This is a genomic window from Sorangium aterium, from assembly GCF_028368935.1.
GTDB lineage: Bacteria > Myxococcota_A > Polyangia > Polyangiales > Polyangiaceae > Sorangium > Sorangium atrum.
Map to the genome: position 1 here is coordinate 1,956,146 of NZ_JAQNDK010000001.1, position 57,671 is coordinate 2,013,816.

The 57,671-nt window shown below is 71.3% G+C and carries 40 protein-coding genes (2 of these 40 running past the window's edge); 21 read left to right on the plus strand and 19 right to left on the minus strand.

The features are described 5' to 3' along the window. Positions 1-264, plus strand: the 3' end of a protein-coding gene (locus POL72_RS07075; RefSeq protein WP_272094258.1) for a sensor histidine kinase. The gene continues 5,763 nt to the left of window position 1, outside the view; 264 of the gene's 6,027 nt are visible here — the last part of the coding sequence; its start codon lies beyond the left edge, outside the window; its stop codon occupies positions 262-264. 217 nt (positions 265-481) lie between these two features. On the opposite strand, the gene POL72_RS07080 is transcribed toward POL72_RS07075, so the two are convergent. From POL72_RS07080 to POL72_RS07090, 3 genes are all read right to left on the minus strand, one after another. After that, the gene (locus POL72_RS07080; RefSeq protein ID WP_272094259.1) at positions 482-1,552 is read right to left on the minus strand and encodes a type IV pilus twitching motility protein PilT; all 1,071 of its coding nucleotides are present in this window, start codon (positions 1,550-1,552) and stop codon (positions 482-484) included. Position 1,553: 1 nt separating this feature from the next. Then, positions 1,554-3,401 carry a type IV pilus twitching motility protein PilT gene (locus POL72_RS07085; protein ID WP_272094260.1) on the minus strand — a complete coding sequence of 616 codons (1,848 nt, stop codon included), beginning with the start codon at positions 3,399-3,401 and terminating at the stop codon, positions 1,554-1,556. Between the two features lie 206 nt (positions 3,402-3,607). Continuing rightward, a complete protein-coding gene (locus tag POL72_RS07090; RefSeq protein ID WP_272094261.1) occupies positions 3,608-4,123 on the minus strand; it encodes a hypothetical protein in 516 nt (171 codons plus the stop codon). 977 nt (positions 4,124-5,100) lie between these two features. Between POL72_RS07090 and POL72_RS07095 the strand changes: the two genes are divergently transcribed. The 6 genes from POL72_RS07095 to POL72_RS07120 all read left to right on the plus strand — a co-directional run bounded on the left by POL72_RS07095 (position 5,101) and on the right by POL72_RS07120 (position 12,880). Then, positions 5,101-5,844 (plus strand): class I SAM-dependent methyltransferase, encoded by a 744-nt coding sequence (locus POL72_RS07095; protein WP_272094262.1) that lies wholly within the window; start codon positions 5,101-5,103, stop codon positions 5,842-5,844. Positions 5,845-5,944: 100 nt separating this feature from the next. Next, entirely contained in the window at positions 5,945-6,181 is a 237-nt protein-coding gene (locus POL72_RS07100) for a hypothetical protein (protein ID WP_272094263.1), read from the plus strand. A 225-nt stretch (positions 6,182-6,406) separates the two neighbouring features. Next, on the plus strand, positions 6,407-8,323 hold the full coding sequence (ilvD, locus tag POL72_RS07105; protein ID WP_272094264.1) for a dihydroxy-acid dehydratase: 1,917 nt from the start codon (positions 6,407-6,409) through the stop codon (positions 8,321-8,323). Positions 8,324-8,531: 208 nt separating this feature from the next. Next, positions 8,532-9,863, plus strand: a complete 1,332-nt coding sequence (locus tag POL72_RS07110) for a formylglycine-generating enzyme family protein (RefSeq protein WP_272094265.1) — start codon at positions 8,532-8,534, stop codon at positions 9,861-9,863. Between the two features lie 321 nt (positions 9,864-10,184). After that, complete coding sequence (locus POL72_RS07115) at positions 10,185-11,195, plus strand: FAD-dependent oxidoreductase (protein WP_272094266.1); 1,011 nt, start codon at positions 10,185-10,187, stop codon at positions 11,193-11,195. A gap of 788 nt (positions 11,196-11,983) precedes the next feature. Further along, the gene (locus POL72_RS07120) at positions 11,984-12,880 is read left to right on the plus strand and encodes a fatty acid desaturase (protein WP_272094267.1); all 897 of its coding nucleotides are present in this window, start codon (positions 11,984-11,986) and stop codon (positions 12,878-12,880) included. A gap of 180 nt (positions 12,881-13,060) precedes the next feature. Here the strand turns inward: POL72_RS07120 and POL72_RS07125 are convergent, their stop codons facing one another. From POL72_RS07125 to POL72_RS07145, 5 genes are all read right to left on the minus strand, one after another. Then, positions 13,061-14,719 (minus strand): hypothetical protein, encoded by a 1,659-nt coding sequence (locus POL72_RS07125; protein ID WP_272094268.1) that lies wholly within the window; start codon positions 14,717-14,719, stop codon positions 13,061-13,063. Positions 14,720-14,899: 180 nt separating this feature from the next. Beyond that, positions 14,900-15,892: a flotillin-like protein FloA gene (gene floA / locus POL72_RS07130; RefSeq protein WP_272094269.1), complete on the minus strand. Its 993-nt coding sequence runs from the start codon at positions 15,890-15,892 to the stop codon at positions 14,900-14,902. A gap of 50 nt (positions 15,893-15,942) precedes the next feature. Next, entirely contained in the window at positions 15,943-16,416 is a 474-nt protein-coding gene (locus POL72_RS50925; protein WP_272094270.1) for an NfeD family protein, read from the minus strand. Beyond that, on the minus strand, positions 16,413-17,927 hold the full coding sequence (locus POL72_RS07140) for an NfeD family protein (RefSeq protein WP_272094271.1): 1,515 nt from the start codon (positions 17,925-17,927) through the stop codon (positions 16,413-16,415). The genes POL72_RS50925 and POL72_RS07140 overlap by 4 nt, the downstream gene beginning before the upstream one ends. A gap of 116 nt (positions 17,928-18,043) precedes the next feature. Beyond that, positions 18,044-18,946, minus strand: a complete 903-nt coding sequence (locus POL72_RS07145; protein WP_272094272.1) for an alpha/beta fold hydrolase — start codon at positions 18,944-18,946, stop codon at positions 18,044-18,046. Positions 18,947-19,187: 241 nt separating this feature from the next. Between POL72_RS07145 and POL72_RS07150 the strand changes: the two genes are divergently transcribed. Beyond that, positions 19,188-21,287: a hypothetical protein gene (locus POL72_RS07150; RefSeq protein ID WP_272094273.1), complete on the plus strand. Its 2,100-nt coding sequence runs from the start codon at positions 19,188-19,190 to the stop codon at positions 21,285-21,287. 88 nt (positions 21,288-21,375) lie between these two features. Here POL72_RS07150 and POL72_RS07155 read toward each other — a convergent pair whose 3' ends face one another. Next, positions 21,376-25,206: a serine/threonine-protein kinase gene (locus tag POL72_RS07155; protein WP_272094274.1), complete on the minus strand. Its 3,831-nt coding sequence runs from the start codon at positions 25,204-25,206 to the stop codon at positions 21,376-21,378. Between the two features lie 185 nt (positions 25,207-25,391). After that, the gene (locus POL72_RS07160) at positions 25,392-26,276 is read right to left on the minus strand and encodes a hypothetical protein (protein ID WP_272094275.1); all 885 of its coding nucleotides are present in this window, start codon (positions 26,274-26,276) and stop codon (positions 25,392-25,394) included. Positions 26,277-26,493: 217 nt separating this feature from the next. Between POL72_RS07160 and POL72_RS07165 the strand changes: the two genes are divergently transcribed. Next, the gene (locus POL72_RS07165) at positions 26,494-27,900 is read left to right on the plus strand and encodes a serine/threonine protein kinase (protein WP_272094276.1); all 1,407 of its coding nucleotides are present in this window, start codon (positions 26,494-26,496) and stop codon (positions 27,898-27,900) included. Between the two features lie 41 nt (positions 27,901-27,941). On the opposite strand, the gene POL72_RS07170 is transcribed toward POL72_RS07165, so the two are convergent. Continuing rightward, the gene (locus POL72_RS07170; protein ID WP_272094277.1) at positions 27,942-28,730 is read right to left on the minus strand and encodes a matrixin family metalloprotease; all 789 of its coding nucleotides are present in this window, start codon (positions 28,728-28,730) and stop codon (positions 27,942-27,944) included. 545 nt (positions 28,731-29,275) lie between these two features. Between POL72_RS07170 and POL72_RS07175 the strand changes: the two genes are divergently transcribed. The 5 genes from POL72_RS07175 (at position 29,276) to POL72_RS07195 (ending at position 34,892) form a co-directional block, all read left to right on the plus strand. Then, positions 29,276-30,103 carry a TIGR02452 family protein gene (locus POL72_RS07175; RefSeq protein WP_272094278.1) on the plus strand — a complete coding sequence of 276 codons (828 nt, stop codon included), beginning with the start codon at positions 29,276-29,278 and terminating at the stop codon, positions 30,101-30,103. Positions 30,104-30,306: 203 nt separating this feature from the next. After that, positions 30,307-31,968, plus strand: coding sequence for a serine hydrolase domain-containing protein (locus tag POL72_RS07180; RefSeq protein ID WP_272094279.1), 1,662 nt, complete (start codon positions 30,307-30,309; stop codon positions 31,966-31,968). A 96-nt stretch (positions 31,969-32,064) separates the two neighbouring features. Further along, positions 32,065-33,327: a glucose-1-phosphate adenylyltransferase gene (locus POL72_RS07185; RefSeq protein WP_272094280.1), complete on the plus strand. Its 1,263-nt coding sequence runs from the start codon at positions 32,065-32,067 to the stop codon at positions 33,325-33,327. Positions 33,328-33,473: 146 nt separating this feature from the next. Further along, positions 33,474-34,508, plus strand: a complete 1,035-nt coding sequence (locus tag POL72_RS07190; RefSeq protein ID WP_272094281.1) for an aspartate-semialdehyde dehydrogenase — start codon at positions 33,474-33,476, stop codon at positions 34,506-34,508. A 9-nt stretch (positions 34,509-34,517) separates the two neighbouring features. Beyond that, complete coding sequence (locus POL72_RS07195; RefSeq protein WP_272094282.1) at positions 34,518-34,892, plus strand: DUF4406 domain-containing protein; 375 nt, start codon at positions 34,518-34,520, stop codon at positions 34,890-34,892. 61 nt (positions 34,893-34,953) lie between these two features. On the opposite strand, the gene POL72_RS07200 is transcribed toward POL72_RS07195, so the two are convergent. From POL72_RS07200 to POL72_RS07215, 4 genes are all read right to left on the minus strand, one after another. Continuing rightward, positions 34,954-35,961 carry a hypothetical protein gene (locus POL72_RS07200; protein ID WP_272094283.1) on the minus strand — a complete coding sequence of 336 codons (1,008 nt, stop codon included), beginning with the start codon at positions 35,959-35,961 and terminating at the stop codon, positions 34,954-34,956. A gap of 168 nt (positions 35,962-36,129) precedes the next feature. Next, positions 36,130-37,773 carry a cache domain-containing protein gene (locus tag POL72_RS07205; RefSeq protein ID WP_272094284.1) on the minus strand — a complete coding sequence of 548 codons (1,644 nt, stop codon included), beginning with the start codon at positions 37,771-37,773 and terminating at the stop codon, positions 36,130-36,132. Positions 37,774-38,210: 437 nt separating this feature from the next. Then, a complete protein-coding gene (locus tag POL72_RS07210) occupies positions 38,211-39,950 on the minus strand; it encodes a glycoside hydrolase family 5 protein (protein ID WP_272094285.1) in 1,740 nt (579 codons plus the stop codon). A gap of 653 nt (positions 39,951-40,603) precedes the next feature. Further along, positions 40,604-41,350 (minus strand): TVP38/TMEM64 family protein, encoded by a 747-nt coding sequence (locus POL72_RS07215; protein ID WP_272094286.1) that lies wholly within the window; start codon positions 41,348-41,350, stop codon positions 40,604-40,606. 276 nt (positions 41,351-41,626) lie between these two features. Here POL72_RS07215 and POL72_RS07220 point away from each other — a divergent pair, with 276 nt between their 5' ends. After that, on the plus strand, positions 41,627-43,537 hold the full coding sequence (locus POL72_RS07220) for a DUF4215 domain-containing protein (RefSeq protein ID WP_272094287.1): 1,911 nt from the start codon (positions 41,627-41,629) through the stop codon (positions 43,535-43,537). 9 nt (positions 43,538-43,546) lie between these two features. Here the strand turns inward: POL72_RS07220 and POL72_RS07225 are convergent, their stop codons facing one another. Then, positions 43,547-44,773, minus strand: coding sequence for a sigma-54-dependent transcriptional regulator family protein (locus tag POL72_RS07225; RefSeq protein ID WP_272094288.1), 1,227 nt, complete (start codon positions 44,771-44,773; stop codon positions 43,547-43,549). Between the two features lie 163 nt (positions 44,774-44,936). On the opposite strand from POL72_RS07225, the gene POL72_RS07230 reads away from it, so the two are divergent. From POL72_RS07230 to POL72_RS07250, 5 genes are all read left to right on the plus strand, one after another. Then, positions 44,937-46,994, plus strand: a complete 2,058-nt coding sequence (locus POL72_RS07230) for a hybrid sensor histidine kinase/response regulator (RefSeq protein ID WP_272094289.1) — start codon at positions 44,937-44,939, stop codon at positions 46,992-46,994. A 155-nt stretch (positions 46,995-47,149) separates the two neighbouring features. Then, positions 47,150-47,290, plus strand: a complete 141-nt coding sequence (locus tag POL72_RS07235) for a hypothetical protein (RefSeq protein ID WP_272094290.1) — start codon at positions 47,150-47,152, stop codon at positions 47,288-47,290. A 978-nt stretch (positions 47,291-48,268) separates the two neighbouring features. Further along, the gene (locus tag POL72_RS07240) at positions 48,269-48,775 is read left to right on the plus strand and encodes a hypothetical protein (protein ID WP_272094291.1); all 507 of its coding nucleotides are present in this window, start codon (positions 48,269-48,271) and stop codon (positions 48,773-48,775) included. Positions 48,776-49,006: 231 nt separating this feature from the next. Next, positions 49,007-50,608, plus strand: a complete 1,602-nt coding sequence (locus tag POL72_RS07245) for a carboxypeptidase-like regulatory domain-containing protein (RefSeq protein ID WP_272094292.1) — start codon at positions 49,007-49,009, stop codon at positions 50,606-50,608. A gap of 110 nt (positions 50,609-50,718) precedes the next feature. Continuing rightward, positions 50,719-54,222, plus strand: a complete 3,504-nt coding sequence (locus tag POL72_RS07250) for an AgmX/PglI C-terminal domain-containing protein (protein WP_272094293.1) — start codon at positions 50,719-50,721, stop codon at positions 54,220-54,222. A 111-nt stretch (positions 54,223-54,333) separates the two neighbouring features. Here the strand turns inward: POL72_RS07250 and POL72_RS07255 are convergent, their stop codons facing one another. Together POL72_RS07255 and POL72_RS07260 are read right to left on the minus strand one after the other, a co-directional pair. Next, on the minus strand, positions 54,334-54,459 hold the full coding sequence (locus tag POL72_RS07255; RefSeq protein ID WP_272094294.1) for a hypothetical protein: 126 nt from the start codon (positions 54,457-54,459) through the stop codon (positions 54,334-54,336). Positions 54,460-54,473: 14 nt separating this feature from the next. After that, positions 54,474-55,514 (minus strand): Gfo/Idh/MocA family protein, encoded by a 1,041-nt coding sequence (locus POL72_RS07260; protein WP_272094295.1) that lies wholly within the window; start codon positions 55,512-55,514, stop codon positions 54,474-54,476. A gap of 522 nt (positions 55,515-56,036) precedes the next feature. Between POL72_RS07260 and POL72_RS07265 the strand changes: the two genes are divergently transcribed. Then, complete coding sequence (locus POL72_RS07265; RefSeq protein WP_272094296.1) at positions 56,037-56,882, plus strand: hypothetical protein; 846 nt, start codon at positions 56,037-56,039, stop codon at positions 56,880-56,882. 16 nt (positions 56,883-56,898) lie between these two features. Here POL72_RS07265 and POL72_RS07270 read toward each other — a convergent pair whose 3' ends face one another. Continuing rightward, positions 56,899-57,671 carry the 3' portion of a PEP/pyruvate-binding domain-containing protein gene (locus tag POL72_RS07270; protein WP_272094297.1) on the minus strand. Its footprint extends 2,290 nt past the window's final position, so 773 of the gene's 3,063 nt are visible here — the last part of the coding sequence; the start codon falls outside the window, past its right edge — the gene reads right to left on this strand; the stop codon is at positions 56,899-56,901.

Sequence of the window (57,671 nt, forward strand, 5' to 3'; positions counted from 1 at the left end):
GATCACGGACCCGGCATCGCGCCGGAGGCCATGGAGCGCATCTTCGAGCGGTTCGAGCGGGCGGTCTCGTCGAGGTCCTACGGCGGGCTCGGACTCGGGCTGTACATCGCGAACGAGATCGTCCGGGCGCACGGGGGCACGATCCAGGTGTCGAGCGAGAAGGGCAAGGGCGCCTGCTTCACCGTGGATCTGCCGCGGAACGGCGCCACGCCATCTGCCTCGGGAGGCCCACGCCCACGGACGAGCGGAGGTGTCGCGTCCTAGCGAGACAGCGCGCCAGGACGCCTATAGCGGGGTGCAGATTCGTGCGCTACGGGCTCATCCGCGTCGTTCGGCTCGCTGCGGCGTACTTTCGTACGCCTCACTCGCCTGCCTAGCGGCTGAGCCCGTAGCGCACGAATCTGCACCCCGCTATAGAGGACGGCAACGAGCGAGTCCCTCTCCCCTCCTCCTCCTGGCGTCTCCGCGGCTCGATTCTGCGTCACGGCCCCTGCGGGTCGGGGAAGAGCTTCTGGAAGCTGTCCTTGTCGATCGCCTTCTCCAGCGCCGCCTGGACCGAGATGGTGTCCTTCTTGACGAGCCGCTCCAGCGCCATGTCCATCGTCTGCATGCCGGCGGAGCGGCCTGCCTGCATCAGGTTCGTGATCTGGAACGTCTTGCCCTCGCGGATCATCGAGGACAGCGCGCTCGATCCGACGAGGATCTCGTGCGCGGCGACGCGGCCCGTGCCGTCCTTCGTGCGGAGCAGCTGCTGGGCGATGATCGCGGCGAGGCTCTCGGCGAGCATGCCGCGGACCTGGAGCTGCTCGTCGGCGGGAAACGCGTTGATGATGCGGTCGATCGTCGCGGCGGCGCTGTTCGTGTGGACGGTGCCGAAGACGAGGACACCGAAGCTCGCGAGCTGCAAGGCGAGCTTCATGGTCTCGTTGGTCCGGAGCTCGCCGATCAGGATCACGTCGGCGTCCTCGCGCCCGGCGCTGCGGATCGCGCTCGCGAAGCTGCCCGCGTCGGGGCCGACCTCGCGATGCGTGATGTGGGCCTTGATGGGGCTGTGCACGAACTCGACCGGATCCTCGATCGTGAGGACATGGCAGGCGCGCGAGCGGTTGATGTGATCGATCATCGCCGCGAGCGTCGTGGACTTGCCGGAGCCGGTCGGCCCCGTGATCAAGATGAGCCCGCTCGTCCGCTCGGACAGCCGGCGGATGATCTCGGGGCAGCCGAGATCGTCGAGCGAGAGGATCTTGCTCGGGATGGTGCGGAAGACGGCCGCGAGCCCGGTGGTCTTGTAGAAGTAGTTCGCGCGAAAGCGGGCCTTGTCCGCGTAGGAATAGGCGAAGTCGAGATCGAGCTCGTCGACGATCCGCCGCGTCTCCTCGGGGGTCGTGATCTCGAAGAGGAGCGCCTCCATCTCGGCGGCGTCGAGGGGCGTGTCGCGCAGGGCGAGGAGCTCGCCGCGGGCGCGCACGAGCGGCGGATAGCCGATGCCGAGGTGCAGGTCGCTGCCCTTCCTGGAGAGCAGCTCGTCGAAGAGGCGGTCGATCCGGGCCACGTTACGCTCCCTTCTTCCCGAAGAGCGCGCCCGCGCGCTCGAAGAGGCCCTTGCCCGCCTCGATGGGCGCGGACCTCGACGCGTCGGGCGGCGGGGCGGGCGGCCTCCTGTCCGGCGTGAGCATGGGCTGCCGCCTCCCGGCGAGGACGGCCTCGAGCTCCTCGGGGGCCTCCGCCACCTTGAGCGCGGCCTCGAGCGTGGTCTTGCCGGCGCGGACGAGCTCGGCCAGCGAGTCGTCCAGGCGGATGATCCCGAGGCCCTTCCCCCGCTGCTGGAGGCTCGGTATCTGGAACGTCTTGGAGTCGCGGATGAGGTTCCAGAGCGGGACGGAGCCGGGCAGGACCTCGGCGGCGGCGACCATGCGCTTGCCGCCCTCGCTCGGCAGGAGCCGCTGGCTGACGATGAGCCGGAGGCCGCCCGCGAGGGTGACGCGCACCTGCTGCTGATCGCCGGGCGGGAAGAGGTCTATCAGCCGATCGATGGTCTTCGCCGCGCTCGGGGTGTTCATGGTGCCGAGGACGAGGTGGCCAGTCTCGCTCGCGGCCAGCGCCATGCGGACCGTCGCCGTGTCCCTGAGCTCGCCGACGACGATGACGTCGGGATCCTCGCGCAGCGAGGCCTTGAGGGCGTTCTCGAAGGAGCGGGTGTGCGTGCCGACCTCGCGCTGGCTGATCATCGCCTTGCCGCGCGCGTGGACGAACTCGACGGGATCCTCGACCGTGATGATGTGATGGCTGGTCTCGCGGTTCAGGATATCGATGATCGCGGTGAGCGTCGTGGTCTTGCCGTGGCCCGTCGGCCCGGTGATCACGATGAGGCCCTGGTGGTGGCGGGTGGCGAGCCCGATGGCGTCGGGCAGGCCGAGCGACGCGAGGGTCGGGATGCTGCGCGCTATCAGCCGGAACGAGCCCTTGTACCCCTGCCGGTGGCGCGAGATGTTCACCCGGAAGCGGCCGAGCGCGCCGAGCTCGAGGGCGAAGTCGCACGAGCCCTCTGCGTCGAGCACCGGCGAGAGGCGCGCCGGGACGCGCGGCAAGAGGAGGGACTCGACGGCCGCCGGGTCGAGCGGCTCGCCGTGGGGCATGAGCTCGCCCGCCACCCGCAGGAGCGGCGGGCGGCCGGCGACGAGGTGGAGATCGCTCGCGCCCTGATCGCGCGCCATGGCGAGCAGCCCATCGAGGGCGGTCGACGGCACCTCGGCGGAGGAGGGCCGAGCGCGCCCGCCCGCCGCGACCGCGCGCGCGGCTGCGCGGGGCTCCGGGGACGGTGATGACGGGCGGGCGGCCGGCGCGGCGCGCTCGGCGGCCGGCGCATCGTCGGCGCGCGCCTCGAAGCGGGCCACCGAGGGCCGGCTGACGCGAGGCTCTGCAGGCGGCGGCGGGGAGCGGAGGTCGAGCGCGACCTCCGAGGAGCTCGTGCGCTTCGCGTCCGCCTCGCGCGGCGGAGGGCGCTGCCCCTCCTCGGGCGCGAGGTGCTCCCGCATGGAGAACTGCTGCGAGGGGCGGGCGGGAGGCGCGGCGGCGGCCGCGGTCCCCGACGCGGCGGACGACTGCATCCGCGTCATGCGGGCGTGCACGAGGTCCCCCTGGCGCGCGGCCACGACGGAGATGGCGCCGATGCCCTCGATGCGGATGTGCCACTGCGACGGCTTCGCGCCGAGGGCCTCGACGTGGCGGCCGCCGCCGAGCGCGCTGAGGAGCATGAGGATGTCCTCCGTGGAGAGGGCGCCGGGATCGACGGCCTGGAAGGCGCCCGAGACCTTGACGCTGGGCATGCGCCCGGTCGCCACGGCGAACTCCGTCACCTCGGGGCGGTTCAGTTGCGAGAGCCAGGATCGAAGGGCGTTCATCGTCGTCGCTCGTCTCCGCAAGCCGACTCTATCAACGATGAGGCGCCGCGTTTCAAAATGTCGTGCGACGGCGGCGACATTCGGCGGCGGCGACCCGCGCCGCGCGGGCCCGCGCCGACTCCCTCCCACCGCCACCGCTCGCGGCGACCGCGCCGGTCCTCCTCGGAGCGGTGCGACCCGGCTCACGCCCGCGGCGCGACGCCGAGCTACTGGATCGCGAGCTTGAGCCTGGCGCCCTTCACGAAGTGGCTCGGCGTCTTGCCCTTCTCGCCGGGAGGCGCCTGCTGCTCCGAGTCGATGGTGAGCTGCATGTTGCCGGTCGACTCGATCTTCTTCATGGTCACCCTGGCGATCTCGACCCATTTCGAGGATCTCGGTCCGCCGGGGTCCTCGACCTTGCGGAAGAGCACCGCCTTGGTCCCCGCGACGACCGGCTTCTCGGTCGTGGAGACGAGCGGCAGCAGGGTCGCGACCTTCCCCGTGCGCGAGACCAGCCTGCCGTAGACCTCGACGGAGTAGCTCTCCCACTCGCCCGCGCTGGAGGCCGAGGCGGGCTCTGCCGTAGGCGCGCTCTCCGCGCCGGCAGCCGCCGGCGCAGCCTGCCGCGGCGTGGCGGGGTGCTCTGCCGAGGCCGCGGTCGGCGTGGCGGAGAGGAGCGCGGCCGCGCCCGCGGCGACGAGCGATCGCGAGCACCTGGAGAGCCAATCACCAACCGTCTTCATGCACCACGCTCCTTCGCTACTTCGAAGCGATCCCACGACCCGCGCGAACTACGCAGGTTCGCAAACACCGCAGTTACAAAACTTCTCATCGTGACGCAGACTGGCACCCTCCGCAACTCATTTCTCGATCTCGACGGGGTTTGCGATCATGAACCATCGGCCACACGCTCATCTACATTCACATTCACATTCACATCCACATCCGTCATCATCGCGGGTGTCCCCGGCGCGGCCCGCATCAACGGCGCCCAGCCGCGGCTGCTCCCGCGCGCCGCGCAGCTTCACCTTCATCGTCCATCGTCGGCGGCTCATCGGCTTCGTCCGTGTCGTCAGCTTCTCGCCGCCCTGGGCGTCTGGCGCGCCTCGCTCAGATTCCGGTGCTGGCCGCCTCGGCGAGAGGCCGACCGGGCTCCGGCTGCGCGGCGCACACAGGCGTGCGGCGCGGCTCGCCTGAGCTCACCTGGTCATCTGGCTTGCCTGTCGTTTTGGCTCGCCCGTCGTTCCGGCTGCCTGGTTGCCCGGCCTGACCGCCTGCCTGGGCTCTCCGGCTCGCCTCGCTGGTTCTCCGACAGGTCCATCAGCGCGCTTCGCGAGGCGCGCTCTCGAAGAGCGAAACACCCACGCGAGCGACAGGCTGGCTCGGTCCAAGCCCGCCGTGCCTCATTCTCACCTGTCCGACCAAACCAGCTGCGCACAGCAGCGCGACCTCTCCCTCTCCAACCTCGCTCCGGGAACCTTCCCGGTGCCTTCCAACACCGCCGACCCGAAAATCGATGTCGGAGTAAGAGTCGCGTTTCAACCAAGATATCATGTCTTCGTCAAAGCAGAGCAGAAATTTTCGGACGCAATCGATTCTGGTGCGCCCCCGTGCGCGTATGTGTGACGCGCGCCGGCGCAGGGCGCACGCCCGAGCGTCCATGTGTGCCGGCGCCGGCGGGCCCTGCGGCTGGTAGGATGGCCGTGGAGGAACAGAGCCCATGCCCACGGTCGCCGCTCACTACGACACGCTCCTCGCCGAGCACTATTCGAGGATGTTCGGAGATTACGACGCCAAGGTCGCCGAGCAGCGGGCGCTGTTCGAGCGGCTCGGCCTGCGCTCCGAAGGCCCGTCCGGGGGCTCACCCGAGGCCATCGACCTCGGGTGCGGCTCCGGCTTTCAGTCCATCGCGCTGGCGCAGCTCGGGTTCAGGGTGACGGCCGTGGACACCTCGGACAGGCTCCTCGCCGAGCTCGACGCGCGCCGCGGGCCGCTCGCCGTCGAGATCGTGAGAGGGGATCTCCTGGACGCGCTGGAGCGCTCGGGGCCCCCCTGCGCGCTCGCCGTGTGCATGGGCGACACGCTCCCCCACCTCGGCAGCAAGTCGGACGTGGAGCGGATGTTCGCCGGCTGCGCCCGGCGACTCGCGCCCGGCGGCCATCTCGTGCTCACGTTCCGCGACCTCACCCGCGAGCTCGAAGGGGTCGACCGGTTCATCCCAGTACACGACTCGGCAGATGTGATCATGACATGTTTCCTCGAGTACGAACCCGAGACCGTCAAGGTGCACGATCTCGTTCACACCCGCAGCCGAGACGACGGCCGGTGGACGCTGTCAGCGAGCTTTTATCGCAAGCTGCGCCTCTCCCCCGATTGGGTCTGCGACAGGCTCGACGCGGCAGGACTCCGCGTCATCCATCGCGAGATCACGCGCGGCCTCGTCACCCTCGCCGCGCGCTCCTGAGCTGAGGTGGGCCGGGATACGAACACCCATTCAAATACCTCCTGTGGAGGTTGATGATGCGGCCGACGCGGCGCTAACTTGATATGGGAGGATCAGACCCATGTCCGAGAGAGCGAGTCAGACAGGCACGAACGACGCGGGGCAAGCTGCGGTCGTCAACCGGCCGTCGCGGGATGAGGTCCAGGACCTGCGGCGAGAACGAGACGAGGCGCGCGAGCTCCTGGCCACGCTGGTCGTGGCGCTCAAGCGCGCGACGTTCCGGCACGGCACCTACATCGACGGGCTCGGCGCCGCGATGGTCGCCGTGGATCGGTGGTCCAAGCCACGAGGCCGATGACCGGAGGGCCGGCACCGGGCTGCGGTGACGCCCGGAGTCGCGAGCCAAAGCCCCGAGAGACCTGGTGAGCGCGCCGCCTTGGCCGCTCGAACGACCTCGCCGCTCGTGGACGCAGCGCACGCAGCGCGCGGCGGGCGCGGCGGGCGCGGCGGGCGCGGTGGTCCCACGAGCGCCGGCCCCGCCTGCCGGCTAGGCGCGAGGGCCGGAACGGAGTAGGTTCCCGGCATGGCCGGATACCGCAGTCGTACATCCACCCAGGGGCGCAACATGGCAGGGGCGCGCGCGTTGTGGCGCGCCACCGGCATGAAGGACGCGGACTTCGAGAAGCCGATCGTCGCCATCGCCAACAGCTTCACGCAGTTCGTTCCGGGGCACGTCCACCTCCACGACGTCGGGCAGCGGGCGAAGAAGGTCATCGACGCCGCGGGCGGGTGGGGCGTCGAGTTCAACACCATCGCCATCGACGACGGCATCGCGATGGGCCACGCCGGCATGCTGTACTCGCTGCCGAGCCGGGAGCTCATCGCCGACAGCGTCGAGTACATGGTGAACGCGCACTGCGCCGACGCGCTGCTGTGCATCTCGAACTGCGACAAGATCACGCCCGGCATGCTCCTCGCCGCCATGCGGCTCAACATCCCGACCGTCTTCGTGTCGGGCGGCCCCATGGAGGCGGGCAAGCTCGTCGGGACGCACGACCGCGACGGCAAGCCCCTCATCCGGAAGCTCGACCTCATCGATCCGATGATCGCCGCGAGCGACGACAAGGTGACCGACGCGGATCTCGCCGCGATGGAGCGGTCCGCGTGCCCGACCTGCGGCTCGTGCTCCGGCATGTTCACGGCCAACAGCATGAACTGCCTCAACGAGGCGCTCGGCCTCGCGCTGCCCGGCAACGGCACGCTGCTCGCGACGCACGCGGCGCGCTGGGAGCTCTTCGAGGCGGCGGCGAAGCGCGTCGTCGCGCTCGCGCAGCGGCACTACGTCGACGGCGACGCCTCGGTGCTGCCGCGGAGCATCGCGACGTTCGAGGCGTTCGAGAACGCGATGGCGCTCGACATCGCGATGGGCGGCTCGACGAACACGGTGCTCCACATCCTGGCGGTCGCCCGCGAGGCGCAGGTGGACTTCAAGATGGCGGACATCGACCGGATGTCGCGCAAGGTGCCCAACATCTGCAAGGTCGCGCCGTCGTCGCATCACCACGTCGAGGACGTGCACCGCGCGGGCGGCGTGCTGACGATCCTCGGCGAGCTCGATCGCGCTGGGCTCATCCACCGGCAGGTGGGCACGGTCCACACGGGCACGCTGGGCGAGGCCATCGACGAGAACGACATCCGCCGCCCCACGGCGACGGCCGCCGCGAAGAAGCGCTCGCTCGCCGCGCCGGGCGGCGTGCCGACCACGGTCGCGTTCTCGCAAGACAAGTACTTCGCCGACACCGACGATGACGCCCAGAAGGGCTGCATCCGCGACGTCGATCACGCGTACAGCCGCGAGGGCGGGCTCGCCGTGCTCTACGGCAACATCGCGGTGGACGGCTGCATCGTGAAGACCGCCGGCGTCGATCCCGAGATCTGGAAGTTCGAGGGGCCCGCGCGGGTGTTCCACTCGCAGGAGGCGGCGTGCGACGCGATCTGGGACAACCAGATCCGCTCGGGCGACGTGGTCGTGATCGTCTACGAGGGGCCGAAGGGCGGCCCCGGCATGCAGGAGATGCTCTATCCGACGTCGTTCCTGAAGGGGAAGGGGCTCGGGAAGGCGTGCGCCCTCATCACCGACGGCCGGTTCAGCGGCGGGACGTCGGGCCTGAGCATCGGGCACGTCTCGCCGGAAGCGGCCGAGGGCGGGACCATCGGGCTCATCGAGGAGGGCGACCGCATCCGGATCGACATCCCCGCCCGGACGATCGATGTCCTCGTCAGCGAGGCGGAGCTCGATCGCCGCCGCGGCGCCGCCGAGGCGCGCGGCGCCGATGCGTTCAGGCCGAACCGCGATCGGAAGGTCTCCCCTGCCCTGCGGGCTTACGCGCTGATGGCCACGAGCGCCGCCAACGGCGCTGTCCGCGACGTCGGCCAGATCGAGCCGGGCCGGCGCGCCGGGGACGGCGCGGCCGCGAGCGGCTCCGGGCAGCGCAAGTAACGGAGCTCCAGGCGCCGTCCAGCCGCCGTGCCGCGCTGGCGAGGCGCGAACGGGGCCACAGCGCACGCAGCGCGGCGTTCGCCGTCGGTGGAACGGTGGCCGCCGCGCCGGCCACCCGGAGGCCGGCGCGGGTCGGGCGCTGCAACGCTCCGGGCCGGTCCGGCATCAACAGCGACGGGGGTGCGCCGTGTCGCGTATGATGCCGTACATGAGAACATTGGCGCTCATCGTGGCCACCTCTCTCGTCTCGGGTTGCAGCCCGAAGGTGCGTGATTTCCCTGGTGACCACGACGTCGGGAGCGGTGGAAGCGGGGCCGGTGGCAGCAGCGGTGCCACCACCAGCAGCAGTGACACCGCCAGCAGCAGTGACGCCACCAGCAGCGGCGCGAGCAGCAGCAGCGGCGGCGGGACAGACAGCTGCGTCGACCCGGCGGAGGACTGCCCGCCAGCGCAGGGCGCCTGCATGGAAGCGGTGTGCAGCGAGGGTGAGTGTGCGGAGCGGCCGAGGCCGGCGCGGACCCCCTGCGGGGCAGACGGCAGCGCGCAGTGCGACGGAACCGGGGACTGCGTGACGTGCGCGGGCGGCATGGCGTGCGAGTGCGGGGAGCCCGGTTGCCCGAACACGTGCGGATCGATGGACGTGATGGTCATGCCTCCGAGCTGCGCGGGGGGCGGGCCGGGCGCCGGGGACAGCTGCGGGCCGGGCGACGCGAGCTGCTGCGGCAACAGGATGGTCCCCTGTGGCACTTTCCTGAGGGGCTACGACGGGACGCCGAGCACGGACGACTCGTTCCCCGCGGCCATCAGCGACTTCCGCCTGGACAAGTACGAGATCACGGTGGGGCGATTCCGAGCGTTCGTGGATGCCGGGCAGGGCGTCCAGGAGAGCCCGCCGGCCATCGGCGCTGGCCGGCACCCCCACGTCAACGGCAGCGGGTGGGTCGCGGGGTGGAACACGCGGCTCGCGCCGAACACCGCGGCGTTGAAGGCGGCGCTGCAGTGCAATGGCGATCGCCTCTGGACGTGGACCGACGCCCCCGGGGCGAACGAGGAGCTGCCGATCAATTGCATCACCTGGTTCGAGGCGTTCGCGTTCTGCGCGTGGGACGGCGGCCGCCTGCCCTCGGAGGCGGAGTGGAACTATGCGGCTGCGGGAGGCGACGAGCATCGACCTTACCCCTGGGGCTCCGAGATCGACGGCGATCGCGCGTCCTACAGCTGCACCGGGGATGGGAGCGCCGCGGGGGCTTGCGCGCTGAGCGACATCCTGCCGGTCGGGTCGAAGCCGCGGGGCGACGGGCGATGGGGGCACTCGGATCTGGCCGGCAATCTGTGGGAGTGGACGATGGACTGGTGGCGGGATGCGCCCCCCACGCCGTGCATCGACTGCGTGCATCGCGTGGACGGCGATCGCGACGCGACGCGGGTCACCCGCGGCGGGAGCTACCGCGCGCCGGCGGCCGACGTGCGCGCAGGCAACCGCGACTTCAGCTATCCCATCGACCGCGTAAACAACATCGGCGCCCGCTGCGCCCGCTAGAGCGGCGGTCACCCGCTTCGGATACGGGCCCATCTCGACGTTTTCGGTGCTCAGCGCACTGGAGTGCGCTTGCGCGCCGAAAACGCCGATCTGGGCCCGTCTCCTGTGCGGGAGACCGTCGCTCTGCTCGGCACGTGGCAGAGGGGGGCGGAGCGAGACCGTCGCTCTGCTCGGCACGTGGCAGAGGGGGGCGGAAACGGCTGTGGATCGGACATCACGGGACGGCGCTGGACGCAGCGGGACGGCGCTGGACGCAGCGGGACGGCGCTGGACGCAGCGGGACGTCCACGTGACCGGATTCGACGCCGGGCGTGGTGTGCGATGTCGACGGTGAGACGCGGCGTGCTAAAGCGCGCGATCGTGGCGTCATCGAGGGGCCAGGCTCAGGCGCAGCGGATCACCGTCGTGGGCGCAGGGGTGATCGGGTTGGCCACGGCGGTCGTCCTCCAGCGCGACGGCCACCGGGTGCAGGTGATCGCAGCGGCGCGCGGCGAGCGCACGACGTCCGCGGTCGCGGCCGCGCTGTGGCACCCTTTCCTGGCGAACCCGCCCGAGCGCGTCAACGCGTGGTCCTCGAGGAGCCTCGATGAACTCACGCGCATCGCAAACGAACACCCGGAGGCGGGTGTGGATCTCCTGACCGCGCGCGAGGCGGCGGACGACACGCGCCTGCCATGGTGGGCTCCGAGCGTCCCGGACCTCGCGCTCGAGCCTGGACCCCACCCGCTGGGCGCGCCGTACAGCCTGCGATTCACGGCGCCGCGCATCGAGCCATCGTTGCACCTGCCCTGGCTGGAGGCGCAGCTCGACTGTCCAGTGCGCACCGAGCACGTGCGATCTCTGGCCGAGGTCGAGGGCGACTGCGTCGTGAATTGCACCGGGCTCGGGGCGCGCGCGCTCACCGGCGACAGCGAGCTCATCGGCGTCTATGGCCAGGTAGCGATCGTCGAACCAGGCGAGATCTACCCAGATGTCGCACTGGGTGATGAAAGGGACGAATCGGCGCTCGTCTATGTCATCCCAAGGCGTCGCGAGATCGTGATTGGCGGTTGTTTCATCCCGTCGCCCGATGATCGCCCGTTGACGCCTGATCCCGAGCTCGCTGACGCAATGCTCCAGCGGGTGCGCGCGGCCGGGCTCAGGCCGGGCCGCTTGCTCGGTTCACGTGCCGGGCTGCGCCCTTATCGGAGCACCGTGCGGCTCGAGCGTGAAGGCCGCGTGATCCACAACTACGGCCACGGCGGTTCGGGATACACGCTGGCATGGGGTTGTGCCCACGAGGTGAGCGCCATGCTGCGGGACGGCAACGCCTCGACATACGGCCATGTCTAGTGGAATGTGCCGAGCGCACTGTTCTGACGCGCGCCGTGATGTCAGCGTCAGAACGGCACCTCCGGGCCTGTTCCTCGGACAAAGGCAGCGGCGCCAACGCCAGCTCACGCACGCCGCCGCAAACCAACGCAGGCTGACGCAGGCGGACGACGTCATCGCAAACCGACGCAACGGTTGCGTCGGTCGCAACGGTCGCAACGCTCGTAACGGCCGCAACCGTCACAAACCGAAACAAACGACGCTGCTTCTGGAATCCAGCCAACCAGAAAGCCCAACGCGACGCTCCGAAAGTCCCGTTGTGCTCCTGTTGCTAGGCTGCTAGATTGGATTCGTGCTCGTCTGCGAGCGTCTCCCGCCTTCTCTCGCAGTGGAACCGCCCGTGGCGCTCCCCTGTTCGTCCGAGGGAATGGCCGTGGACGGCCTCGCTCTGGAGGTCGCTAACCCCTGACGACCTCTCGGTGCCATCCGTGGAACGGTCCCGAGTGGTCGAACGTTCGTTTGCGCTTGATCCGGCGTACACCGTCCGCTGTCACCAACGTGAAGACCCGAAGCTTCCCCCGGGAGTTTTGAGCGCCATGAACAACGACGAGAACCGACTCAGTCGTCCATCGGGGCGGCCAGCCGTCTGGAGTTTCACGAGGAACAACGACGAGAAGTGCCCGAGCCGCCCCTCGGGAAGGCCGTCGGGGAGACCCTCGGGAAGGCCGTCGGGGCGGCCCTCGGGAAGGCCGTCGGGGAGACCTTCCGGGCGGCCGGCCCTCTGGAGCGTCCTGCCGCTCGACAGCGGCTTGCTGCAGACCCGGACGATCGAGTGGCCGACGGTGGCGCTCTTCGCGGGGTCGTACGCCCTCTGGGCGACGGCCGTCTACGCGGGCGTCGCGGGCTGGGTGTCGACCGTGCCGGCCGTGCTCGCAGCGGCCGTCGCCGCGTATGCCGCCTTCACGCCGATGCACGAGGCCGCGCATCGGTCGCTGGCGCGCTCCGCGCTGCTGAACGGCATGATCGGGCGGCTGTCCGGGCTGCTGCTCGTGGCGCCGTTCCTGGCGGTGCGTCACTTCCACCTCGAGCATCACAAACACACGAACGAGGCTGATCGGGATCCCGACTACTGGAGTGGGCGCGGCCCGTGGTACGTGCTGCCGCTCCGCTGGGCAACACAGGATCTCCACTACTACTATCTATTTTTGCGCTCCTACCGCGCGCAGAAGCGCGCGGAGCGGATCGAGACGGTCGCGTCGCTCGCGGCCATGCTCGCCCTCGTGGCCCTGGCCTTCGGGCTCGGTTACGGCGAGCTCGCGCTCCTCTACTGGATCTTGCCGGCGCGGCTGGCGATCTTCTTCCTCGCGTTCGCCTTCGACTACCTGCCTCACTACCCCCACGAGATCACGGCGGCGCAGGACCGGTACAGCGCGACGCGCGCGGTCGACAGCGCGCTGTTCAACGTGCTGCTCTTCGGGCAGACGTATCACCTGATCCATCACCTCTACCCGGCCGTGCCGTTCTTCCGCTACCGGACCGTGTGGAAGCACCAGCGCGAGGAGCTCATGAAGCTCCGCTCGGAGAGCCTCCCCCCGCCGCGGGCGCCATTGCCCCTGATCACGGCGGGCAGCCTCGCCGCGCCGCGGGCGCCCACGATCCAGACGGCCCACCCCCCGCAGGCCGCCGCCGAGCTCGACGCCATCTGATCCGCGCCGCGCCCCGCTCGACGGCGGTATCCGCCCCCCTCTGCACATGCCGAACAGAGCGGCGGTCACCCGCACAGGAGACGGGCCCAGATCGGTGTTTTCGGCGCGCAAGCGCACTCCGGTGCGCTGAGCACCGAAAACGCCGAGGTGGGCCCGTCTCCTGTGCGGGTGACCGTCGCTCTAGAGGCGCGCGCGGCGGCGGGCACGAAGCGCTCGCGGCGGCAGCAGGACCTCCCGGAAGAGCAGGGCCTCCGTCACGGCGCGGCGGTCCAGCGCGACGCGGGACGCGTCGAGGCGCGACCCGAACGCGCCGGGCCGTCGCTCGCTCGTGCCGAGCGCCGGGATCGCGGCGCGCGCCTTGATGAGGATCGACAGCGACTGCGCGGGCGCATGATGCGCCGCCAGGACCGCGCCCGCGAGGAGCGCCCGGGCGTCGAGGACGGCGGGGACCCGGCCGGCGAGCAGCGCGTCGCGCGCGCGCGAGGCCTCCTGCCGCTCGTGCGGGCCATAGTCGAGCCCGCTGATGTCCTGCAGACCGAAGCCGGACAGGGCGGTGAGCGGGCCGGCATAGAGGCGCTCCACGATCCACGCGGCCATGCTGGCGAAGGGCGAGAGCGGGAACGGGCGCAACTCCCCCCTCACGGGCAAGAGCAGGTCGTCGAGGCTCACCTCGGCGTGGCGGCGCGCCCACGCCTCCCGCAGGGCGCGCGCGTCCTCGTTGAGCCCGCCCCGCTCGAGGACCATGCACCCGATAAGCACGCGCAGGTGGGGCGGAGGGTGCTCGTCATAACGCGCGCCGGTCACGTCCGTCTGGACGGCGATCGACGCGTACGGCTCGTCCTCCTGGAAGAACAGCTCGCTCATCGTGAGCACGTAGGCGGGGCCGAACATGAGCGTGCCAAAGACGTCACAGAAGATCTCCTCGAACCACACGCCGAACACCCGCCTGAGCTCGGGAGCCCTGATTCGATCGCCTTCCAGCGCAGGCGGGCGCGCCCGCTCGCCCCCCAGGCCGAGCTCGCGGCGCAGCGCCGGCTCGAGGCCGTCGACCGAGGCCAGGAAATCGTGCCCTATCTCGTGCGCGAGCGCCGGCCAGCGCAGCGGGGTCGAGAAGAAGTCGACAGGGAGGAAGATGGGCGCGATCGACGTCGGGATGAAGCCCGTCCAGATCGCGAGATCGAAATCCGTGAGCTGCGTGGCCGGCGCTCCGCTCCGGAGCGGCAACCCCTCCGCCCGCGCGAACGCGATCACGGGGGCGTAGCAGGCGTCGGCGAGGGCGTCCGCGTCGCCGAGCTCGGGCAGGAGCGATGGGTCGCGGCGCTGCCGCACGAGCACCGCGATCTCGCCGACGACGAGCTCGATGCGGTCCGCCGCGGCCTCCGCCTCGCGCGCCGTGAGGCCCGCGTCGACGGCAGCGCGCAGGGACCCGATCTCGTGCGGGACGGCCCCGAGGAGCACGTCCGTGAAGCGCCGGTTCGCCCGTTCATGGCGCACCATCTCGCCGAGCGCCGCGGCGCTCTGCTCGAGCTCGCCGAGCCGCAGGAGCACCCCGCGCAGCCGGTCGGCGTCGGGCGCGCGCGGGGCGCCGAACGGCATCCCCGCCCACGGCGCAGCGCTCGGCGGCGCGACATCGACGAGCCCCGCATCGCTCCCCCGCGCGGCGTCGACGGGCGCCGTATCGCCCCGCGGGGCGTCCGCGTCGCCGGGCCGCGCGGCGGCACGCGCAGCGCGCTCGGCGCGCCTGGCTCGCACGCTCCCAACCATGCTCGCGAGCTTGACGATCGCCCAGATCACTCCGATGAGGGCGCCGACGTATTTCTCGAGGTCGATGTCACGCATGGCGCCCGTCCAGCGTCGTCGGGGCGCGGCTCGCGGGCCGCGCGGCTCTCCGGCCGCGGAGAGCGCGGCGACAACGCCCGGGGCGGGCCCAGCACCTCGGCGAGGACGAAGCGCCGCACGAGCGCGTCGCGGCGGCCGAGCCACGCGAGGAGCGGGCTCGGCGGGTCGCGCGGCGGCACCTCACGACTCCCCGACGGGATCGGGCTTGCCCCCCGTGGTGCCGGCGATGCCCTGGCGCATCTCGGTGTCGGCGATGACGTTGCGCATGTTGTAGTAGTCCATGACGCCGAGCTTGCCCGTGCGGAGCGCCTCCGCGACGGCGAGCGGGATCATCGACTCCGCCTCGACGAGCTTCGCCCGCATCTCCTGCGTCCTGGCCTTCATCTCCTGCTCCTGCGCGACCGCCAGCGCGCGGCGCGACTCCGCCCTGGCCTGCGCCACCTGCTTGTCCGCCTCGGCCTGCTCCGTCTGGAGCTTCGCGCCGATGTTGGAGCCGACGTCGACGTCGGCGATGTCGATGGAGAGGATCTCGAACGCCGTGCCCGCGTCGAGGCCCTTCTTGAGCACGTTCTTCGAGATGGTATCGGGGTTCTCGAGGACGTGCTTGTAGTCGTCGGCCGAGCCGATGGTCGAGACGACGCCCTCGCCGACGCGGGCCAGCACCGTCTGCTCGCCCGCGCCGCCGACGAGGCGATCGATGTTGGCGCGCACGGTCACGCGCGCGATCGCGAGCAGCTGGATACCGTCCTTGGCCACGGCCGAGACCTTCGGGGTCTCGATGACGCGCGGGTTCACCGACATCGCCACCGCCTCGAGCACGTTGCGGCCGGCGAGATCGATGGCGGCCGCGCGCGAGAAATCGAGCTCCATCCCCGCCTTGCCCGCCGAGATGAGCGCGTTGACGACCGCCTCCACCCGGCCGCGGGCCAGGTAGTGGGCCTCGAGCATGTCGACGGACACCTCCTCGAGACCCGCCTTCACGGCGCTGATCCGCGCGTTGACGATCTGATCGGGCGGCACCCGGCGCAGGCGCATCGCGATGAGCGTGAGCATCGAGACCCCGGCGCCCGACGCCTGCGCGGCGATCCACAGCCGGAGCGGCACCATGTACAACGTCGCGACGATGGCGACGAGCACGAGCCCGCCGATCACGATGACCGAGATGATCTCCATATCCCTCTCCACCCGTCCCTGTCCGTGAAGGGCCGCCTCTCGCGCGCTCTCTAGGGCTTGCGCGGCTCGACGACGACCCGGTTCCCCTCCACGCTCGCGACCCGCACAGGCGTGCCGGCCTCCACGTAGAGGCCGTCGGTCACGACATCGACCGCGCGATCCTCGATCTCGACCGTGCCGGCGGGGCGGAGCGGCGTGAGCGCCCTGCCCTCCTTGCCGGCAAGCGCGGCGAGCCGCGCGTCCGGGCCACGCCCGCTCCGCTGGGTCTCGAGCAGCACCATCTTGCGGCCCACAGGCGTCCTCGGGACAGCCCAGAACAGGAGCCCCGCCACGCAGACGCCGGCGCCCAGGGCGAGCAGGCCGTAGCCGATCCCGAGCGACGCCCATGCGAGCGCGACCGCGCCGAGCACGGCGGCGCCGCCGAGGACGCCGACGAGGCCGACGCCGGGGATGACCAGCACCTCGATGGCGAGCAGCACGAGCCCCGCCACGAGCAGCGCGACGACGAGCAGCGCCGGCGTCACGCTCCGCGCTCCTCGTCCGCGCCGCGCGCGATCGCCCTCACGACGACCCGGCCCCCCTCCGCGCGGATCACGCGCACGCGGGCGCCGGCCTCGACGTAGCCGAGCTCCGAGAGCGCCTCCACGCGGCGGCCGTCGAGCGCGACCTTGCCCGACGGGCGCAGATCGGTCGCGGCCGTGCCGAGCCGGTCCACGAGCGACGCGGGCGCCGCGGAGACCTCGGGAGGCCCTCCGACGGCGACGCCGCGGATCGCCGCGTCCAGGACGAGCCGCCGCCCGAAGCGCGTCCTCGGCGCGATGCGGGCGGCGGCCACGGCGAGCGCCGCCGTCGCCGCGAGCGAGCCGCACACCGAGGCGAGGGCGCGCGGCAGCCAGCCGGCGTGCCAGGCGACGTCGACCGGCACGCGCTCGAGATCGAGGAGCGAAAGGAGGAGGGCGCTCGCCACGCACGCGGCGCCCGCAACCCCAGGGACGATGTGCCCCGGGACCAAGATCTCCACCGCGATGAGGATCGCGCCGACGGCGAACAGCGCGAGCTCCTCCCAGCCGGCGAGCTTCACGACGTGGTGCCCGAAGAAGAACAGCGCGAGGCACGAGAGACCGACGGCGAGCGAGACGCCGTGGCCCGGCGCGTAGAGCTCGAGGAGGATGCCGAGCATCCCGAGGGTCATGAGGACCCCGGAGAGCGTGGGATCCGAGAGGAAGCGCGCGAGCTGCTCGGCGAAGCTGGGGCGCGGGCGGGTGATCTCCGCGGGCTGGGCGCGGCCCAGGGCGCCGAAGAGGTCTGCCTCGCTGCCAGCCTGCACCTCGGCGACGCCCCACGCGAGCGCCTGCGCGCCGTCCAGCGTGAGCAGCTTCCCCTTCTCATCGAGGCCGGGGACCTCCACGTCGGCGTCGACCATGGCCTCGGCGATGTCGCCGCGCCGCCCCTTCGCCTCCGCGGTCGCGCGCATCTCCTTCCGCATGTAGGACACGACCTTCTCGGCGACAGGCTTCATCTCGCCTCCCTCGCCGATCTGCACGGGCGTCGCCGCGCCGAGGGTGGCGCCGGGGGCGACCGCGATGACATCGCAGGCGAGCGAGATGAGCGCTCCGGCCGAGATGGCGCGCGGGTTGACCCAGCACACCGTGCGGGCGCGCGCCCGGAGCAGCGCGTCCCGGATGGCGAGCGCGGCGTCGATGCGGCCGCCGAGCGTGCTGATGTCGAGCACGAGGAGGTCGCCCTCCCCCTGGGCGGCGACGACGCGCTCCAGGAAGGGCGAGAGGCCGAGATCGATCGTCCCGGAGATCGCGACCACGGTGACCTTCCCCGCGCCGGGGATCGGCGGCAGCGGTCGCGGGCCCGGTGGCGCGGGGGTCCCCGCCGCGGCCGCGCCGCCCGGGCCCCCCGCGGGCGTCGCAGTCTCGCCGCGGGCGGGAAGGCACAGCGCCATCGTCGCGAGGAGCGCGAGGAGCGGGGTCGCGAGCCGCGCCCACCTCGCGGCCTGTTCCAGCAGGCGCCACAAACCAGTCAAGCCCCGCTCCATGCTATGGCGGCTCGGCTCGCGCCGCGCGCCATGCTCCCTGAGGTTCACGCCGAAGAACGGCATGGTGAGGGTAGCGCATGGCGGCGCTCCACGATACCCCCTGCTCAGGCGGCTCCGCCGCTGCCAGCCATGAACCTCGCCACCGCGTCCGCGAACTCGGCTGGTCGCTCCACGATCCAGTCGTGGTTTCCCTTCGAGGAGACGACAAGGGTCGAGTCGGGGATCAAGCGTTGGATGGCGAGGGCCGAGCCGATCGGCACCGTGAGATCGCGCGCGCCCCAGGCGAGCAGCGTCCTCACGCGCACGCGCGCCGCATGGCCGCTCAGATCCGCGGTCGCGGCGATCCGCAGGAGGCTCAGCGCGCTCCGCGTGTGGAAGAGCAGGTTGTGGAGGAGAGCAGGCGTCCCCCGCGCGATGAAGCGAGGCGCCAGCGCCGCCTCGGCCGCGCGCGCGAGGACGAGCGAAAGGACCGAGCGCGGCGGGTTGAATCCGATGGAATCGACGAGCACGACCCCGGAGAGCCGCTCGGGGTACAGCGCCGCGACGACCAGCGCCACGGCGCCAGACAGCGAGTGGCCGATCAGCGTGACGCGCTCGAGGCGCAAAGCCCGCAAGGCCTCGGCGACGCAGCGCGCATACCGCTCCAGGGTCCACGGCGCGCGGAGCGGCGAGGCGCGGCCCGAGCCGGGCAGCTCCACGACGAGCACCCGCGCGTGGCGCGCCATCGCCTCGACCGCGGGCCGGTAAGTCGCGCCGTCGATCAGCATGCTGGGCAGAAGCACCGCGGGCTTGCCGGTGCCCGTCTCGGTCACATAAAGGATCTCGTCTCCGACCCAGATCTCACGCCCACGGCCTTCCGCCCGAGCAGCCCGCCGCGCCGCAGGGCGCGCGGAGATGGGCAGGATCTTCTCTCCTCGACCCGACCGCGGGACATACGAGCCGGCGACGAGGAGCGAGCGTCCGGCGCAGGATCCCGTCGTTCCGCTTCGTCGAACGCGCTTTCCCATGATCGGCGAGCCGTTGCCGGACGCGTGCCAGCGCGGGCTGGTTCGCCGCGAATTCGCCGCGGGGATCGCGTGAAAACCTGGAAGGCCGTTGAGCCTGTCGCGCGCCGCGCTAAGCTCCTCGACACAGGCTTCGACATAGCAATCTCCAGGCTGATTGGGGGCCAGCAGGCATGTCGCCGCGGGCCGAGAGCCGGACGGCGCCTGCTCGGATAACCAGCTCTTCTGGAATGACAGAGGCGATATGTTGAGGTTCCGCTCCACGTCCGGAGATCGGAAGACGCCCGAGCTCAGCGTCTCGGCGCTCTCCGTATCCGCTGCGATGTCCGTCCTCTCCCAGGGTGCATGGGGGACGGACGCGCCGCCCGCTGCGGAGGTCCAGTGGGCCTACGCGCTCGTCGCTGCGCTCGGGTATCTGCCGGCCGCGATCGAGATCGCCGCAGCCACGCTGCGGCGGACAGGGATGTCGGCCGAGGTGTATTTGCGGAAGAACGCAGCGCAGCTGGATCCGGGGGGACCCGAGGGGGAGATCGTGGGTGCGGTGCTCGGCGACGCGCTGGAGTCGCTCGGCGAGGAGGCGCGCCGGGTGGTGCATGCGCTCGCCGTGCTGCCTCCGACGGGCGTCCCGCTGGAGGTGGTCGCCGCCGCGGCGGGGAAGCCGGCGCCCTCCGCTGCGCGGCCGCTCCAGCTGCTCGTGCATGGGCGGGTGGTGTCGCTCGAGCAGGGCTCGCAGACCTTCACGATGACGCCCCCCGTGCGCGCCGCGGCCCGCGAGGACGCGGCGGCCGACGCGAGGCGCTGGGATGCGCTCCACCGGAGCTCGGCGGACGCGATGCAGGCGCTGCTCTTCTGGACGGCCGCGGTCGAGGGGCGGCCGGAGGCGGCGTCACGCCGGCGCGTCGCCTGCGAGCTCTTCGCGGCCCTCGACCTCGCGCCGTTCCGGGACGGCGAGCGCGGCGCCGAGGTGCTGGCACGAGCGCTCGTCGATGCCTGCACGGTGGTGGACCTCGGGCTGCCGGCCGAGCTCCAGCAGCGCTTGCTCGACGAGGCGGCGCGGCTCTCGGGCGACGCGCTCCCCGAGCTGCGCGAGCGCGCGCTCGCGGCGCTCGAGAGCGCGCGCCGCTCCGAGCTCGCGAGCAAGCGGCGCGGCACCTTCGGGACGCTCCGCGCGACGCCGGCCGCTCGCGAGCGCGGCCGCCCGGGTCACCGCGACGTCCTCCGCAAGGCGGTGCGCGCGAACGTGCAGCGCGCGGCGGCGCGGAGCTCGCCGCCGGCCGACGACGAGGTCTTCCGCAGCGCAAAGGAGCTGCTCGCGCGCGGCAACCGGCGCCTCGGCGAGGGCGCGCTCGAGGCCGCCGTGGCGGACTACAGCGAAGCGCTCGCCGCGTTCGAGGCGGCCACGCACGGGCGCGGCCAGGCGACGGCGCTCCTGCTCCGCGGCGACGTGCGCCGGCGGCAGGGGGACCTCGCGGCCGCCGCGCGCGATCACGAGCGGGCGCTGTCGCTGTTCAAGGCGGCGTCCGACAGGGCCGGAGAGGCGATGGGGTTGCTCGCGCGCGGCAACCTCCGGCTCGACCAGGACGAGCTGGCGGGGGCGGCGAGCGACTACGCGTGCGCGCTCACGCTCCTCAGGGCTTGCCGCGATCGCCTGGGCGAGGCCAACGTGCTGAAGGCGCAGGGCGATCTGTGCTTCAGGGAGGGGGACCTCGCGGGCGCCGCGCGCGACTACGACCGCGCGCTCTACATCCTCGAGGGCGTGGAGGAGCGCGTCCTCAGCCAGCTCCGCTCGCCCCCGCCGAGCAGCCGCGATGAGCGTCGCGGTCCGAGCTCCCACGCCCGCGCCGCGCGCGAGGTGCTCGCTCAACCCGATCTCCTCCGGGCGCTCGGGTGCGAGCAGACCCATGCGCGCACGTGGCAGGCGCGCGGCGACCTGCGCCTGCGAGAGCGGCAGACGGCGCTCGCAGCGCGCGACTATGGCAATGCGATCCTCCTGTACCGGGACAGCGGAGATCGCCGCGGCGAGGCCGCCGTGCTCAAGGCGCGCGGCGACCTGCGCCGCCAGAGGGGTGCGCTCCCGGGCGCGCAGCGCGACTACGAGGATGCGCTGCGGCTCTTCGAGGAGCTCGGGGACAGCGCGGGCCAGGCCGCGGTGCTCCACGCGCGCGCCGATCTGCGCTGCGAGCGGGGCGACACCGCGGGGGCGGCGCTCGATTATACGAGGGCGCTCGCCCTGTTCGACGCGACGGGCGATCCCGCTGCGCATCCGGGCGCAAAGGGCGCCGTCACGGGCGTCTCCCACCGCGATGCCCCACCGCGCCGCGCAGCGGCGGCTGTCCCGCGGTGAGGACGGGGCTGCGCGGGGACTGAGCTTTACGCTCAGCGGTGGGCTCGTGGATTACGAGCCGGCGTGAGCGGCTCGCCGAGCATCCGGGCTAGCGGCCTCGCTGCCGCTCGAGCCGCTCCTTCATCATGTTGGGGATACTCCCTGCTGCCTCGACCGCCCTCTCGAGCGCCGAGCTCGCCTCCGCGTGACGGCCTCGCCGAGACAGTGCGCGCGCCCGCGCCTCGATGACCTCGATTCGCTCCTGCCCCGCGGAGAATCGGGCCGACCGCTCCTCGAGCTCGTCCCACTCCTCGGCGCTCGCCTCCCGCGTCGCCAGGTCGATCATCGACCACTGCACCTCTTCCGCGGGGGCCATCGCCGTGTCCTCGCGCCCCGCCGCGACGGCCTTCGCCTGCTGAGCCCGGATCGCCTCGATGATCTCGCGCGCCCTGCTCTCCTCGCCGCGGTAGAGGAGCAGCCTCGCCAGGAGAAGACACACCACCGGCCGCGCCTCCTCCCCGCGCTGCTGGCGCTCCAGCGCCACGGTCCGCTCCACGTGAGGCATGGCCGCGTCCAGGGCGCCCATCAGGTAAAGGGACTCGCCCAGGTTGAACTCGCTCACGAGCTCCAGCATCCCGAGGCCCAGCTGGCGCGAGATGGTGAGCAGACGGCACATGTCGACGATCATCCCCGCGCTGTCCCCCTGACAGGCTCTGAGCAGCGCCCGGCCGTTGATCGCCGGCCCGAGGTGCAGGAGATCGCCGCGCTCCTCGCACATGCGGATCGCCCGATCCAGCGCCGCGCCTGCCTCGTCCAGCTTTCCCAGCCCCGGATAGATGCCGCCCAGGAGGAGCAGCGACACCACGAGCGTCTCGTAGCCCTCGTCGCCAAGCCCCTCTGCCTGCGCCGCCGCGCGCTCGAACTGCTGAACCGACTCCTCGTCCCGGCTCTCACGCTTCAGCGAGCGCGCCACCGCCATCGAGAGCCGCGCCGCCAGCGCGGGCGGCAGATCGCCGCGCGCGAGCGCCCTCGCCTCCTCCACGCGCTGCTTCGATCGGCCGTAGTCGTCCATCCAGTCGAGCGCCGTGGCCTCGTCGAGCAGGATCTCGATCTGCTCGATCACGTCGCCCTCCAGAGTCGCCATCGCGCGCGCGCGATCGAGATCGCCGAGCGCGTCGTGGTAGCGGCCCAGCCGGTAGCGCATCAGCCCCCGGCCCCGGTACGCCGTCCTCCGCCGCCCCCCAGGCGCCTCGACAGGCTGCGCGAGCGCCCGGCTGTAGTAGAGCTCCGCCTCCACGTAGGCGTGCCGCGTCCGCGCCCGCTCGGCGAGCTCCAGGTAGGCGTCCTCCGCGACCGTCGCGAGCCCCGCCTCCGCCGCGTGGTGCGCGATCCTGAGCCGCCGCTGCTCCCGGCCCTCGTGAACCGCCTCGCGGTGGTGCTCGTACGCGGCCAGGTGGATCCGCCGCCGCTCGGCCTCGGCGACGTCCTGCGCGACCGCCTCCCGCACCAGCGCGTGGCGGAAGCGCAGCCGGTCCTTCCGATCGCCGACCAGCACGCCCACCTTCAGCAACCGCTCGGTCCCGACGCGCGCATCGAGCGGGAAGGCCGCGCCGTCGCCGCGGAGATCCAGCTGGCGCAGCACGCCCGCGATCTCGTCGATCGACACCTCTGCGCCAAGCAGCGAGACGAGCCGCGCGTGCGCCCCGAGCGCGGGGCCGAGCGCCGCGATCTCCGCCTGCGCCAGCGGATCGAGCGACGGCAGCACGGGGAGGCGCTCGAGCTCGTCGGTCGCCAGGTACCACGCGTCGCCCCGCAGGTGCCGGCGCAGGATCCCCTCGCGCTTGAGCCCGTGCACGAGCTCCACGAGCAAGAGCGGCACCCGCTGCGAGCGCTCGAGCAGGCGATCGATCGCCGGCTCCGGCACGTCCCGCGCGGGCAGGAGCAGCCGCCGGCACAGCGCCCGCGCGCTCTCGTCGTCCAGCGGCTCGAGCCGCAGGGCCTCGTGTCGCGCGGCGCGCTCGCCCCACGAGGGGTGCGCCTCGGCGAACGCCGGGCGCCCCATCGCGCAGACCCACAGCGGCGTGGCCTCGTCCGCGAGCGCCGCGTACTCGAGCGCAGCGAGCGTCGCGTCGTGGGCGAAGTGCGCGTCGTCGAGGAGGACGATCACGGGCGACGCGGTCGCGCACTGGCGCAGGCACTCGCCCGCCGCCCGCACGCGCGCCGAGCGAAGCGCGCCGGGCGCGGCCCGGAGCGCCTCGAGCTCGGGGAAGATGTCGACGCCCGTCTGCTCGTCCACCCATCCGAGCGCCATCGCCAGCCCCAAGCGGAGCTCCTCGCCGAGCACGGCGCCGAGCGACTCCGGGAGCGCTCCGCGGACGCCGCTCTCCGGGGGCTGCTCCGGCACGCAGAGCGCCTTGCGCACGAGCTCGTGGAGCGTCGCGTCCGACGCGCCGCTCGTGGGCTCCTGCCCGCGCAGCTCGATGATCCGGGCGTGCGGCTGCCGCTCCCGGAGCTGCTTGCCGAGCTCGACGAAGAGGCGGCTCTTTCCGTGGCCGGGCCCGCCCGTCACCGAGACGACCGTGGGCTTCTTCATGCAGAGCGCCTCCTCGGCGCTCTGCATGAGCTGCTCGAGGAGGTCGCGACGGCCGACGAACCCGCCGGGGCGCGTCGCGTCCCGCGACTGGTCCTCGATGCCCGGCGGGAGCCCGTCGCCCGCCGCGGCGTGCGACGGCTCGGGGAGCGCGGCCGACGCCTCGGGCGTGAGGAAAGGCCCCAGCGGCCCGGCGGCGGACGGCCACCGCTCGAGGCGCGAGAAGAGCGGGCTCAGGAACCGCCGCGTCCCGTCCGGGCGCGCCTGGATCGACACAGGCGCGAGATCGATGAGGACCCGCGTGCACAGCCCGCGTCGCAGGAGCTCGTCGGCCGCCCGCTGCGCGCGCCGCGCGGGGCTCGCCGTCCCCTCCTGGCCGAAGACACCCACGTAACGAGCGCCGGAGGCGTGCGCGAGCTCACCGCCGAGCGCCAGGAGCCTGCGCTGCACCGCGATGCGATCGGCCGCGCTCTCGAAGAACAGGAGCCCCGTCACGCGGCGCTCGATGCCGGCCGCGGAGCGGGACCCCTCACGCGCGCTCGCTGCGACCTCGTCCCGGAGCGCGCGCTCCAGCGCCACGCGGAGCTCGCTCGCGCTCGCGAACCGCTCGCTCCGTTCCTTGGCCAGGCAGCGGTGCACCACCTCCTCGACGGCCTGCGGCACGGCCGCGCTGGCCGACAGGCGCGGCGGTCTGCGGCTCCGATGGTCCTCCAGCACCGCCGCGCGCGGCCCCCAGAACGGGGGCCGGCCCGCGAAGAGCTCGTACAGGATGACGCCCATCGCGTAGATGTCGGCGCGCGCGTCGAGATCGGGCCACCCGGCCGACTGCTCCGGCGCCATGTACTCGGCCGTCCCCACGGCGAGGTCCTCGTCCTGCCCATCGTAGCGCCACCCCACGACGCGGGCGATGCCGAGGTCGATGAGGGTCGCCTTCGCCTCATCGACGAGGATGTTCTCGGGCTTGAGGTCGCAGTGCACGTAGCCGCGCGCGTGCACGGCCTCGAGGGTCGCGAGCGTCGCGAGCCCGAGCCGGGCGGCCTCCTCGAGCTGCGGCGTGGGGCGCGCCGCGAGGCGGGAGGCAAGCGTGGGCGCGGCGATGTGCTCGATCACCACGTACGGCGAGCCGTCGTCCAGCGCCCCCCACGCGTGCACGGCCGGCACGTGGGGGGCGCCGATGGCCGAGAGCGCCTCGACCTCACCCCGGAGGCGCTGGGCGGCGTCGCGGCGGTCGGCGCGCGCGAGCTTGATGGCCACCCGCGCGCCGCCGCCCTCCGGCTCGGCCTCGAAGACGAGGCCGAAGCCCCCCTGCCCCAGCGTCCTGCGGGTCCAGTAGCCAGGGAAACGAGGCAAGGCAACGGGGACGACCTCCGTGATCTCCGGAGGAATCGACGATTGGCCAGACGGGGGCCTAGCGGACTGCGCGCACTCGGGGCACGCGCCCTGATTCCGCCGCCCACAGGCCGGACAGCGCCCCGCTTCCCGGGCCGCGCGTTCCGGCGCCTCGTCTCGCAGCGCTTCCGAGCGCATTCACGCTCCTATGGGGCGGCCGTCAAGAATGTGGTCACCACCTGATCCGTGCGGACATAAGGGCTGACAACATAATTCGTGACACACCCCCTGAAGTAGCCGCCGTTGGTGTCTATCCCGTTGCACAGCTGATTGCACGAGCCCCAGATCACCATGGAGCCGCACTGTTGCCAAGTGACCTCCCCGGTCGTCGGGTTCGTCTCGACGTGGCCGGCCGCGCAGTCGCGCTGCAACTGGCGCGCACGAGCGTAGCCCACCGAATCGTAGCAGGCCCCCAGGTAGGGTGTCGAAGCGAACACGTTCCCCCAAAAGGCGCCCTCTCTCACCGGATAAGCCGCGCGCTCCGCCGGACTCGACGACATCTCGTTGTTGCGCAGGGAGATGCTCACGGTAACGCCGTACCAGTTTACCCGTGCGGCGAGGCACGCCGAGATCTGATGCTGGACATAGGTATCGTTGCTGATGCCGCCGCTCGCCCACCAGTGCGCGTAGCCGAGGTCGCCGCGGTACACCTCCGGGTGGGCAACGCCGCTGCTGTCGGTCCATGAGAACGAGAACGTCTGGTCGGGGCGCAGCGAACAGCTCACGATGTAGCGCAGGAGCTCCCTCGACACGGCGCCGGTCGTTCCCGGATCCTTGATGGCCGTCAGCGCGTTCGGGAGCAGCGCGTTCGGGAGCAGCGCGTTCGGGAGCAGCGCGTTCGGGAGCAGCGCGTTCGGGAGCAGCGCGTTCGGGAGCAGCGCGTTCGGGAGCAGCGCGTTCGAGAGGAAGCCGTTCGTGGAAATGAGCTCGCCCTCGGCCTCCCCGACGAGCTCTTCTTCGCCGACGAGCCCCTCCGCCTGCTCGTCGAGCTCGGCACCGATGCAGGCAGCGGTAAGCAGAGGTAATGCCAAGACCGCAACACCTCGTGAACAGCAAAGAACCATGATGGTCCCCCTTTTCATCGCCGCGTTTTGGCGTTTAAGGTCGAGTAGCCGCAAAGTTTAAGTTACCATTTCGAAATGCTTCTGCATAGCGCTTTAGTAAAGGATGCGTTCGATCCGGAGCGCGCGCTGGCAGCGGCACTGTAACGCACCGCGACGCATCACGACGCACGGCGCGGAGGGGCAGATGAGCGACGAAGAGGACGAGACCAGGCCGTTTTCGGATTTCGAGAGGTCGGCCGCGCGCGGCGAGTTCCCGCCGGGGACCCTGGCGGGCGAGTACATCCTCGAAGGATTCATCGCGCGTGGCGGCTGCGGCGTGGTCTACGGGGCGAGGCACGTCCGATCGGGCAGACCCGCCGCGGTCAAGGTACTGAGCGAGGCGGTAGCCCACTCTCGCCGGGTAGTCGATCGGTTCGCACGCGAGATCGATGTGCTGCGGTCGATATCCCACCCCAACATCGTGGAAATCTACGGAGTTGGTGAGCTGAACAACTATCAGCCGTTCTATGTCATGGAGCGCCTCGAGGGCCAGACGCTCGACGCGTTGATCCGGTCCGAGACGCGGCTCACGCAGCGCGAGACGCTGGAGTTGATGGAGCCTGTGTGCGCGGCGCTAGCAGCCGCGCACACAGCTGGCATCGTTCACAGGGATGTGAAAGCGAGCAACATCTTCATCTGCTCGGGCCCGCCACGTACCGTGAAGCTGCTCGATTTCGGAATCGCGAAGATGATGGCGCCCGAGGAGGGGTCGACATGGCTCACCACGGCCGGACGTATGCCCGGGACGCCATCCATCATGGCCCCAGAGCAGATCCTCGGCGGTCCCATCGATGCGCGGGTGGACGTCTATGCGCTTGGCGTCCTCCTTCATCGCATGCTGGTGGGCCGGTTGCCGTTCCACACGCACGACATGGATGAGATGGTGCGGAAGCACTTGGAGGAGCAGCCGCTGCCCCCGAGCCTGCGGGTCCCGCTGCCCATCGAGCTCGACGCGGTGGTGCTGCGGTGCATGGAGAAGCGGCGGGAGCGACGCTTTGGCTCGGTCGAGGAGCTGATGCGCGCGCTCAGGGACGCCATCGGCGGGCCCGCGTCGGGCATGCCGAGCGGGCCCGACCCGACGCACCCTGCGGTGGCGGTCTACCTGGAGGTCCGGACCCGCGGCGACGCCGGCGAGCTCGACGACGCGTTGACCTTCGATATCGGTCGGGTGCTCGATATCGCCGAGTCACAGCTCTCGCGCGCCGGGTTCATCCTGGCGTCGATCACGGGCAACGAGGTGCTCGGCGTTCGTCTCCTCCCGGCAAACGCGGCAGAGGCGCTGCGGGAACGGCGCGCTGCGATCGAGCTCGCGACCGCCGTGCACCGCGCGCTGGCCCAGCGACCGGAGGCGGACCCGCGGCTGCACGTCAACGTGTGCGTGCACGCGGACGACGTGCAGGCGCGCCTCTCGATGCAGCCCGAGATCACCGGGGGCGCGCTCATGTGCGCGGGGCACTGGGCTCCGGCCGACGACGTGCAGGGGGTGTTCGCGACGCCGAGCGCGAACGCGGGCCTGCTGGACGACGAGCCGACCCCCACGCGCCGCGCGTAGCCACGAGCCGCAACGAAAGAGAGCGCGCCGCGGGGCGGCGCTCACCGGCAGGGCCGGCCGTACAGGGCCGCGGCGCCGCGCGCGTCGTGCTTCGTCAGATCGAGGTCGCCCCAGTTCGTGCCGTTGCACCACGGATAGTGCATCACCGAGCCCGCGTCGTACGGCGTCAGGGCGCGCCAGCCGTCGTCCTCGAAGCAGGCGCCCGCCTCGGGCCGCGTGTGCTCGTGCCGGAAGCCGAGCGCGTGGCCGAGCTCGTGCCGCAGGACGCCCGTGAGCGTCCAGAGATCCAGCGGGCCGAGGGCGGCCGAGTCGATGAGGAGATTGCGCGCGCGGCGCGAGCTGTCGGGGAAGAACGCGCGCGCGTAGTACGGCTGCCCCTCGACCGGGTTCACGTCGAAGACGACCCTCCTGTTGCGCGCATCGCACGCGGCGTCCTGGTCCGCGCGGTGAATGAAGCGGACGTCCGCCACCTCCTCCCACGCCGCCGCGGCGCTCTCCACCGCGGAGACCACCGCGCCATGGTCGTCACCGAACGCCTCGCTCACGCAGTAGGTGAGGTTCCGCTTCTCCCTGTCGCTCCACCTCACGTCCCTTCCATGGCTCTGGTCGACGATGAGCGCTCCGCGCTGGACGTGGCGCGCATAGAACCGCTCGAGCCCGTCGAGGCCCTCGATGGGCGTGTCGCCATCGACGATGTAGATACCGCTCTCCGGCTCACGGTAGGTGCGCGCCTCGAACTCGTCGAAGCTCACCTCCGTATCGCCGACCCGCTCGGAGATCTCCTCTCCTGCGGGCGCGCCAGCGGCGCACCCGACCGACGCGAGCGACAAGACAAGGAGACCAAGGGTGCCATGAGTGAGACCACGAGACTCCGCAAACAGGTGACTCATCATACAAGCTCCTCTCGTTCATGCCTCTCCCTCTCGGGTGAGGCGAGGGCGCGCAGCGCCGCAGCGAGCTCCGCCAGACGGCGCCACGGGACTCTCACGGCGGGTCGGGCCGACTCGACGGCTGGTACTGACGCGGATGGCGTCCGGTTTCGGTGTCCGATATTGGCAAGCGACGTGCCGCATGCGCGATGGCGCGACTTTGCGGTCCACAGGCCGAGCGCGGAGCGATGGAGTCCACACCTGCGGAGCGGGTGCTTGCGCACCTGTGCAAGGACTTGCGTATCGAGATCGAAGCAGCGCGCGCCGCCGGGCCCGGATCGAGGGGGTGGATCGAGAGGTCCTTCGTCCCGCCGTCGCGCCGGTCGGATCGCGCGAGCAGCGTCGAGCACCGTGATCGTGCGCCGCGCGCTGCCGGGGTGGCGTACGGCGCGGCGGCCTGCGCGTTTCGCTGGACGAGCGGCCGCGGCTCGCCAATCCTTGAGCGCATGAAGCTGACCAGCATCGCCGCAGAGACCGTGCAGATCGCGAGTCGGGGCGAATACACCGCGCCCTCGGGCGCGACGGTTCGCATCCGCGACCGCGTGCTCGCCGCGGTGAAGGGGACCGTGCTTTACCGGCCCGGATCACTCGACGCCTGGGAGCCGAAGGAGCGCCTCGATCGCCCGACAGCGATCCAGGTCACCGGCGAGACCACGGGGGCGGCGGGGCGGCGGCTCATCGAGCAGGAGGGCGAGGCCCGCGTCATGGCCCTCAACTTCGCTTCCGCCAAGAACCCCGGGGGCGGGTTCCTGCGCGGGGCCAAGGCCCAGGAGGAGGACCTCGCCAGGTGCTCGGCGCTGTACGCGTCCCTGGTCGAGCAGCGCGACTATTACGACCAGAACCGCGCGTGCGGGAGCTTTCTCTATACCGACCACATCATCTACTCGCCGGACGTGCCGTTCTTCCGCGACGAGCAGCACGCCCTCCTGGACCGGCCGTTCGCGCTGTCGATCATCACGGCGCCGGCGCCGAACGCCGGCGAGGCGTTCCAGCGCGACGACGCCGCGGACCAGGAGATCCGCGCCGCCCTGGAGCGCCGCGCGGACATGGTGCTCGCCGCGGCGGGCGCGCACGGGCACCGGTGCCTGGTCCTCGGGGCGTGGGGGTGCGGCGTCTTCCGCAACGATCCGCGCGAGGTCGCCGACGTCTTCGCCCGGTGCCTAGGGAGCCCGCGCTTCCGCGGCGCGTTCTCGCGCGTGGTGTTCGCGGTGTACGACCGGGGCGACGATCGGCCGAACTACCGGGCGTTCCAGGAGCGGTTCGCGCAGACGTAGGCGCGTACGGCCGCCAGCGCCGCCGATCCCGCGCGCGCCGCCACGGCCCCGCGCGGATCACACCGTGGGATCCCCACACCAGAGCTGCGTAGACGTCGCGCTCCCCGCCTACCTCCACCGAGAAAATCGAGGACTGCCCCCCTCCACCGGGTCCGTTTCGGATTGTCGGGTCGCGATCGAAGAGCGAGAGTCATGGCTCCGACTTGAGGACGATCGACGACAGGCTCGCCGCGCTCCTCGCCGCGGCCGTCTTCTCCGCGTCACCCCTTCTCCTCTGCGGGTGCGCATCGACCGCGCCCGCGCCGCCGGCCGCCGCGCCGGTGGCCGCGGCGCCGCTCGCCCAGCGCTTCGCCAGCGAGCCCGCGCCGACGCCGCGCTTCCCCGATCCGGAGCGCGGGCGGAAGCTCCGCGCGGCGGCGGCCGACGTGCAGGCGCTCGCGCGGCGCGCCGCGGAGAGGGAGCGGCTGCCGGCACTCGCGCTCGGCGTCGTCATCGACGAGGAGCTCGCGATCCAGGCGGTGCTCGGCGTGCGGGACGCCGCGGCGGGCGGAGCGGTCGACGAGCACACGCGCTTCCGCATCGGCTCCGTCACCAAGCCGCTGACCGCGGCGGCGATACTGCGGCTCCGCGACGAAGGGCGGCTGTCGATCGACGCCCCGGCGGCGCGCTACCTGCCAGCGCTCGCCGGCGTCGTCTACCCGACGCGCGACGCGCGGCAGATCACGGTCCGCGACCTGCTCACGCACAGCTCCGGCCTGCCGCGGCTCGGCGTGTTTCCCCCCGCGTCGACGTCGCGCGACGTCACCGAGCGGGAGATCCTGGCGACGCTCGACGGCTTCGGGCTCGAGAGCGCGCCGGGCACCGGGACGTCCTACTCGAACCTCGGCTATTCGCTCCTCGGGCTGGTCGTCGCGCGCGCCTCCGGCGTGCCGTACCGGCGCTACATGAGCGACGCGGTGCTCGGGCCGCTCGGCATGCGCGACGCCGCGTGGGACCCGTCGCAGGTGCCGCCCGGCGCGCTCGCGTCGCCCCACGCGCGCGGCGTCGACGACGGCGCCGTGGCGTCGATCCAGCCCTGGCGGCTCGGGGCCTCCGAGGCGACCGCGGGGCTCTACGCGAGCCTCGCCGACATGGGTCGCTTCGTCGGCTTCCAGCTCGCCGCCTGGCCCGCGCGCGACGCGCCCGAGACAGGGGCCTTGCGGCGGAGCACGGTGCGCGAGTCGCACATGATGGCGCGCAACGGCTCGGCGTTCCCGGCCGGCGGCGGCGACGACGGCCCCGGGCTCGGCTGGCACGTGCGCGAGGACTGCGACCTCGGCCACGTGGTGTTCCACGACGGCCTGATCGACGGATTCTCCGCGTCGGTGACGTTCCTCCCGCAGCGGGGCGTCGGGGTCGTCGCGCTCGCCAACGTGGCCGGCGCCGATCTCGAGTCGCTCAACGCGGAGGTGCTCGGCCAGCTCGCGGCGACCGGCGCCATGGAAGCGCGCGTCGTCCCGCCCTCCCCGCCCGTGCGCCGCGCCGCCCAGGCCGTCGCCTCCGTCATCGGCCGCGCGCGCACGGAGGCGCTCGATCGCAGGCTCAGGCCCGGCTGGTTCCCGGAGGCTCACCTCGCGTCCCTGCGAAAGGCGCTGCGCGACGCCGGCGCGCGGGTGGGACCGTGCGCGCTCGACGGCTCCGCCGCGGTGGAGAGCGCCACGGCGGCGCGCTTCGGCCTGCGCTGCGAGCGCGGCGCGCTCTCGCTGGCCGTGCGTGTGGACACCTCGCCGGACGCGCGGATCACGTCCCTCAGCGTGGAGGAGCAGACGGGGGCGATCGCCCGGGAAGCCCCCGGCCCGAGCGACCGCCCGGCGCGCTGCCGCTGAGCGATCTGCAGCCCGGTTGAATCGCCACACCTGCTAGTGTAACCGCGCCCATCGTCCCGGGCGTCGAACCGTCCCCCTCACCTCGCGGAGACCCGCTTGAAGCACAACGACGTGGTGGTTTTGATCCTCGGCGGAGGCGTAGGAAGCCGCCTCTACCCGCTCACCAAGCTGCGCTCGAAGCCAGCCGTCCCGACCGGCGGCAAGTACCGGCTGGTCGACATCCCGATCAGCAACTGCCTCAACTCGGGCTTCAACCGCATCCACATCCTCACGCAGTTCAACTCGGTCTCGCTCCACAACCACATCACGCAGACGTATCGATTCGACGTCTTCTCGGCCGGCGCCGTGCAGATCCTCGCGGCCGAGCAGACGCCGACCCACAGCGACTGGTACCAGGGCACCGCCGACGCCGTCCGCAAGCAGCTCGTCGAGGTGAAATCGCCGAACCCGCGGGACGTCATGATCCTCTCGGGCGATCACCTCTACCGCATGGACTACGAGCCCTTCCTCGAGCACCACCGCGAGACCCGGGCCGACGTCACGCTCGCCGTTCGCCCCGTCCCGACGGCCGAGGTGTCGCGCCTCGGCATCGTGGACACCGACGACACCGGGCGGGTGGTCAAGTTCATCGAGAAGCCGAAGGACATGAAGCTGCTCGACAGCGTGCGGCAGCTGCCCGATCCGGCGAACCCGTGGCTCGCCTCGATGGGCGTCTACATCTTCAGCGCGAAGGCGCTCTACGAGATGCTCGAGCGCGACAACGCCTCCGACTTCGGCAGCCACATCCTGCCCCGGGCGCTCGATACCCATCGGATGATGACCTATACGTTCGACGGGTACTGGGAGGACATCGGCACGATCCGCAGCTACTACGAGGCCAGCCTCGCGCTCACGGACTCCGATCCTCCGTTCTCGTTCTACGACCCGCAGCGGCCGATCTACACCCGCCCGCAGTTCTTCCCCCCGGCCCACGTCACCGCGGGCTCGGTCCTCGACCAGGTGCTCCTCGCCGAGGGGAGCCGGATCGTCGAGTCGAAGATCTCCCGGTCGGTCGTCGGGCAGCTCTCCTCCATCGGGCCCCACGTCTCGATGTCGAACACGGTCATGATGGGCGCGGACTACGAGTCCCTGTTCCAGGCCCACGGCCCCGAGAGCACGAGGGGCCTCCCGCCCATCGGCATCGGCCGCGGGTGCACGATCGACGGCGCGATCATCGACAAGAACGCGCGCATCGGCGACGGGGTGGTGATCCGCAACATCCCCGATCGGCCGGACACCGACGCCCCGTACTACGCGGCCCGGGAGGGCATCGTGGTCGTCCCGAAGAACGCCGTCGTCCCGCCGGGCACGGTCATCTGAGCGCGGGCCGCGCCCCGGCCGTCGAGGGGACGGCGGCTGGGCGCGCGGGCGGAAGGGACGCGCCGCGCGGGTAGGCACAGCGTTGCTGCGGCGCCCGGCCACTCGCCCCTCGTCGGCTGGGCCCCGGTCTGGTAAAGAGCGCCCTTATGCGAATCTGCATCCTCGGCGCCACGGGCCTTGTTGGCCGCGAAACCATCACCCTCATCGCGCGGGCCTGGCCCGGCGCGACGCTCGCCCTGTTCGCGAGCCGGGACCAGGAGCTCACCCTCGACGGCAAGTCGTACGAGGTGCTCGGCGCGTCGCGCCTCGAGGCGCAGGACGCCCCCCGCGGAGACCTCGCGTTCGTGGCCCTGGATGACGATCACAGCAAGCGGTACGTCCCGCGGCTCGTGGAGCTCGGGTACCGCGTGATCGACAAGAGCAACACGTACCGCGCCGACCCGAAGGTGCCGCTCGTCGTCGCCGGGGTGAACTCGAGCATCGTCGATGACTCGGTCCGGCTCGTGGCCAATCCGAACTGCACGACGATCCCGCTGATGCTCGCGCTCTCGCCCCTGCGCCGGGAGTTCGGGCTCAGCGAGGTCACGGTGAGCACGTACCAGGCGGTCAGCGGCGCCGGCATCGCCGCCCTGGACGCGTTCCTCGCGGACGCGCGCGACGGCTTCCAGGCCCTCGATCGGCTGGGCCTGCCGTTCAAGGCGTCGGGCTACGCCGGCAACACCGTCCCGCACAACGGCGGCACCGACGAGAGCGGCTTCTCCTCGGAAGAGCGGAAGCTCATCTTCGAGAGCCGCAAGATCCTGAGCACGCCGGAGCTCGACATCTCCGCGCAGTGCTGTCGGGTCGGCGTCGCGGTGGGCCACTACGAGAACGCGTGGGTCACGTTCGATCGCCCGGTGGATCTCGAGCGGGTCGCGAGCATCCTGAGCGATCCGGCGCGGTCGCCCTTCGTGAAGCACCTCCCCGGCGCCGCCGGCGAGGGCCTGAGCGCGCTCCACTGCGTGCAGGACCGAGACCTCGCGCTGGTGGGGCGGATCCGCCCGGATCACCGGGACCGCGACCGGAAGAGCGTGTGCCTCACCGTGGTCGGGGACAACCTTCGGCTCGGCGCGGCCGCCAACGCGGTCCGCGCCGCGACGCGCTGGTTCCCGAGCGCCGATCGGGACCTGCAGGCCCCCTGACGGCAGACGATGCAACCCACCCAGCCCCTCATGATCCTCGTCGCCGGGCCCTATCGCTCCGGCACGGGCGATGATCCGGTCCTGATCGCGGCGAACGTTCGCGCGATGAACGACATGGCCGTGCGCCTGTTCCGGGCGGGCCACCTCCCCGTCCTCGGCGAATGGTTCGCGCTGCCGCTCATCGAGCACGCCGGGTCGCGGCAGATCGGAGACGAGATATTCAACGAGATCTTCCATCCTGTCGCCCGCCGGCTCGTCGCGCGCTGCGACGCTTGCCTGCGGATCGGCGGCCCCTCGAAGGGAGCCGACGAGATGGTCGAGCTGTCCCGCTCCATGGGCAAGCTGGTCTTCTTCAGCTTCGACGAGGTGCCGGGCCGCGGTTAGCCGCGCCTGCCCACGAGAGGCACGTGAGAGGCGCGCGAGACGCCTCGGCGGCGCGGTCCCATCATGGCTCGGGCCCCGGCCAGACTGCGCCGACAGGGAGCGCCTGCACGTCGGGGAAGAGCATGTAGACGCGCTTGCCGTCCCCCATCTGCCAGTGGGGCGGCGAGGGCGTGGCCGCCGCGACGCTCGCGCGCACCGCGCGCCCGAGCGCGGCCGGGCCGTCGAGCGCCTGGCTGAGCGCGGCGAGCGCCTGCGTGAGCTCGGGGAGCGACGCCTCGCCCGAGGTGCCCCGCGCGACGAGGGCGTCGACCTCGCGGCTGCGCACCCCGAAGTCCGACGGCAGCGGGTGCGCGGGCTGCGCGTTGACCGCGGCGTGGAGGAGCTGGCGCTTCGCCACGCCGCCCGCCTCGCCGAAGCCCGCGACGAGCTCGAAGAGCGCCGATGCGACGCCGAAGGCCGGCTCGAGGTCGCTCGGGTCATGGAGCGGGGAGACCCTGATTCCCAGGTCGTCGAGGAACTCGAACCCCGAATCGCTCAGCGCGGCCGAGCGCTCCGTCTCCGGCAGGGGCGGCGCGACGCGCACCTCGCCGCTCTCGAACACGATGACGCGCGCGTACGTGAAGCTCGCGTGCGGCACGGCGAGCCGCACGCGCGCGAGCTGCGCCGCGACCTCCGCCGCCGCGCCGATCTCGAAGCGCGAGCCCGGAAGGTGGCGCGCGATGCCCGCCAGCGTCATCCCCGCCGCGTCGGGCCAGGGGCACACGGCGACGTGCCGCGGGAGGGCCTCCGCCTCGCCCGGCGCGCACACGCGCTCCAGCCCGAACGAGGTGGGGGCGAGGAGCGGCGGCCGCTGGCCCTCTATCCGCCGCAGATCGCCGAACAGCCAGGCGCGGTTCTCCCCGTGGTGCTCGGGCGCGAGCATCCGCGCGCCGACGAGCAGCGCGACGGTGCCCCCGGCGCGCGCGAGCCATGCCTCGGGCACGGAGAGGTGCTCGTACAGGAAGGCCTCGACGATGAGCTGCCACTCGCGGGGCGGCTCGGGAGGCAGCGGAGCGGCGGTTCGGTACATGGCGGGTGCGGGGCTTCGAAGAACGGCGCGCTCGACCCCGGATCCACACGCGAGGCGGGCGAGCTCGTGAGGTAGCGTATCCAAGCCTGGACCGCCGCGGAACACGGCAGCGCGCCGCTGCCGCCGATCGGCGGGCGCGCTGCCCGATCCGCCCCGACCGCGCGGCGCTCAGGTCGCCAGGGTCGATCGGAGCGCGGCCGCCTGGCGGGCGGACATGCAGTGCTTGATGCCGTCCTTCAAGCTGCGCAATGGCCGGATATCGCCGAGCTCGACGCCGAGCGCGACGAACGCGCGCGCGATATGGGGGCTGATGCCCGTCACGATACAGTCGCACCCGAGCAGCCGCACGGCCTTGGCCACCCGGGCGAGGCGCGCCGCGACCTCGTCGTCGATGGCCGGCAGCCCCGTCACATCGAGGATGATCCAGCGGGCCTGCGCGTCGACGATCCGGCGGAGCAGGCCATCCATCATGTCGGCCGCCCGCTCGGAGTCCACGGGCCCGACGATCGAGAGCGCGAGGATCTCGTCCCACACGTCCACGATGGGCAACGACAGCTCCCGGATGGTGACGCGCTGGCGCTCGATCGTCTGGAGCTGCTGCTCGAGGGCGCGCTTGGTGGCCTGCAGCTCGCAGAGCGCCTCCTCGCGCTGGGCGAGCGACTCGGTCTTCGCCTGGGACGCGGCCGCCGACGCGCCGAGCGCCCCCTCGAGCTCGCGCTGAGCGACGATCCGCACCTCGATCTCCTGCTCCAGACACTCCTTCGCGCTGGTCAGCAGCCTCGATCGCTCCCGGAGATCCCGCTGGATGCGGCCGAGGAGGACGTGAAACATCGCGAGCAGCCCGCCGCTCACGCCGGCGAACGCGGCGCAGCCGGCCACGAGCTGCGCGCGCGCGGCGGCGGCGACGCCCGTCACGTCGCGCATCACGAGCAGCTTCGCTGTCTCGAGCGACCGGACGTCGTCGATCGGGAGCAGCGTGCACTCCAGGACGCGCCCGTCCGCCTGGACGGACACGGTCGGCTCGTCGAGGTCGAGGCCCTGCCGCGCCAGCCTCGCCGAGAGCTCGTCGGGCAGCGCCTGCGCCGTGCTGAAGACGGCGACGATGGAGGGGAGCGTGTCCCACGGAGGCAGACGCTGCTCCGCGGCGGTCGGCTCCCAGAGCGCTCGATCCACGTACTTCTTGTCGACGAGGATGGCGACATCCATCGCGTGGGCCTCGCGCAGCGAGGAGGCGACGAGCTGGAACTCCTTGCCGAGCTCGATGTAGCCGAGGAGGCGATCCCCGGAGCGCCACGGCATGACGTACCGGAGGGTATACGTGCCGAGGGGCCCCTGCTCGTTGCCGACGCTCGGCTGTCCCGTCCGCTCCGCTTCCATGAGCGTGACGCGAGAGATCGTGTCGCCGAAACGGTAAGGCTGGTGAACCCGCAGGAAGTTCACGCGGTCGGGAGCATGAAAGTAGAGGTGCGTGATCCCCGCGCGCGCCTGGAGCTCCTGGAGGAGCGGTGCCCCCCGCGCGAGGAGCGCCTCGCGGTCCTGGCGGCGCATCGCGTCCTCGAGGAGGGGATCGCGCGTGATGGCGCTCATGAGGGAGCCCAGGGTCGCGATGTTGTCCTCGGTCGCCCGCCGCAGGAGCTCCGTCGTGGTCTCGGTCGCCTGCTGGAGGCTCGCTTCGCGCTGCGAGGTGAACGCTCTGTAGGTCGTCACCAGATAGAGCGAGAGCAGCAGCGCCAGGGCGAGCACCAGCGGGGCGAGCACCCTGAAACGTACGTTCTGGTCCGCGCTCGCGCGGGCCGTCCTGCGATCCTCCATGAGCCTCCTCCCGTGCCACGGGCTCCGCCGAAACCGGCAATCGCACCGATACGCAGCCGCCCGGGCCCCCCCGACCGATGGTTCACATGCGCCCGTCGCGTGGAACAGCTCTTCACCTCCGGACGCGACGACGATCCAGTTGGCAGGACGAGGCTACGAGTTCCTCGGACGCCAGTCCATCCAGTTCGCGTGGGGCAGCTCTCGCCACATCGTCGCAGACCACGGGAATACGCGAAGTTGCGCCCAGCAAGCAGCAGAGACGGCAGCGACGTGGCGCGATCGACCCGGACAGAGGTCACGCCGGTGAACGCGCGCGACGACAGCTACGATTGGCCATCCACCGAGCCGGGTCGACCCCGCGTCGCGGCTGAAGCCACAAAAGAGAGCCGCCCGCAGAGCCAGGCTCTGCGGGCGGCCGTCCTGGGTCGCGACTCGGATTACTGGAGGCCGCTCAGCATCTGGACCTTCTCGGTGTCCAGACCCGTCCACGTACCCCAACCGTCCTTGTTGGCGTCGGTGTACTTGTGGCCATAGAGACCGCCCGTGTCACCCGACTCGGGGTTGATGGACCAGTAGAGGAAGTCCGTCATCTTCCGCTTCTTGAGGTAGTTCACGAAGATGTTCTGCCACTCCCAGTCGTGGCGCGCGTTGGCCGGGAGGTGCGCCCAGCGCTGCGCCGCGGCCGGCTCCAGCTCGTTCTTCGGCCAGTCCTTCACGCCGCCGAACTCGCCGATGAGCACGCAGAAGTTCTGCGCGCGGAGGTACCCGAAGTGCTCGTCCCAGCCCTTTTCCATGGTCGCGACGGCCTCGGCGTTGTTCCGGTTCACGACCAGCTGGCACTTGGCCTCGGCGGCCGCGTCGTCCTCGAGCCCGACGCACTCGGGCTTCGACTGATCGACGTGGTGCTTCTGAACGAACACGGCCGGCCCGTAGGTGTGGGGCGAGAAGCAGAGGCGATCCCTGGGAATCTGGATCGGGTAGGCCGCCTGCCCGTAGAAGTTCTCACCCCAGTTCGGGTTGATGCCCTCGGTGCCGAAGGGCTCCGGATCCAGCTCCAGGCCAGAGGCGCCCGGCTTCTGGTGGCTGCTCGACACGCCCTCGACCACGGCGATGATGTCGTCGTTCTCGGACTTGATGACGTCGTAGCACTCCTTCGCCAGATCGGCCCACTCGGACCAGGAGTACTTCCACGGCTCGTTGAAGCAATCGATGCCGAGGACGTTCTTGATGTTGAGCTTCTTGGGAAGCTGCGCCATCGTGCGGATGTCCGCGAGCCACTTGTCCTTGTTGTAGGCGTCCTCGCCGTCGACGCAGGTGTAGTCGTCCTTCTTGTACTCGTAGTTCTCGCGGTCGCTGTCCACCCACGGCGGGCCGTCGTTCAGCTTGCCCTTGCGCCACCCGATGTGGTTCGAGCAGGAGTGCATGCCGAGGACGACATAGACGCCGTTCTTGTCGGCCAGCTTGAGGAAGTCCGTGAACGCCTCGTACGCGTTGGCGTACGGGTACTTGTCAGGATCGTTGTTCCGGATCCGGGGATCCTCGATGCTGTAGTCGCCGTCCGGGTGCCCCTGGACCAGCGTCTGCGGCGCGATCGGGAGCCGGACCGTGTTGAACTTGAGACCGGAAGACTTGATCTCCTTCAGCGTGTCTTCGATGGTGCGCTTGGCCGAGTTGTCGGCCCAGAACATGGAGCCGATGAAGAGCTCCATCGCGCCGGGGCGCGCCGTGTCGTCCTGCCCCTCGAGCCCGAACCAGTTGCCACCGCGAATCTGGGTGTCCGTGCCGTCGACCGTGATGCGGCCGTTGGAAAGGTTGACGCGGAACTTCCCCTTGGGTGAGCCGTCGGTGTCCGGCGTGGGCTTCCCATCCGGGTTGGAGGACCCGCCGCCGACGCCGCTGCCGGTCGGCTCGCCCGCGCCGACGCCGCTGCTCGTCGGGGTGCCCGCGCCGACGCCGCTGCTCGTCGGGGTGCCCGCGCCGACGCCGCTGCTCGTCGGGGTGCCCGCGCCGACGCCGCTGCCCGTCGGGGTGCCCGCGCCGGTGCCGCTGCCCGCTCCGCCGGTCCCCGTCAGCCCACCCCCGGTCGCCGCGGTCGAGCCGTCACCGCCGCAGGCGATGCCCACCAGACCGAGGGCGGCGAAGGAACACAAGAAGATATGGCTTCTTCGGATTCTCATAGGTTCGTTCTTTCGTTAAGCACAAATTCAGAGCACGGCGCACTGCTTCGAGCGACAACCCCCAAAGGCTCGTCCGTAAGGTAATCCCAGCCAGATCAACGGTTGGTCGCGCTCGACAGTCGACCCTGCGCAGAATTCGCAATCAAGCAACACCGACGGGTTGCCAACCGGGCTCGCATGTTACCCGCCACCAAACAGAGGGTCAAGACGAGACGCACCCCCCGACGCCGGAACCAATATCGATATGGCGGTGCTTTTCCCACGACGGTGGATCGCAGGAGGCGCTCTCCTCCAACGGGATCCTGCAGGAACGCTGCACGAGGGGACGACCGCCAAGAGACACTTGACTTTCAAATTGCGCTTGAATGACCGAGCCGCTCCGCAGCCCCGCGCTCCCATCGCACGCGCGGCGTCATTTGCCAGGCGCACAGCGTCATTGGATAGGTGCGCAGCGTCATCCCACATACGCGCAGCGTCAAACGCCGTCAAAGGGGCCTTGGTCGGATCTCGTCAATGGGAGAGGCATGTTGGAAGGCTGCGATTCGCCACAGTGCCAGTCACAGGGGCACGCGATGCGTCGACGCGTCGACGCGCTGCTCCGGCCTTCATCGATCCTCACGGCGGCGGATGTGCCGGCAGCCGAGCTGCCAGCGCTACTCCCCTCCTCTCCCACGGCCCTCGCCCTCTCCTACCGGTCTACGCCAGCGCTCCGGCAGGCGGGCGAGGAGCAGCGCGAGCCCCGGTAGAAGCACCATCCCTGCGAGCAGCAGCAGGGAGGAGGTGAGCCGCGCGGCCGAGGCGCCCACCGCGGCATAGGTCGCCGAGATGCCCAGGTTGGCCAGGGCCGTCACCGCGACGAACGCGCGCCAGGGCATGCGGCCCGCGCCTGCGAAGACGAGAGATGCCTCCGCGAGCACGGGCACGCCGCGGAAAAGGAGCAGGAACCAGCGGCCGTGACGCTCGGCGGCCCGCGTCAGGCGCGCGAGCTCCGCCTCGCCCACCATCTGCTGCAAGGCCGGCGCGCCCGCGCGCGCGCCGAGCAGATAACCCAGCCCCGAGCCCACCATCATGCCTGCCCACGAGACAGCCGTCCCGCGCCAGAAGCCGAGCAGCCCGCCCGCCGCCGTGCTCACCAGGCTCGATGGCACCGGCAGGACGATATCGCCGGCGAGCAATCCGCCGAGGACGAGCGCCGTCGCAATGGGCGAAGGCGGCGCCGCGAGCAGCCTTCGGGCCGCAGCCTCGAGGCTGTCGGCGAAGAGGAAGAACGGCACGAGGATGCTCAGAAGGAGCAGGCCAGAGAAGCCGGCCCACCCGGCCCAGGAGCGCCGGGGGCGCGCTGTCGCGCCGGGGAGGCGGGCGCTCCCCGGAGGAGGGGTCGAGTCAGACGATCGCAACATGCAGCGCTCCAGGTCCGGTGACGGGCCGGCCGGCGCGCGACGAGGAGAGGAGGAGCGAGCCGGCCGGCGCGCGAGTATACGTCCCTCACGCGGTCCGCCCTCGGGGGAAAGAGACGCTGGTTGAGGATTTATCCACGCACAGGGGGAGCCCCTTTATTCAACAGCCCTGGAGGTGACGGCCCGCGCAGGAAGGGCTCGAATTCAGGGCATCCGCGTGGGAGACTGTCGCCAATTCACGCATCCCGAGAGGTCCCGGGCAACCGGAAGGAGCAGGTCATGCGTCCTCGATCTTCGTGGTTTGGTTCGACCATTTTCATCATGAGCTGCGCCGCCCTGACGGCGAGCTGCTCTGCGAGCCGCGAGCGTCCGGCAGGGGGCGGTGGCACCGGCGGCGGCGGGGACAACCCCACCACCACGACCGGCGGCGATCTCGGCGACGGCGACACCACGGGGAGCGGATCGGACATCGGCGAGGGCGACAGCGCGTTCCGTTGCGGCGACGGGGGCCTGACCAAGGACGAGGCGTGCGACGACGGGAACGCGGTGGGCGATGACGGCTGTGCCGCGGATTGCCGCTCGGTAGAGCTCGGCTGGTCGTGCCCGCTGCCCGGAGTCGCCTGCACGCGCATCGCCCGCTGCGGTGACGGCGTTGTGGTGTTCCCGGAGCTCTGCGACGACGGCAACACCGAGGCGGCCGACGGCTGCTCGCCGACCTGCAAGGTGGAGGTCGGCTTCAAGTGCAGCGGCAACCCGAGCGCCTGCACGCCGACGACCTGCGGCGACAGCACCCAGGAGGGCGCGGAGAGCTGTGAAGACGGCAACACGATGCCCTTCGACGGCTGCTCCTCGAGCTGCCAGGCCGAGCCCGATTGCTCCGCGGGCTCGTGCGTGTCCCGCTGCGGCGACGGCCTCGTGCTGGGCGAGGAGTGCGACGACGGCAACAACATCGACGGCGACGGCTGCTCCGCGACGTGCAAGCAGGAGCCGGGCTACACCTGCGCCGTTCCCCAGCCCTCGGGCTCGATGGCCGTGCCGGTCGTCTTCCGCGACTTCAAGGCGGCCCACGCCGACTTCGAGCCGAAGGGTCCCGCCAACAGCAAGCCGATCTTCAACATGGTCGGGCAGCGGCTCGACGCTCAGAAGAAGCCGACGTACATGGCCGCCGCCAATAGCCTGGTCACGAGCGCGGACAGCTTCGCCCAGTGGTACCACGACGTGCCCGGCACCAACAGCACCACGGCCACCACCCTCACGCTCTGGGACACCGGCGACGGCCGCTTCGTGAACCGCTGGGGCGAGGACGGCCAGCAGTGGACCCTGCTGTCCACGGAGAGCGAGCACTATTGCGGCAACGTGGGCAACGAGATCAACGACGAGGAGTGCACCTCGTCGGCCCAGGCCACCCCGCAGTGCGGCGACATCCACAGCGAGGAGTTCCACAGCTGCGAGGTGCGCGGCGGGGTCTACTGGGCGAGGTATATCGAGGAGACCTACGACGGGAACCCGCTGTTCTTCCCGGTCGACGACGATCCGTTCACCCCGGCGGCCGAGCGCGTCGCGGCCGACATCTTCCCGAGCTACGGCGGGGGCAACTGGATGAAGGAGGAGGGCAACCCGAAGCACAACTTCCATTTCACGAGCGAGATCCGCTACTGGTTCCAGTACAACGCGGGCGAGCAGTACGAGCTCGACTTCACCGGCGACGACGATGTGTGGGTGTTCATCAACGATCGCCTCGCGGTCGACGTCGGCGGCATCCACAGCGCCGTCAACGGGCGCCTCGTCATCAACGCCAACGGGGGAGGCAGGGTGACCTACGCGACGGAGGAAGACGACGTCATCCCGCAGCGGAACGTCGATCTCGGCCTGATGGACGGCGGCGTCTACCAGATCGCCGTGTTCCACGCCGAGCGCCAGACCGCGGCGTCGACGTTCAAGCTCACGCTGCAGGGCTTCGCGACGGCGCGGAGCGAGTGCAAGCCCGTCTGCGGCGACGGCGTCGTCAGCCTGGGCGAGGAGTGCGACGACGGGGTGAACGACGGCGGCTACGGCGAGTGCGCGCAGGACTGCAAGCTCGGCGAGTACTGCGGCGATGGCGTCGTCCAGGCCGTGGAGGAGTGCGACGACGGCAACAACCGCGACGGGGACGCCTGCGGCAGCGGCTGCCGCAACCTCATTCCGCGCTGACCCGGCGGCTCAGGCCATCCACACCGTGAGATCGCTCGCCGCGCGCTCCGGGGCTCCCGGGTGTGTCGGCACCAGCACCCGCACAGGGGGCGGCGCGCGCGCGGCGACCCCCGTGCCGGGTGAGAGCGTGAGGCACAGGTCTCCGCCCGTCGGCGTCGCCCGGAGCGCGAGGTGCACGACGCCGCGGCGCGCAGCCCGGACGGCGCTCAGCAGCACGCGAAAGAGCGCGCGCGCCAGGGTGTTGTGGTCCGCCTGGACGACCACGGGCTCGAGCTCCTGGATGCTGGTCGTGACGTCGCAGACAGCCGACTCGACCTCCAGCAGCTCCGCGAGATCGCGGATCAGCGCGTCGAGCGCCACCGGGCGCGGCGACGTCGCCCCGTCCAGCGCGAGCGCTCGCCACAGCGCAGCGGAGCGCCGGAAGCGGCGCAGCACGTTGGCGGCGAGGTGGAGCAGATCGCGCGTCTGGGCGAGGACGCTCCCGGCGAGCTGATCCGCGGCGAGATCGATCCTGAGCCGCGCGGCCGCCCGCGCCTGGAGGATGTCCTGGAGGAACCGCGTCAGGTCCTCCATGGGCACGTCCCGCGCAGTGAGCACACGATCCATGTCCCGCTCGAGGCGCATGGCGAGGAGCTCCATCTCGATGGCGCGCGCGGCGCAGAGCAGAATTTCGCGCAGACGCCAGCCAATCTCGGGTCTCCTGACAGAGAGGCTGAGCACGCCGATGGCTGTCCCATCGCCGTCCCGGAGCGGGAGCCCCTGGCACGTGAAGGCTTGGAATCCCTGAATGAAATGCTCCGGCCCCACGAGCTCCGTATAGCCATCTTCGGCGAGCGCCGTACCGACGCCGTTCGCGCCACAGACGCTCTCCTCGAGCAACGCGCCGGGACCGGGCACCCGTTCGGGACCGTGAATGGTCTGCTCGTCACCGCGGACATCCAGGAGAATCGCCCGCTCGTCCCCCACCATGACCGCATGGCGCTCGTTGCCCGAGGCCTGGCTGAGCGCGCGAAGGTACGGTTCGGAAGCGAGAATGAGCTCCTGGTGCCGCTCGCGCAGGCGCTCGGTGTCGAGCGCGCTCAGGAACTCGGCCTTGGGACGGCGCGGATCGGCCCCTGCCCCATGAGAGCGCACCCAGGCGCGGTGCACGTGAGGACGCAGCTGCTCCGCCTCCAGGGCGCCGATCGAGCGGTAGAGGCGTCCTGCCTCGAGCGCTGATTCCAGCCACGCTGCCATGAGCCAACCCCTCGTTCGAGCGCGCGGTCGCGTCCGCTCTCGTCCGCGATTCTGCTCCAGGGTCTTGCACAGTTCGTACCCTCGACACGCCTCCGCGAGAGGCGAGCCGCGAGAAAGTGAGCTACTTCAACTCTCCATTCTCCCAAGGAAGAGCGCGGACCTTATGCAGGCACCTACCGTCCTGATCGTCGATCATGACGAGGCCCAACGAGAGGAGATCCGCCGCACGCTCGAGGCCGCTGGGCTCCGGGTCGAGCTCGCAGCGACGATCGCGGAGAGCCTGCGAAGAGCCCATCGACCGCCGGACCTGGTGCTCATCAGCGTCGATCTGCCGGACAGCGAGCGGTGCGAGCTCTGCCAGCGCCTCCAGGCGACGCTAGGCGCGGCGGCCATCCCGGTGCTGCACGCCAGCCGGGCCCGCGCGGCCGTCGGTCAGCCGTCGACCTTGAATTCGACGTGCGGCTCCACGTGCGGTTCCACGTATGATTGCTGTCGTGCCGGCTCGCGCGCATGGCCGATCGAGAGCCGGCTCCTGATGACGGCCGTCCGCGCTCTGCTCGACGCGCGCGCAGCGAACGTCGCGCGCGCCGAGAGCGACGAGCGGTTCCGCGCGGCCTTCGACCAGGCGGCGGTGGGGATGGCCCACGTCTCCCTGGATGACCGCTTGCTCCGCGTGAACCCGAAGCTCTGTGAGCTGCTCGGATACACCGTCGAGGAGATGATGGCGCTCCGCGCCCAGCATCTCCTGCATCCGGACCACGCGGAGAGGGCGCTCCGGCACGTCCATGCGCTGTGCGACGGGAAGATCCCCTCTTCCACCACCGAAGAGCGCTGCGTGCGGCGGGACGGGTCGACGCTCTGGGTCGCGGTCACGCGCTCGCTCGCTCGCGATCGCGCGGGGGCGCCGCTGTACGTCGTCGAGGTCGTGAGAGAGATCGAGCGCCGCAAGCGGGCCGAGGAGGCGCGGGAGCGGGCGCTCGCCAGCGAGCGCGTCGCGCGCATCCGGGTCGAGCTGGCGGAGGCGCGCGTCGCGCGCCTCCAGACGTTCACGTCCGAGCTCTCGCGCGCGGCGACGCCCGCGCAGGTGGCCGAGGTGGTCCTCTCGCTCGGGCTCGCCGCGCTCTACGCCGACGCGGGGTACGTCGCGCTCCTCGCGGAGGACGGCGTGATCGAGGTCCTCCGCGCGCCCGGCTACCCCGAGGACGTGGTCGAGCGCCTGCGCCGCATTCCCATGTCCGCGCGCCTGGCCGCCGTCGACTGCATCCGCACGGGTCAGCTGCTGATCTTCGAGTCGCTCGAGGCGTATAAGGCTGCCTATCCCGACGCGCCGGTAGGCGACTGGGCCAAGACCATGATCTGCGTCCCCATGACGCTGGGTGACGTGACCATCGGGGTGCTTGGGGTCACGTACCGCGACGCCTGTCGGATCAGCGAGGAGGATCGGCGCTTCATGACGATGCTCGCCCTGCAGTGCGCGCAGGCCCTGGACCGCGCGCGCCTCTACGAGGCCGAGCAGCGGGCGCGGCGGCTCCGCGAAGAGGCGCTGGCCATCGCGGCGCACGATCTCCGGAACCCGCTGTCGTCGATCATCCTGGCCGCGTCCCTGCTCGAGCGATCGGCCCCGGCGGACGCGGCGGGGCAGCCGATCCGCAATCGGGCGCGGCAGATCAAGCGCGCCGCGGAGCGCACCGTCGAGATGCTCGGCGAGCTCCTCGACGCCGCGATCATCGAGGCGAAGGGCCTGAAGCTGGACATCCAGCCGTGCGAGGCGGGCTCGCTCGTGCGCGAGGTCACCGAGATGCTCGCGCCGCTCGCCGAAGAGAAGCGGATCCGGCTCCACACCCTCCTTCCGGGGAGCGGCCTTGAGCTCCGCTGCGACCGTGGCCGCATGCTCCAGGTGCTGTCGAACCTCGTGGGCAACGCCCTGAAGTTCACCGCCGAAGGACGAGAGATCACGATCGTCGCGGAGCGCCAGGGGCCCGATGTCCGCCTGTCCGTCAGCGACACGGGCACGGGGATCCGGCCCGAAGACATCCCGCGCCTGTTCGATCGCTACTGGCAAGGGCGGGCGGCGCGCTGCGCTGGCGCGGGGCTCGGGCTGTACATCGCCAAGGGCATCGTCGAGGCGCACGGGGGGCAGATCTCGGTCGACAGCGAGCTCGGCGCGGGGACGACGTTCTCCTGCACGATCCCGGTCGCGCACGGAGCCCGAGGAGGCTAGCGCGCTCCTCACCGTATATTCGATGGTAAGCACGACTCCAGAAAACTGGAGCCAGCTCCACTATACGAGCGGATGCTCCTGCGCGGCGCATCGTCCGCCAGCGCTTCGACCGCTACCGCGCCTGCTACGAGCTCGGGCTCCGTCACGACCAGCGCTTGAAAGGCCGCGTCACCGTGCGCGTCACCATCGATCCGCGAGGCGCGGTGGTGAAGGCGCGCGACGACGCCGTCCATGCGGTGAGCGTGCGGACGGCGTGCACGGCGGGCACCCATCATGCCTTCGGCCCGGTCGCGTAATCGACCGATGGACACGAGATGTCCGCCCCAGGTACGCATGCGGACGGCCCACGAGAGGTTCTCCAAATTCTGAAATTCCAATCGCCGACTGAGCTCGTCAAGATGCACTGAGGCCGGATCGCGCGGAGCAGGGCGCGGCCGCACCGCGGTGCTTGGGCCGCTGCCGCTGGACGGCTTTCACCATCGCTCCGCCTAAAAGCTCCCTGCGAGCGCGCTTGCCGGCCCCTCGCGGGCCGAGCTCATTCCTCGTGAGCCGTCCGGTCCGTATCGGACAGATCCCCTCCTCTCCTTGTGATGCGTCCCTCGTCAGGCAAGCACCGGCGCAACGTCTACGAGGCCCGAGGGCGCCCCCGCACCGCGGCGCCCCTGGCACGGCGCACAATGAAGGACACAAGCGCACCTGGAACTGGCCACGCTGGACGGGGCCTTTGTGCGCTCAGCGTCGCTCGATGAACCATGTTGGACATGTCTGACAATGCTCCTGACAAACGGGCGCGATCTCGGCTGGACGACCCGTGGCGCGCTTTGGGACATTCCAAGATTGTGCAGTTCGGATGCAACAGCGGTGATCGCCCGTGCTGTGGCGCGCCGTCCACGCGTTCCTCGCCTGTTTAACGTATTCTTTCTTTCTCCAGGACTTGCTCGTTGGGAAATGAGGGGTATCGTCAGCCCCGTCCGATTCGAGGAGTTCCTGTTCAATCCGACAGGAGTTCCGGTTTCATCGGGGCGTACTTCGGAGGGGTCCGCTGTGGCGTGCCCTCTCCGCGGACGCCACGCGCCATGAAGTCGATGGCGGAGAGCGAGGCCCACGGTGACCTTCGCGCGAGCTCCTCGCCAGACATCACCGGCGCAGCGGTCTTCGGGCAGCGCAGGGCTCCAGGAGAGCAGGCGTATCCGTCGCTCTCCGTGGGGGTTATCACCGCGCGTTCATCTCAAGGCGTACGTTCCACAGGGCACGAAACACAAGGAGTTGTTCTTATGAAGAAGCTCGTTATCCTCGCCGCGCTCGCCACCATGTCGATCTCGGGGAGCGCCATGGCAGTTGCCCGGGGTGGTCCCGCGCGCGCCATCCTGATCGAAGGGGCGTCGGCCGGCACGGCGACCTTCAACGCCGTCATCAATGCCAACGGCCTGGGTGACAACCTCCTGGCCCCGAACGGGACATGCCTCATCAGCATGACCTGGACCAACCCCAACAACGCGGCACAGTCCCGCTCCTGCACGGTCCGCGAGGTAAAGACGACCACCAACCCCAACTGCCCGAACACGGACATCAATACCACCATGTATGCCGGCTCTGGCTTCAATACCAACTGCAGTGGATTCAATCAGTTCGGCATGGCATTCGGGCCCCAAGGTGCAGGCTTTACCACCATCAGCGCCTCCATCGTCCTGGGCGAGACGGCACTCGGCACGCCGAGCTTCGGCGGGACGTTCCGGGATCCGTTCTCCTTCGGCTTCATCCAAGGCATCACGATCAACTAAGACCGAGCGCCGCCCGACGCGCCGCCATGCGGACGTCGGGTGCGCAGATCTCCCGGACCGCGCCTCGCGGCCGGGAGATCTGCTCGCTTGAGCCCAGCGATCATCGCCCGTGTCAGCCGCTGCCTTGCCCGAGGGCGAGCGGGAGTCGCCCCCTAGGGCCCTGCTCCTCGTCGTCGTGATATCGCAGCGAGCGCCGCAACCCCCTCACCCTGATCGGATGGAGACGTTCTCATGCAACCGCCTGTCCTGCATCACGATACTCCCCGCCGATGGCCGCTCTGGTGCGCGCTGGCGGCGCTCGCTCTCGCCGCCTTCCTGCTCCTCCGCCCGAAGCACGACGCGCCGCGCGCCGCGCTGCCCGAGCCCGCCACCCCCTCATCAACGCATCAGCAAAAATCGGGCTACGGCAACCGTGCGCGATGGGATCGCCCTGCCGCGCCCTCGGACCAAGCAGCCACGGAGGTGCCGCCGATCTTCGGGACCGTCTACGACCTGAGCGGCACCCCGGTCGCCGGCGTTACGATCGCCGCGACGACCTTCGACGTCGCCGGCAATTTCCCCACGACGGCGGCCTCGACCGAGAGCGACGAGCGCGGGCGCTTCGAGCTCCGCGCCCCGAACGGAACCTACAACCTCGTCAGCAACAAGGAGGGATACGGCCCCATGCTCGTGGTCGCGCACAGCGGTGACGATGTCGCCCTGCTGATCCCGAGGAGCGGGATCGTCGAGGGGCATGTTTACAACGAGCGCAAGGAGCCGATAACGCAGTTCACCGTGGACATCGTCGCCCTGTTCCCCGACAGCACGGCAGCACCCGCGCCCCTCTGGTCGAAGCGCTTCGACGCGGCGGACGGGGCCTTCCGCGTGGATCAGGTCCCCGGCTGGCCGGTGTTCCTCAGGGTCACGGCGGCCGATTACGCTCCCGTCTTCTCAGCGCCCGTCCATGTCGGGCCCGACAAGACCCAGAATGTCGAGCTGACGCTCTCGCGCGGGTGCACGCTGACGGGGACGGTTCATGACGAGAACGGCGCACCGCTCGCCGGCATCTTCCTCGATGCGGAGTCGCGCTTCACCACGGGCTCGTCGAGCCAGGGGTCGATGGATGCCGCGAGCCAGGCCCAGAGCGACCTCGACGGGCGCTTTCGGCTGGAGCACGTCCCTCCCGGCGAGATCCTGGTCCGCGCGTACGACGGCGGCTATGCCGCGACGACGGCCCAGGTCCAGGTCTCGCCCTCGCGATGCGACACGCTCGACCCGATCCAGCTCAAGATGTCCAGGGGAGGCAGCGTCGCCGGCGTCGTGCGGGGGAGCGACGGCAAGCCTGTCGCCGGCGCGCAGATCATGGCATCTCACCGGAGCATCGGCTTCGTCAACGCGGTGACCGACGCCGAGGGGCGCTATCGCTTCGAGAAGCTCCCGGCGGCCGTCATGCGCCTCGAGCTGGTGGCGAAGTCGCAGCATACCGTGGTGTACGCCAACGTGAGTGAGGGGCAGGTCGTCGAGCGGGACATCTCTCTTCCCGCGGACAGCTCGGGCGAGATCCGCGGGCGCATCACCAGCGGCGGGAAGCCGCTCCGGGGTGTCCAGGTCGTGGTCGCGTGCAACCAGGGCGAGCCCGGGCTCGACATGCGCCACGTCACGACGAGCAACGACGGGACCTATCGGGCGACAGGGCTGCCGGATGGCGCTTACATGGTCATGGTCTCCTCGGCGGTCGAGGGCACCTCGGCCGTCGTTCGTGACGGCGGCGTCGCGCAGGCGGATCTGGACGTGGCCGGGCAGCCCCAGCCAGAGGATGACCCGGTGGCTCCGGCGCACTTCACCGGCGACTGAGCGGCGCGAGGCGGGAACCTCCGGCTCGCCCGGGCTGTCGATCGCCCTGCCCCACCGCCGGCGGGCCCGCGCTCAGGCTCGGCCCGCCGCGCAACGACCGGAGATCCCCCGTGCCTAGAGCCCTCCTCCGCAGCCGCGCTGCGCTCGCCGCGATCGCCGCCCTCGTCCCTGCCCTCCTCAGCTGCGCCGACAGCCCCTCGCCGCCCGCCACGCCCGCCTCGCTCTCGCGCGGGCCGGGCCCAGCCGCGCCGCGCGCCCTGCCCGCCGCGCCGGCCTTCGCCGTCGCAGCGCGCCGCGCCGAGGCCGCGCCGTTCCGGCTCACCGCCGCGGACGGCACCGGGCTGCGCCTCGTCGCGCTCACCGGCCGCGCGGTGATCGAGGCGCCGCTCGCGCTCGCCGAGCTGCACCTCACCTTCGAGAACCCCGAGGATCGCGTGCTCGAGGGCACCTTCAGCGTGACGCTGCCGCCCGGCGCGAGCGTCGGGCGACTCGCCATGAAGATCGACGATCGGTGGCAGGAGGGCGAGGTCGTCGAGCTCCAGCGCGCGCGCGAGGCGTACGAGGATTTCCTCCACCGCAAGCAGGACCCTGCGCTGCTCGAGCAGGCGGCGGGCAACGAGGTGAGCGCGCGGGTCTTCCCCATCCCGGCGCGCGGCGTGAAGCACATCGTCCTGTCGTACTCCCAGGAGCTCCGCCCGGGCGCGCCCTTCACGGTCCCCTTGCGCGGCCTGCCCACGGTGAGCCGCCTCGACATCGAGGCCACCGTCGCCGGCGCCGCCGCGCCCGTCCACGCGCTGCGCCGGAACGACGCGGCGCCCGAGGCCGATTTCGTGGTGGATCCCGCGCGGCTCACGTCGATCGAGGGGCGCGGCGGCCTGCGCAGCGGAGAGCTCGTGCTCGCCCGCGTGAACGCTCCGGTGGACGCGCGGCCCGATCCGCTCGCGTCCGCGGTGATCCTCGTGGACACGAGCGCCTCGCGCGCGCTCGGGCTCGAGGAGCAGCTCGGCGCGCTCGCGGCCCTCGCGCGGGCGGTCGCGCAGGCAGGCGGCCCGGGCGCGCCGCTCACCGTCGCCTGCTACGACCAGGCCGTCACCCCCGTCTTCGACGGCGCGGCGTCGGCGTTCGGCGAGGTCGAGATCGCGCGCATCCGCGATCGGCAGGCGCTCGGCGCCTCGGATCTCGGGCGCGCGCTCCGCTGGGCCGGCGAACGCGCGCGCGCCCGCGGCCAGCGGCGCGTCGTGCTGCTCTCCGACGGCATCGCGACGGCGGGTGAGGTCGCGCCGGGCGCGCTGCGCGGCGCCGCGGCGGCGCTGCGGGGCGCGGGGGTCGAGCGGCTCGACGCGGTCGCGCTCGGCGGCCTCCGCGACGAGGCCGCGCTGCGGCAGCTCGTCGCGGCCGGCCTGCCCCGCGACGGCGCCGTGGTCGACGGCGCGCGCGGCGCCGCCGAGATCGAGCGGCGCCTCGGCTCGGCCACGCGCTCGGGGATCGCGGTGAACATCGAGGGCGCGCGCTGGGTCTGGCCCCGCACCCTGAACGGCGTGCAGCCCGGCGACGAGGCGCTCGTCTACGCCGAGGTGCCGGCCGCGCTGCCCGTCCGGCTCACGGTCGACGGCCGCACAACGACGCCCGACCTCCGCGGCGTGGAGCGCCCGCTGCTCGAGCGCTCGTGGGCCCGGGCGAAGATCGACGGCCTCCTCGCCCGAGAGGGCGCCGGGGGCGACCAGGACGCGATCCGCAAGCAGATCATCGATCTCTCGATCGCGCACCGGGTGCTCAGCCCGTACACCGCGCTGCTCGTGCTGGAGACCGAGCACGACTACGCGCGCTTCGACATCGCCCGGCGAGGGCTCTCCGACATCCTGACCGTGGAGGGCGGCCGCGTCGCCGTGCAGAGGCGCTCGCGGTCGCAGGCCGGGAAGCCGTCGGCCCCCGCGCCGGCCACCGGCCCGGTCGCCGGCGCTTCGCCTGGCGAGCGCGCCGAGGTTGCCACTGAGCAGAGCGCCGACGTTTCCCCTGGCGGGAGCGCTGCCCTGCGCCCTCCCCCCGCGCCGCCGGCGCCTCCTGCCGGCGCGGACGCCCGATATGCCTTCCTCAAGGAGGGGCCCGCGCCGGCGGGCGCCAGCGGGCTCGGGCTGTCGGGCGTCGGCGAGGGCGGCGGCGGTCGCGGCGAGGGCATCGGCCTCGGCGCGATCGGCTCCATCGGCCACGGCAGCGGGGCCGCGGCGCCCGCGCCGAGCGCCGCGTCGGCCACGAGCACCGGCCAGGGCTTCGGCAGCGGGCACGGCCGCCTCGCAGGCAGCCACCGGACCAGGGCGCCGCAGGTCCGCATGGGCGCAACCCAGGTGAGCGGCCGCCTCCCGCCGGAGGTGATCCAGCGCATCGTCCGCCAGAACTTCGGCCGCTTCCGCCTCTGCTACGAGCGCGGGCTCCAGCGCGACGAGGGCTTGCAAGGACGCGTCACCGTGCGCTTCACCATCGACCCGAGCGGCGCGCTCGCCAACGCGCGCGACGGCGGCTCCGATCTGCCCGACAGCGCCACGGTCTCCTGCGTGGTCCGCGCCTTCCGCGACCTCACCTTCCCCGCGCCCGAGGGCGGCAGCGTCGACGTGGTGTACCCGATCCTGTTCACGCCGCCCCCGGACGCCGCGCCCGCGCCCGACGCGCCCGACGGCGCCGCGCCCCCTCGATCGGAGCCGTATACCGGCCGCTTCAAGCAGATCAACGACACCCTCGCCCGGGGCGACGCGCCGGCCGCGGTGCGCGACGCCCGGGCCTGGCGCGCCGAGGTCCCCGGTGACGTGCTCGCGCTCGTGGCGCTCGGCGAGGCGCTCGAGGCGGCGGGCGACACGCCGGGCGCCGCCCGCGCGTATGGCTCGCTCATCGATCTGTTCCCGGCGCGCGCGGACCTCCGCCGCTTCGCCGGCGCGCGCCTCGAGCGGCTCGCGGGTGGCGCCGGCCTGGAGCTCGCGGTCGACACGTACGAGAAGGCGCGCGAGCAGCGCCCCGATCACCCCGCGAGCCACCGCTTGCTCGCGTTCGCCCGCCTCAAGCGGGGCGAGCACGCCGCCGCCTTCGACGCCCTCGAGGCGGGCATCGCGCGCCGCTACCCGCCGGGGCGCTTCTCGGGCGTGGAGGGCATCCTGCGCGAGGATCTCGGCCTGGTCGCCGCGGCGTGGCTCAAGGCGGAGCCCGCACGCCGGGCGGCCATCCTGGCCCGGCTCGCGAAGGCCGGCGCCGCGCTCGAAGACGCGCCCTCGCTCCGCTTCGTGCTGAACTGGGAGACCGACGCCAACGACGTCGACTTCCACATCCGGGACGACCGCGGCGGCCACGCCTATTACGGCGACCCGACGCTGCCAGGCGGCGGGCACCTCTACGCCGACGTGACCACCGGCTACGGCCCCGAGTGCTTCACCATCCGCGCGCCCCGGGAGCAGCGGGCCAGCCGGTACACCCTGCAGGCGCACTACTACGCGCGCGGGCCGATGGGCTATGGCATGGGCAAGCTGCAGATCGTCGACCACGACGGCAAGGGCGGCCTGACCTTCGACGAGCGCCCCTTCGTGGTCATGACGGACGGAGCGTTCGTGGAGCTCGGCGCCGTCACGCGCTGACGCGCCGAGGACTTCGCCAGCCCAGCTCTTCGTCACTCCCATAAACGTTACCCAGCCCTCGCGCCGCGCTCTCCTATATCCGAACGTTTACGTGGTCGTGGTCGTGGTCGTTTACGTGGTCGTGGTCGTGGTCGTGGTCGTGGTCGTCAACGATAGGCCGTGAACGACCACGACCACGACCACGACCACGTAAACGTAAACGTAAACGTTGGTTATCGCTCGGATTGGCGCCGTCACGCGCTGACGCGCCGCTAGACCCTCTCCCACCGCCCGCTCTCGGCGGAGCGGAAGAGCGCGTCGATGACCCGCATGTTGCCGACCGCGACCTCGATCGGATTCTCGACCGGGCTGCCCGTGCGGATGGCGCGCGAGAACGCCTCGCTCTGCAGGTGGTACTGGTCGACGGCGGGGAACGAGGTGACCCTGGCCGAGCTGCAGTTCAGCGTCGAGCCGTCATCGAGGAAGACCTTGCACGGCTGGTCGGCGGGGGCGTTGAACGGAACCTCGATCTCGATGCGGCCCTTGGTACCGAGCGCGTTCACGCGCTGGTAGGCCACCGCCTGCGTGCTGCACGTGAACGTCAGGTGCGCGCCGCCGTAGTCGAGCAGGCCCGAGGTCAAGCGATCGGTGCCGAACTCGGGATCACGCTCGACGAGACCGATCGCCCGCACGGGCTCCCGTCCGAACAGGAAGCGCGACGTGTTCAACGCGTAGCAGCCGATGTCGTAGAGCGCGCCGCCCCCGACTTCCTTCTTGTTGCGGATGTTGGTGGCGTCGCGGTTGAAGTACGAGAACGCCGCCTGGACGCTGACAAGGTCGCCGATCTGGCCGCCTCTCACCCAGTCCCTGGCCTGCTGCCACTGCGGGTGGTTGCGGATCATGAACGCCTCGGCGATCAGCCTGCCCGTCTCGCGCTGGACGTCGACAAGCGCCTCGGCGTCCTTCGCGCTGAGCGCGATCGGCTTCTCGCACAGGACGTGCTTGCCGGCGCGGGCCGCGCGCGCCGTCCACTTCACGTGCAGGTGGTTGGGCAGCGGGTTGTAGACGGCCTCGATCTCCGGATCCTCGAGCAGCTCATCGTAGCTGCCGTACGCCTTCGGGATCCCGAGCGACCGCGCGGCGTCGCGCGCCTTGTCGATGTCACGCGACGCCAGCGCGGCGAGCTGGGTCAGGGGCCCCCGCTTCATGCCGGGCAGGCTCACCGTCAACGCGAAGGTGCTCGCCCCGAGGACGCCCCAGCGCACGGGGGTGAGGGATTGGTTGGGCTCGGGACCTTGGGCAGATGTGGACATGGGCACCTCGCTGCTCGCGACGCTAACGGTCGACGGCGCGCCTGTAAACGCTCGACTCGACCATGGCCTGATGTAGGGGCTCGACGCCCTCGCGGCCTGCGTCATCGGAGGCGCCCCCGACGTCATGCGGCATCGGGACCGCCGGCGGCCTCCTGACCGGAGTGCTCCTCTTCGAGGTCCTCGACGAGGGCCCTCGCATCCTCGACATGCCCCCTCGCTGACAGCAGCTCATCAAAGCCATCCTCCTCGCGGCCGTCTCCGTCGAACTCCGCACGTGCCCGCAGAAGCGCCGGGGCGCCGCCGCACCGAGCGCCCCTCGATCTGCTCGCTGCCAATCACGTACCCGAGATCGACCAGGGGCGGAACGGCGCGTGCCATCGAGGTCCCACTCACGCTCCAGACGTCTGCCCGTCAGACGTCACGTCGATACTTCGACCCGCGCGCTCGACAGCACCAGTAAACTCTGCCACTATTACCAGAATTGCAGCCTTTCAGTGGGGGACTGATATGGCTCGAAATTCCATGGTAGGTCTCATACCGCTCATCGTTCTGGCCGGAACCGGATGCGGCGAGGGCGGAGAGTGGCTGGAAGCGCCCTTGGGCGAGGCGCCGAGCGCGCTGGAGGCCGGCAATGCGCTGAACCCCAACGCCTTGAACCCCAACGCGCTCAATCCCAACGCCCTGAACCCCAACGGGCTGGCTGTCGGCGCCTTGAGCTTCATCGCCCTTGGCTCGCAGGCGCTGACCGCGATCCTGGACCCCGGGCCGAACGGCGCCCTCTCACGCGAGCACCTGAGGTACGCCGTCGAATGCGCTCTCGATAGCTCGCAGTCATTCAGCTTCGGCTGGTTCGACGCCTCTGGCGTCTATCACGACGAAATCTACACAGGCGTGCTCGGGCTCGCCAAGAGCTGGGCGGGGGCCCCGCTGGGTGGTGAAGAACAGCGCTGGGTCTCGGCGTGCCTCGCGGCGCGCACCAACTACTACAGGGTCCCTGTCATGCTCTCCTCGCGTGGACCCACCAAGGCGATCAACAAACAAAACACCCCAGAGCTGTTCACGTTCACGAGGGAGGAGGGTGCATTCTGGGGCAACATCTACGGGAGCTCGCCGGCGCTCTATGCCTGCCATGTCCCCGAGAACGATGCGGCCTCACGCGCGGCCCTCCGTGACTGCGCCGCCGGGCACATCGACCCGACGACCGGCGCCATCCAGCCGTGCGGGGCGATCCAGCGTCTTGGCTCGTGTGACACCTATTGCGACCCCATCGCCCCCAAGAACGGCATCTATCACCCTTCCTGTTTCACGGATCCGGCGAACCGCTCGGCCACCATGAACCTCCAGCCGATCACGGTCTTCCTCCAATGAGAGGGAGGCGTCGCGTCTAGTATTCGCGGCAGTCGCCGGGCGCGTTCAGCGTGCCGAAGCTGTAGGGCCGCGCCTGCTTGACCAGCAGCCGGCGCTCCGGGCCGATCAGCTTCCATTCGATCTGCATCGCGTAGAGATGGTTCTCCCCCTTCGGGTCCACCAGCGGCCGGTAATGAGCGTGGACGGACTCGAGCACGCACCCGAGCCGCTGGATCTCCGGGAACGACAGCACGTCGCGCCCGCGCGACAGGCTCGAACGCGTGTGGTACTCCGCCTTGATCGTGCGAGGCGGCGGCGTGTACACGATCTCGTCGCTGGTCACGCCGGGCGCGGGGTTGGTGACCGAGGCTTCCCCGATCTGCGCGTTGATGTAGTACTGGCTGTCGCGGGTGGCGTCGAGCGCGTTGCGGCTGATGGCCACGCCCTGCGCGCGCTCCGATTGCCAGGCCTGGTGCACCAGCACGGCCATGGCCGCGCGCGCCTGGTCGACGTGGCCGAACTCGCGCTCGTCGTAAGCGCGCGTGTTCCACAGGCTCGACCAGACCGTGCGCAGCGCGTCCTCGATGGAGCTCGACTCGGCGTCCAGGTCGCCGCTCGTCGACGTGTGCAGGCCCGCGCCGTTGAAGGTCGCGAGATCCTCGGTGTTGCTGCTGCTGCGCAGGCGCACGCGGTCTCCGCCGAAGCGCTGTTTGATCGCGCCCTTGACCTCGCTCAAGATCGCGGGGTCCACCGGGTGCGCAAGCATCCTCGCCCGCACCTCGGTCAGGCCCTCGGCGTGCGCGTGCGGAT

What these genes read in the sequence shown, in the direction of transcription:
- POL72_RS07085 (WP_272094260.1), bottom strand. Translation starts at nt 3,401, where the DNA reads ATGAACGCCCTTCGATCCTGGCTCTCGCAACTGAACCGCCCCGAGGTG.
- POL72_RS07090 (WP_272094261.1), bottom strand. Translation starts at nt 4,123, where the DNA reads ATGAAGACGGTTGGTGATTGGCTCTCCAGGTGCTCGCGATCGCTCGTC.
- POL72_RS07095 (WP_272094262.1), top strand. Translation starts at nt 5,101, where the DNA reads ATGCCCACGGTCGCCGCTCACTACGACACGCTCCTCGCCGAGCACTAT.
- POL72_RS07100 (WP_272094263.1), top strand. Translation starts at nt 5,945, where the DNA reads ATGTCCGAGAGAGCGAGTCAGACAGGCACGAACGACGCGGGGCAAGCT.
- ilvD (WP_272094264.1), top strand. Translation starts at nt 6,407, where the DNA reads ATGGCCGGATACCGCAGTCGTACATCCACCCAGGGGCGCAACATGGCA.
- POL72_RS07110 (WP_272094265.1), top strand. Translation starts at nt 8,532, where the DNA reads ATGAGAACATTGGCGCTCATCGTGGCCACCTCTCTCGTCTCGGGTTGC.
- POL72_RS07115 (WP_272094266.1), top strand. Translation starts at nt 10,185, where the DNA reads ATGTCGACGGTGAGACGCGGCGTGCTAAAGCGCGCGATCGTGGCGTCA.
- POL72_RS07125 (WP_272094268.1), bottom strand. Translation starts at nt 14,719, where the DNA reads ATGCGTGACATCGACCTCGAGAAATACGTCGGCGCCCTCATCGGAGTG.
- floA (WP_272094269.1), bottom strand. Translation starts at nt 15,892, where the DNA reads ATGGAGATCATCTCGGTCATCGTGATCGGCGGGCTCGTGCTCGTCGCC.
- POL72_RS07145 (WP_272094272.1), bottom strand. Translation starts at nt 18,946, where the DNA reads ATGGGAAAGCGCGTTCGACGAAGCGGAACGACGGGATCCTGCGCCGGA.
- POL72_RS07150 (WP_272094273.1), top strand. Translation starts at nt 19,188, where the DNA reads ATGTTGAGGTTCCGCTCCACGTCCGGAGATCGGAAGACGCCCGAGCTC.
- POL72_RS07165 (WP_272094276.1), top strand. Translation starts at nt 26,494, where the DNA reads ATGAGCGACGAAGAGGACGAGACCAGGCCGTTTTCGGATTTCGAGAGG.
- POL72_RS07175 (WP_272094278.1), top strand. Translation starts at nt 29,276, where the DNA reads ATGAAGCTGACCAGCATCGCCGCAGAGACCGTGCAGATCGCGAGTCGG.
- POL72_RS07190 (WP_272094281.1), top strand. Translation starts at nt 33,474, where the DNA reads ATGCGAATCTGCATCCTCGGCGCCACGGGCCTTGTTGGCCGCGAAACC.
- POL72_RS07195 (WP_272094282.1), top strand. Translation starts at nt 34,518, where the DNA reads ATGCAACCCACCCAGCCCCTCATGATCCTCGTCGCCGGGCCCTATCGC.
- POL72_RS07200 (WP_272094283.1), bottom strand. Translation starts at nt 35,961, where the DNA reads ATGTACCGAACCGCCGCTCCGCTGCCTCCCGAGCCGCCCCGCGAGTGG.
- POL72_RS07205 (WP_272094284.1), bottom strand. Translation starts at nt 37,773, where the DNA reads ATGGAGGATCGCAGGACGGCCCGCGCGAGCGCGGACCAGAACGTACGT.
- POL72_RS07210 (WP_272094285.1), bottom strand. Translation starts at nt 39,950, where the DNA reads ATGAGAATCCGAAGAAGCCATATCTTCTTGTGTTCCTTCGCCGCCCTC.
- POL72_RS07215 (WP_272094286.1), bottom strand. Translation starts at nt 41,350, where the DNA reads ATGTTGCGATCGTCTGACTCGACCCCTCCTCCGGGGAGCGCCCGCCTC.
- POL72_RS07220 (WP_272094287.1), top strand. Translation starts at nt 41,627, where the DNA reads ATGCGTCCTCGATCTTCGTGGTTTGGTTCGACCATTTTCATCATGAGC.
- POL72_RS07225 (WP_272094288.1), bottom strand. Translation starts at nt 44,773, where the DNA reads ATGGCAGCGTGGCTGGAATCAGCGCTCGAGGCAGGACGCCTCTACCGC.
- POL72_RS07230 (WP_272094289.1), top strand. Translation starts at nt 44,937, where the DNA reads ATGCAGGCACCTACCGTCCTGATCGTCGATCATGACGAGGCCCAACGA.
- POL72_RS07240 (WP_272094291.1), top strand. Translation starts at nt 48,269, where the DNA reads ATGAAGAAGCTCGTTATCCTCGCCGCGCTCGCCACCATGTCGATCTCG.
- POL72_RS07245 (WP_272094292.1), top strand. Translation starts at nt 49,007, where the DNA reads ATGCAACCGCCTGTCCTGCATCACGATACTCCCCGCCGATGGCCGCTC.
- POL72_RS07260 (WP_272094295.1), bottom strand. Translation starts at nt 55,514, where the DNA reads ATGTCCACATCTGCCCAAGGTCCCGAGCCCAACCAATCCCTCACCCCC.
- POL72_RS07265 (WP_272094296.1), top strand. Translation starts at nt 56,037, where the DNA reads ATGGTAGGTCTCATACCGCTCATCGTTCTGGCCGGAACCGGATGCGGC.